Annotated in this window: 45 protein-coding genes (1 of these 45 running past the window's edge); 19 read left to right on the forward strand and 26 right to left on the reverse strand. The window is 69.5% G+C overall.

Going from position 1 to position 57,671, the window contains the following annotated elements; translation table 11 throughout:
- The 3 genes from ACE3N6_RS06065 to ACE3N6_RS06075 form a co-directional block, all read left to right on the forward strand.
- Positions 1–4,757: SdrD B-like domain-containing protein (locus tag ACE3N6_RS06065; protein WP_374244294.1), on the forward strand; the 4,757-nt coding region annotated here is incomplete at its 5' end.
- Positions 4,758–4,846: 89 nt separating this feature from the next.
- A complete protein-coding gene (locus ACE3N6_RS06070; RefSeq protein WP_374244295.1) occupies positions 4,847–5,506 on the forward strand; it encodes a PEP-CTERM sorting domain-containing protein in 660 nt (219 codons plus the stop codon).
- Positions 5,507–5,800: 294 nt separating this feature from the next.
- Entirely contained in the window at positions 5,801–7,483 is a 1,683-nt protein-coding gene (locus ACE3N6_RS06075) for a tetratricopeptide repeat protein (protein WP_374244296.1), read from the forward strand.
- A 10-nt stretch (positions 7,484–7,493) separates the two neighbouring features.
- On the opposite strand, the gene ACE3N6_RS06080 is transcribed toward ACE3N6_RS06075, so the two are convergent.
- The 4 genes from ACE3N6_RS06080 to tkt form a co-directional block, all read right to left on the reverse strand.
- Entirely contained in the window at positions 7,494–8,660 is a 1,167-nt protein-coding gene (locus ACE3N6_RS06080) for a diguanylate cyclase domain-containing protein (protein ID WP_374244297.1), read from the reverse strand.
- Positions 8,661–8,821: 161 nt separating this feature from the next.
- Positions 8,822–10,006: a phosphoglycerate kinase gene (locus ACE3N6_RS06085; RefSeq protein WP_374244298.1), complete on the reverse strand. Its 1,185-nt coding sequence runs from the start codon at positions 10,004–10,006 to the stop codon at positions 8,822–8,824.
- A gap of 66 nt (positions 10,007–10,072) precedes the next feature.
- Positions 10,073–11,101, reverse strand: coding sequence for a type I glyceraldehyde-3-phosphate dehydrogenase (gene gap / locus ACE3N6_RS06090; protein ID WP_153159985.1), 1,029 nt, complete (start codon positions 11,099–11,101; stop codon positions 10,073–10,075).
- A gap of 91 nt (positions 11,102–11,192) precedes the next feature.
- Complete coding sequence (gene tkt / locus ACE3N6_RS06095) at positions 11,193–13,223, reverse strand: transketolase (RefSeq protein ID WP_374244299.1); 2,031 nt, start codon at positions 13,221–13,223, stop codon at positions 11,193–11,195.
- Between the two features lie 174 nt (positions 13,224–13,397).
- On the opposite strand from tkt, the gene ACE3N6_RS06100 reads away from it, so the two are divergent.
- Positions 13,398–14,783 (forward strand): hypothetical protein, encoded by a 1,386-nt coding sequence (locus ACE3N6_RS06100; protein ID WP_374244300.1) that lies wholly within the window; start codon positions 13,398–13,400, stop codon positions 14,781–14,783.
- A gap of 3 nt (positions 14,784–14,786) precedes the next feature.
- Complete coding sequence (locus ACE3N6_RS06105) at positions 14,787–16,541, forward strand: MORN repeat-containing protein (RefSeq protein ID WP_374244301.1); 1,755 nt, start codon at positions 14,787–14,789, stop codon at positions 16,539–16,541.
- Between the two features lie 61 nt (positions 16,542–16,602).
- Here the strand turns inward: ACE3N6_RS06105 and ACE3N6_RS06110 are convergent, their stop codons facing one another.
- The 3 genes from ACE3N6_RS06110 to ACE3N6_RS06120 all read right to left on the reverse strand — a co-directional run bounded on the left by ACE3N6_RS06110 (position 16,603) and on the right by ACE3N6_RS06120 (position 18,970).
- Complete coding sequence (locus ACE3N6_RS06110; RefSeq protein WP_374244302.1) at positions 16,603–17,478, reverse strand: phosphoribulokinase; 876 nt, start codon at positions 17,476–17,478, stop codon at positions 16,603–16,605.
- A gap of 128 nt (positions 17,479–17,606) precedes the next feature.
- Positions 17,607–18,416 (reverse strand): inositol monophosphatase, encoded by an 810-nt coding sequence (locus tag ACE3N6_RS06115; protein ID WP_374244303.1) that lies wholly within the window; start codon positions 18,414–18,416, stop codon positions 17,607–17,609.
- On the reverse strand, positions 18,410–18,970 hold the full coding sequence (locus tag ACE3N6_RS06120) for a thioredoxin family protein (protein WP_374244304.1): 561 nt from the start codon (positions 18,968–18,970) through the stop codon (positions 18,410–18,412). The genes ACE3N6_RS06115 and ACE3N6_RS06120 overlap by 7 nt, the downstream gene beginning before the upstream one ends.
- Positions 18,971–19,018: 48 nt before the next feature.
- Here ACE3N6_RS06120 and ACE3N6_RS06125 point away from each other — a divergent pair, with 48 nt between their 5' ends.
- The 5 genes from ACE3N6_RS06125 to ACE3N6_RS06145 all read left to right on the forward strand — a co-directional run bounded on the left by ACE3N6_RS06125 (position 19,019) and on the right by ACE3N6_RS06145 (position 24,693).
- Positions 19,019–19,759 carry a 16S rRNA (uracil(1498)-N(3))-methyltransferase gene (locus ACE3N6_RS06125; protein ID WP_374244341.1) on the forward strand — a complete coding sequence of 247 codons (741 nt, stop codon included), beginning with the start codon at positions 19,019–19,021 and terminating at the stop codon, positions 19,757–19,759.
- The gene (gene pap, locus ACE3N6_RS06130) at positions 19,752–21,239 is read left to right on the forward strand and encodes a polyphosphate:AMP phosphotransferase (RefSeq protein WP_374244305.1); all 1,488 of its coding nucleotides are present in this window, start codon (positions 19,752–19,754) and stop codon (positions 21,237–21,239) included. The genes ACE3N6_RS06125 and pap overlap by 8 nt, the downstream gene beginning before the upstream one ends.
- Before the next feature lie 49 nt (positions 21,240–21,288).
- Complete coding sequence (gene argA / locus ACE3N6_RS06135) at positions 21,289–22,641, forward strand: amino-acid N-acetyltransferase (RefSeq protein ID WP_374244306.1); 1,353 nt, start codon at positions 21,289–21,291, stop codon at positions 22,639–22,641.
- A 25-nt stretch (positions 22,642–22,666) separates the two neighbouring features.
- Positions 22,667–24,313 (forward strand): diguanylate cyclase domain-containing protein, encoded by a 1,647-nt coding sequence (locus ACE3N6_RS06140; protein WP_374244307.1) that lies wholly within the window; start codon positions 22,667–22,669, stop codon positions 24,311–24,313.
- 107 nt (positions 24,314–24,420) lie between these two features.
- Positions 24,421–24,693, forward strand: coding sequence for an oxidative damage protection protein (locus ACE3N6_RS06145; RefSeq protein ID WP_374244308.1), 273 nt, complete (start codon positions 24,421–24,423; stop codon positions 24,691–24,693).
- Positions 24,694–24,756: 63 nt separating this feature from the next.
- Here ACE3N6_RS06145 and ACE3N6_RS06150 read toward each other — a convergent pair whose 3' ends face one another.
- From ACE3N6_RS06150 to ACE3N6_RS06235, 18 genes are all read right to left on the reverse strand, one after another.
- Positions 24,757–25,059, reverse strand: coding sequence for an EscU/YscU/HrcU family type III secretion system export apparatus switch protein (locus ACE3N6_RS06150; RefSeq protein ID WP_374244309.1), 303 nt, complete (start codon positions 25,057–25,059; stop codon positions 24,757–24,759).
- The gene (locus tag ACE3N6_RS06155; protein ID WP_374244310.1) at positions 25,056–26,129 is read right to left on the reverse strand and encodes a flagellar hook-length control protein FliK; all 1,074 of its coding nucleotides are present in this window, start codon (positions 26,127–26,129) and stop codon (positions 25,056–25,058) included. Before ACE3N6_RS06155 ends, ACE3N6_RS06150 begins: the two co-directional genes overlap by 4 nt.
- A 31-nt stretch (positions 26,130–26,160) precedes the next feature.
- Positions 26,161–26,505, reverse strand: a complete 345-nt coding sequence (locus tag ACE3N6_RS06160) for a flagellar protein FliT (RefSeq protein WP_374244311.1) — start codon at positions 26,503–26,505, stop codon at positions 26,161–26,163.
- An 18-nt stretch (positions 26,506–26,523) separates the two neighbouring features.
- Positions 26,524–26,937, reverse strand: a complete 414-nt coding sequence (gene fliS, locus ACE3N6_RS06165) for a flagellar export chaperone FliS (RefSeq protein WP_374244312.1) — start codon at positions 26,935–26,937, stop codon at positions 26,524–26,526.
- A 21-nt stretch (positions 26,938–26,958) separates the two neighbouring features.
- A complete protein-coding gene (fliD, locus tag ACE3N6_RS06170) occupies positions 26,959–28,353 on the reverse strand; it encodes a flagellar filament capping protein FliD (protein WP_374244313.1) in 1,395 nt (464 codons plus the stop codon).
- A 202-nt stretch (positions 28,354–28,555) separates the two neighbouring features.
- Positions 28,556–28,939 carry a flagellar protein FlaG gene (locus tag ACE3N6_RS06175; RefSeq protein WP_374244314.1) on the reverse strand — a complete coding sequence of 128 codons (384 nt, stop codon included), beginning with the start codon at positions 28,937–28,939 and terminating at the stop codon, positions 28,556–28,558.
- Between the two features lie 76 nt (positions 28,940–29,015).
- Positions 29,016–29,840 carry a flagellin gene (locus ACE3N6_RS06180; RefSeq protein WP_374244315.1) on the reverse strand — a complete coding sequence of 275 codons (825 nt, stop codon included), beginning with the start codon at positions 29,838–29,840 and terminating at the stop codon, positions 29,016–29,018.
- 288 nt (positions 29,841–30,128) lie between these two features.
- Positions 30,129–33,752: a glycosyltransferase gene (locus tag ACE3N6_RS06185; protein WP_374244316.1), complete on the reverse strand. Its 3,624-nt coding sequence runs from the start codon at positions 33,750–33,752 to the stop codon at positions 30,129–30,131.
- A gap of 16 nt (positions 33,753–33,768) precedes the next feature.
- Positions 33,769–34,827, reverse strand: a complete 1,059-nt coding sequence (locus ACE3N6_RS06190; RefSeq protein WP_374244317.1) for an NAD-dependent epimerase/dehydratase family protein — start codon at positions 34,825–34,827, stop codon at positions 33,769–33,771.
- 19 nt (positions 34,828–34,846) lie between these two features.
- Positions 34,847–35,938: an N-acetylneuraminate synthase family protein gene (locus ACE3N6_RS06195; RefSeq protein ID WP_374244318.1), complete on the reverse strand. Its 1,092-nt coding sequence runs from the start codon at positions 35,936–35,938 to the stop codon at positions 34,847–34,849.
- An 11-nt stretch (positions 35,939–35,949) separates the two neighbouring features.
- Positions 35,950–37,050: an FkbM family methyltransferase gene (locus ACE3N6_RS06200; RefSeq protein WP_374244319.1), complete on the reverse strand. Its 1,101-nt coding sequence runs from the start codon at positions 37,048–37,050 to the stop codon at positions 35,950–35,952.
- Positions 37,047–38,846, reverse strand: a complete 1,800-nt coding sequence (locus tag ACE3N6_RS06205) for a thiamine pyrophosphate-binding protein (RefSeq protein WP_374244320.1) — start codon at positions 38,844–38,846, stop codon at positions 37,047–37,049. The genes ACE3N6_RS06200 and ACE3N6_RS06205 overlap by 4 nt, the downstream gene beginning before the upstream one ends.
- Positions 38,843–40,048, reverse strand: a complete 1,206-nt coding sequence (locus tag ACE3N6_RS06210) for a class I SAM-dependent methyltransferase (RefSeq protein ID WP_374244321.1) — start codon at positions 40,046–40,048, stop codon at positions 38,843–38,845. Before ACE3N6_RS06210 ends, ACE3N6_RS06205 begins: the two co-directional genes overlap by 4 nt.
- A gap of 10 nt (positions 40,049–40,058) precedes the next feature.
- The gene (rfbH, locus tag ACE3N6_RS06215) at positions 40,059–41,435 is read right to left on the reverse strand and encodes a lipopolysaccharide biosynthesis protein RfbH (protein ID WP_374244322.1); all 1,377 of its coding nucleotides are present in this window, start codon (positions 41,433–41,435) and stop codon (positions 40,059–40,061) included.
- Complete coding sequence (gene rfbG, locus ACE3N6_RS06220; protein ID WP_374244323.1) at positions 41,432–42,499, reverse strand: CDP-glucose 4,6-dehydratase; 1,068 nt, start codon at positions 42,497–42,499, stop codon at positions 41,432–41,434. Before rfbG ends, rfbH begins: the two co-directional genes overlap by 4 nt.
- Complete coding sequence (rfbF, locus tag ACE3N6_RS06225) at positions 42,484–43,260, reverse strand: glucose-1-phosphate cytidylyltransferase (protein WP_374244324.1); 777 nt, start codon at positions 43,258–43,260, stop codon at positions 42,484–42,486. The genes rfbG and rfbF overlap by 16 nt, the downstream gene beginning before the upstream one ends.
- Positions 43,261–43,359: 99 nt before the next feature.
- Positions 43,360–43,953: a hypothetical protein gene (locus ACE3N6_RS06230; protein ID WP_374244325.1), complete on the reverse strand. Its 594-nt coding sequence runs from the start codon at positions 43,951–43,953 to the stop codon at positions 43,360–43,362.
- 99 nt (positions 43,954–44,052) lie between these two features.
- Positions 44,053–44,709: an HAD family hydrolase gene (locus ACE3N6_RS06235; protein WP_374244326.1), complete on the reverse strand. Its 657-nt coding sequence runs from the start codon at positions 44,707–44,709 to the stop codon at positions 44,053–44,055.
- An 81-nt stretch (positions 44,710–44,790) separates the two neighbouring features.
- On the opposite strand from ACE3N6_RS06235, the gene tcdA reads away from it, so the two are divergent.
- Positions 44,791–45,591, forward strand: a complete 801-nt coding sequence (gene tcdA / locus ACE3N6_RS06240; RefSeq protein ID WP_374244327.1) for a tRNA cyclic N6-threonylcarbamoyladenosine(37) synthase TcdA — start codon at positions 44,791–44,793, stop codon at positions 45,589–45,591.
- On the opposite strand, the gene ACE3N6_RS06245 is transcribed toward tcdA, so the two are convergent.
- The gene (locus tag ACE3N6_RS06245; RefSeq protein ID WP_374244328.1) at positions 45,566–46,426 is read right to left on the reverse strand and encodes a peptidoglycan DD-metalloendopeptidase family protein; all 861 of its coding nucleotides are present in this window, start codon (positions 46,424–46,426) and stop codon (positions 45,566–45,568) included. The two genes, tcdA and ACE3N6_RS06245, sit on opposite strands and share 26 nt — an antisense overlap.
- A gap of 185 nt (positions 46,427–46,611) precedes the next feature.
- On the opposite strand from ACE3N6_RS06245, the gene ACE3N6_RS06250 reads away from it, so the two are divergent.
- The 8 genes from ACE3N6_RS06250 to ACE3N6_RS06285 all read left to right on the forward strand — a co-directional run.
- A complete protein-coding gene (locus ACE3N6_RS06250; protein ID WP_374244329.1) occupies positions 46,612–46,998 on the forward strand; it encodes a sirohydrochlorin chelatase in 387 nt (128 codons plus the stop codon).
- Positions 46,999–47,021: 23 nt separating this feature from the next.
- On the forward strand, positions 47,022–47,864 hold the full coding sequence (locus ACE3N6_RS06255; protein ID WP_374244330.1) for an ATP-binding protein: 843 nt from the start codon (positions 47,022–47,024) through the stop codon (positions 47,862–47,864).
- A gap of 116 nt (positions 47,865–47,980) precedes the next feature.
- Positions 47,981–48,997, forward strand: a complete 1,017-nt coding sequence (locus ACE3N6_RS06260) for an efflux RND transporter periplasmic adaptor subunit (protein WP_374244331.1) — start codon at positions 47,981–47,983, stop codon at positions 48,995–48,997.
- 3 nt (positions 48,998–49,000) lie between these two features.
- On the forward strand, positions 49,001–52,300 hold the full coding sequence (locus ACE3N6_RS06265) for an efflux RND transporter permease subunit (protein ID WP_374244332.1): 3,300 nt from the start codon (positions 49,001–49,003) through the stop codon (positions 52,298–52,300).
- The gene (locus ACE3N6_RS06270; RefSeq protein WP_374244333.1) at positions 52,297–52,521 is read left to right on the forward strand and encodes a DUF2892 domain-containing protein; all 225 of its coding nucleotides are present in this window, start codon (positions 52,297–52,299) and stop codon (positions 52,519–52,521) included. Before ACE3N6_RS06265 ends, ACE3N6_RS06270 begins: the two co-directional genes overlap by 4 nt.
- 159 nt (positions 52,522–52,680) lie before the next feature.
- A complete protein-coding gene (locus tag ACE3N6_RS06275; RefSeq protein ID WP_374244334.1) occupies positions 52,681–55,992 on the forward strand; it encodes a PAS domain S-box protein in 3,312 nt (1,103 codons plus the stop codon).
- 5 nt (positions 55,993–55,997) lie between these two features.
- Entirely contained in the window at positions 55,998–56,909 is a 912-nt protein-coding gene (locus ACE3N6_RS06280) for a response regulator (protein ID WP_374244335.1), read from the forward strand.
- A gap of 94 nt (positions 56,910–57,003) precedes the next feature.
- Positions 57,004–57,671: the beginning of a SpoIIE family protein phosphatase gene (locus ACE3N6_RS06285; protein WP_374244336.1), read on the forward strand. It continues 871 nt past the right edge of the window; only the first 668 of its 1,539 coding nucleotides appear in the window; the start codon lies at positions 57,004–57,006; the stop codon falls past the right edge of the window.

Raw genomic sequence — 57,671 nt, forward strand, 5'->3', positions numbered from 1 at the left:
TCAAGCCGGGCACCTACTCGGTCCAGTTCGACAAGGCCACCCTGCCGGCCGGCTACGCCTTCACCGCGAAGGACGCCGCCGCCGGCACCGACCTGACCGACAGCGACGCCGACACCGCCACCGGCAAAACCGTCCAGACCGTCCTCGACTCCGGCGAATCCGACCGCAGCTGGGACGCCGGCATCGTTGCCAGCGCGGGCAGCATCAGCGGTACGGTGCGTGAGGATCTGGACAACAACAACACGGGCGATGCCCCCATCGCCGGTGTGACCGTTGCCCTGGTGAACCCGACTACCGGCGCGATCATTGCCACCACCACCACCGACGCGAACGGCAACTACACGTTCAACAACGTGCCGGCCGGTTCGTACAACGTGGTCGAGACCAACAAGGCCGGCTACATCGACGTCTCCGACAAGGATGGCGGCAACCCGAACAGCATCGCCGTGACGCTGAACCCGGGTCAGTCCAGCACCGGCAACGACTTCGTCGATGAGCGTACCGCGGCCATCGGTGATCGCGTGTGGCTCGACACCAACGCCAACGGCGTGCAGGACGCGGGCGAAGCCGGTGTCTCCGGCGTGACCGTGAAGCTGCTCGACAGCACCGGCAACGTGGTCTCCACCACCACCACCGACGCTGCCGGCAACTACCTGTTCAGCAGCCTCGCCCCGGGCGACTACGCGATCCAGGTGACCGCGCCGGCCGGCTACGTGGTGAGCGGCAAGGATCAGGGCGGCAACGACGCCACCGACAGCGACATCGATCCGACCACCGGCAAGACCATCAACACCACCCTCAGCGCCGGCGAAACCGACCTGACCTGGGATGCGGGCATCTACAAGACCGCCTCGCTGGGTGACAAGGTGTGGCTCGACAGCAACAAGAACGGCGTGCAGGACGCGGGCGAAGCCGGTGTCTCGGGCGTCACCGTGAAGCTGCTCAACGCCGCCGGCAGCGTGGTGGCCACCGCCACCACCGACGCCAACGGCAACTACCTGTTCAGCAACCTGACCCCGGGCAGCTACGCCGTCCAGGTGGTTGCCCCGACCGGCTACACCTTCACCACGAAGGACGCCGCCGCGGCCACCGACCTGACCGACAGCGACGTGGATCAGACCACCGGCAAGACCATCGCCACCACCCTCGACTCCGGTGAGAACGACCTGAGCTGGGACGCTGGCCTGGTGGCGCCGACCGCCTCCTACGGCGACAAGGTGTGGCTGGACAAGAACGCCAACGGCGTGCAGGACGCCGGTGAAGCCGGCCTCTCCGGCGTGACCGTGAAGCTGCTCAACGGTGCCGGTTCCGTGGTGGCCACCACCACCACCGACGCCAACGGCAACTACCTCTTCACCAACCTGACCCCGGGCGACTACTCGGCCCAGGTGGTGGCGCCGACCGGCTACTTCATCAGCGCCAAGGACCAGGGCGGCAACGACGCCACCGACAGCGACTTCGATCCGACCACCGGCAAGACGGTCCTGACGACGCTCTCCGCCAACGAGAACGATCTGACGTGGGATGCGGGCCTGTACCAGAAGGCTTCCATCGGCGACAAGGTGTGGGCCGACTGCAACAACAACGGTCTGCAGGACGCGGGCGAAGCCGGCGTGCCGGGCATCACCGTCAAGCTGCTGGACGCCAGCGGCAATGTGGTTGCCACCACCCTGACCGACATCAACGGCAACTACCTGTTCAAGGATCTGATGCCGGGCACCTACTCCGTGCAGTTCGTGGCCCCCGCCGGCTACACCTTCACGACCAAGGACGTGGGCAGCAACGATGCGATCGACTCCGACGTCGGCGCTGGCACGGTGCTGGGCACCACCAACCTGATCGTCAACGGCAGCTTCGAGAACGGCACCACCGGCTGGTGCGGCTATGGTGACTACATCGAGATCAACACCGCGGGCTCCTACGGCGTCTCCGCCGTGACCGGCGCCATGGTGGCCGAACTGGATGCCAACTGCACCGGCACCGTCACCGGTTTCTACCAGGACATCGCCACCGTCGCCGGCCAGAGCTACCAGCTCTCCGTCGATGTGGCCCAGCGTGCCGGCTACGCCGCTGCCACCAACACCGTGGAAGTGTTCTGGGAAGGGGTGAAGATCGCCACCATCGATCCGACCTCGACCGCCCTCACCAAGTACACCTTCACCGTGACTGCGGCCGATGCCAGCAGCCGCCTGGAGTTCCGTGAGCAAGCGGGCGACGACGACAGCGTCGGCGGCATCATCGACAACGTCACCCTCTACACCATCGGCTCCGGCGGTCAGGTGGGCACCACCGTCCAGACCACCCTCGAATCCGGTGAGAACGACCTCACCTGGGACGCGGGCCTGACCGTCAAGCCGGTTACCGCCACCTTCTGCCTCAGCGGCAACTCTGCCACCGACGGCACCGACGGCAACATCCGCTGCTACACCGACAACGGTATCTCGGTGAATGCCAGCGCCTGGAGCCGCGACAAGAGCACCGGTGCCTGGGCCAAGGCCTGGCTCGGCGCCTACGGCGGCGGCCTGGGTGTGACCGACAGCAGCGAAGGGACGGGCGCGGACAGCTCCCACACCGTCGATAACGTCGGCGGTCGGGATAACTACGTGCTGTTCGAGTTCTCCCAGTCCGTGGTGGTCGACAAGGCCTACCTGGGCTACGTGGTCGGCGACAGCGACATGAAGGTGTGGATCGGCACGGTGGATGGCGCGTTCGACAGCCACATCGCCCTCACCGACACCGTGCTCAACAGCATGGGCTTCACCGAGATCAACCTGACCGATCTGACCAGCGCCCGCTGGGCCGATCTGAACGCAGGCGGTTTCGTGGGCAACGTGCTGGTCATCGCAGCCGACACCACCGACACCTCGCCGGAGGACTACTTCAAGATCGACCAGCTGGTCGTGACGACCGCCTCCGCCTTCTGCGCCACCGACGTCTCCATCGGCGACACGGTGTGGGAAGACACCAACAAGAACGGCGTGCAGGACGCGGGCGAAGCCGGTATCGCCGGTGTCACCGTCAAGCTGCTCAACGGTGCCGGTGCGGTGGTTGCCACCACCACCACCGACGCGAGCGGCAGCTACCTGTTCTCCAAGCTGGCGGCGGGCGACTACAAGATCCAGGTCGTCACCCCCAACGGCTACGCCATCACCGCCAAGGATGCCGGCGGCAACGATGCCACCGACAGCGACATCGACGCGACCGGCACCACCGGGCTCTACACCCTGACCCAGGGCAGCAACAACCTGACCGTCGATGCCGGCTTCTACAAGCCGAGCACCGCCACGGCCAGCATCGGCGACCGGGTGTGGGAGGACAAGAACTTCAACGGCATTCAGGATGCCGGCGAAGCGGGCCTCAAGGGCGTCACCGTCAAGCTGCTGAACACCGCCGGCACCGTGGTGGCCACCGCCACCACCGACGCGAACGGCAACTACCTGTTCAGCAACCTCGCCGCCGGTCAGTACAAGGTGCAGGTGGTGGCCCCGACCGGCTACTACGTCACCACGCAGGACGCGGCCGGCTGGAACGGCACCGACAGCGCCATCAACGGCAGCGGCTACACCGGCACCATCGACCTCGCGGCGGGCCAGTCCCTCCTCAAGGTGGATGCCGGCCTGTATCGCAAGGCCAGCGTTGGCGACAAGGTGTGGCTGGACAGCGACAGCGACGGCATCCAGGACAGCGGCGAATGCGGCGTGGCCAACGTCACGGTCAAGCTGCTGAACGCGGCCGGTGCGGTGGTTGCCACCACTTGCACGGACTCGGCGGGTAACTACAAGTTCACCAACCTGGATCCGGGCCAGTACAGCCTGCAGTTCGACAAGACCAACGCCTACTACTACACCGGCGGCTACACCTGGTGGGGTTCTGCGATCACCCAGAACGTCTCCTCCACCGGCTACCAGTGGACCACCAAGGACGTCGGCAGCAACGCCTACGACACCATGGACAGCGATGTCGCCCGCGTCTCCTCGACGTACTACAACCAGGGCAACACCGACAAGTTCACCCTGGTGTCCGGCCAGTACGACAGCAGCCGCGACGCCGGTGTGTGCCCGATCGTGATCGACCTGGACGGTGACGGCATCCGCACCGTGGCCCGTGAGAACGCCAACGGCACCTTCGACCTGATTGGCAACGGTTCGGCCATCCACTCCGGCTGGCTCTCCGCAGGCGACGCCTTCCTGGCGCTCGACAGCAACGGCAACGGCCAGATCGACAGCATCCACGAACTGTTCGGCGGCAACGGCGCCGGCCAGGGCTTCGCCAAGCTGGCGTCCTTCGACAGCAACGGCGACGGCGTGGTCGATGCCCACGACGCCCACTTCGCCGATCTGAAGGTCTGGCGCGACGCCAACGGCAACCAGCAGACCGACGCCGGCGAGCTGATGAGCCTGAGCGAAGCCGGTGTGGCCAGCCTCAAGGTGTCGTACTTCGCGCTGCCCGCGGTCGATGAGCAGGGCAACCTGCACCTCGAACGCAGCGCGGCAACCCTGGCCGACGGCAAGACGGTGGACATGACCGACGTGTACTTCAACGTCGATGCCGCCGAAGTGGCCCAGGCCGGCGGCACCCTGCCGTCCATGGCAGACCTCCTGAGCACCGACGTCAGCCTCGACAGCGTGCTGGGTGTCTCCGTGGCGGCGGTTGAAGCGGCAGCGGCCCCGGCGGCTGTCGGCGACAGCGCGGTGGCTGCCCTCAGCCAGCTCAGCCAGCTCTACCAGGAACAGCAGTTCGCCCTGGCCGCAGCCTAAAAACGCCTAACCCGGCCGGGTTCGCCCGGCCGGCCAGGCAACCCTTTCCGCATTACCCGAAATCACTTTTTTAACGTAGGAGCGAGTAAATGAAGCAACTCTCCATGATGAAGAAGGCCGCTCTGGCCTTCGCCGCCGCCGGCCTGATGGCCAGCGCCTCCGCCCACGCCGACTCCCTGCTGCTGGATCAGGACGTGAACACCCTGCTGGCCTTTACGGTGGACGTCTCCGGGCTCACCAAGAGCGTCGAAACCGGCGTCTTCAACGTCGCCAACCAGACCACCGGCGCCTCCTTCCTGGCCTTCTGCTCCGAGCTGCTGCAGGGCGTGGCCGTCGGCGCCGTGACCACCGGTCTCGAGTTCTCCCCGACCGGCGTCATCCCGGTGGCCGTGCAGACCCTCTACAACCAGAGCTACAGCCTGGTGAACCCGACCAGCGCCGTCGAAGTCGCCGGTTTCCAGATCGCCCTGTGGGAAGCCATGGACAACGGTGACCTGTACTCCGGCGCCGTCCAGAACTGGGCTGGCAAGACCGGCTCCGCCACCGAAACCGAAGCCCTCGACCAAGCCTGGATCTACCTGCAGGCCCTGGCCGATGGGGATCCTGCCACCGGCAGCTACCAGCTGACCAACTGGAGCAACGGCACCAGCCAGGACATCATCGAAGCCAAGATCCCCGAGCCCACCAGCCTCGCTCTGGGCGCCCTGGGTCTGGCCGGTCTGTCGGTCGTCCGTCGTCGCAAGTCCTGACCCCGTTCCGGGCGGTGCGGCGCTGCCGTGCCGCCCGGCGCAGGACAGGTCTGCAAGCGGTATCGCGAAAAGGGGGCTCGCCCCCTTTTCGTCATTTTCGGGCGCCGCTGGCGGTGCCACGGCAGCCGCCGATCCAGAAATAAATCGCGCTTGCCCCAAAACGGTGTGGATGGGCTGGGGTGGCCCGTGATATATGCATCTGTCCACACGGTGGGGCTCGGCTATCTTCAGTCAGCCGCCCCGCAACGGGCGGATGTCCGCCTGCGCGCCCAGTTATTCGTACCCGAGGTTTTCATGGCTCCAACCCGCTTTCTTCCCGCCGTCCTGCTTGGTGCCGGCTTGTCCGTGGCGTGTGCCGCGGCCCGTGCCGAGGTGATGATTACCGCCCCCCAGAACGGCCCCATCACGGCACCGCCGGCCCGGGCCGACATCGACGCCCTCAGCAAGGGGCAGCAGGCGCTGCGGATGCGCCAGTTCGATCAGGCGGAGCGGGCATTCGGCGAGGCCTACAAACTCAACCCCCGCTCCGTGGAGGCCATGCTTGGCCTGGCCGCAGCGGCCCAGGGCACCGGCAAGGCCAAGCTCGCCCGCGATTGGATGAGCAGCGCGGTGGCCATGGCGCCGGGGCAGGCCAACGTGCTGCAGGCCCAGGGCCGGCTGCTGGTGGAGTTGGGCCTGCTCGCCGAGGCCGAGGAGAGCTACCGCGCGGCCATCGCCGGCCAGCCCGCCAACGTGCAGCTCAAGCTCGATCTCGCCGCCCTCTACCTGGAAAAACTCAAGAAGCCGGCCCAGGCCGCCGCCGTCCTGCGCGACGTGCTCAAGCAGCAGCCCGAGCTGGCTGCCGCCCACCTTGGGCTGGGCCTCGCCCTGTCGGCCGACGGGAAGATCGAGGAAGCCTCGCGGGCCCTCGACGAAGCCGTCCGCCGCGACCCCAACAACCCGGCCGCGCTCCACGCCCAGGGGTTGGTGGCGCTGCGTCTCAATCAGGCCGACCGGGCGCTGGCTGCCTTCGACAAGGCCATCGCCCAGCGCAAGGATTTCGCCGGCGCCATGCTGGGCCGCGGCGACGCCCTGCTGGCCCTGGGCAAGGGCGAGCAGGCCATCGAGGCCTACACCCGCGCCGCGGCGCTGGCGCCCAAGAGCGCCTATCCCCACGCCCTGCGCGCCATCGCCTACGAAAAGATGAAGCGCCTGCCCGAGGCCGAGGCGGCCTACCGGGACGCGCTGCGGATCGAACCGGCCGACGTGCGCATCCAGAACAACCTCGCCTTCGTGCTGGCCACCCAGAAGGTGAAGCTCGACGAGGCCCTCAAGCTGGCCGAGCAGGCGGTGGCCAAGGAGCCCAACCGCGCCACCCTGCACGACACCCTGGGCATGGTCCACCTGGCCCGCAACGACATTCCGGCCGCGCGCCGGGCTTTCGAAAAAGGGCTGACCCTGGAGCCGGGCAACCTGGTGCTGCGGCAGCATCACGCCCTGCTTGGGGCGACGCAGCCAGTGGCGGCGAGCGCCGCGCCGGCCGCCACCGTCAAGCCCGCGCCGGCGCCTGCATCGGCCCCGGCTGTCGCCGCCCCGGCGCCGGTTGCCGCGCCGGTGGTGCCTGCCCCGGTCGCCGCCAAACCTGCAGCCGCCGAGGCCGACGCCACCAAGGCGGTCGCCGGCCGGCTGGAGGCCTGGCGCCAGGCCTGGGAGGCCAAGGACAGCAACCGCTATCTGGCGTTCTATGGGGCCGACTTCGTGCCCGCCGACAAACGCGCCCGCGGCGCCTGGGAGGCCGACCGCCGGACGAAGCTCGACAAGAAGGGCGAGATTCGGGTTCAGGTGGATGCCCCGAGCTTCAAGCTCGACGGCAACACGGTGGTGGTCACCTTCGACCAGCGCTATCAGTCCGGCAACTACAGCGACGCCGGCCGCAAGCGCATGGAGTGGGTGAAGGACGGCGGCGACTGGAAGATCCGCCGGGAAGCCCAGCAGTAAGCCGGCCCGCTCAGGCCGCCTTCCAGCGGCTGCCGCCGGCCTGCTTGGCGGCGTACATCGCCCGGTCGGCCTGCCCGAGCAGGCGATGGAGGTCGTAGCCGTCCTCGGGATAGGTGGCGATGCCGATGCTCACCCCCAGCGGGGTGCCCGGGCAGATGTGCTCCGGAATGTCGGTGATTGCCGCCACCAGCCGGTTGCAGAAGGGCCCGAGGTGATCCGGCTGATGCAGGTTGGGGCACAGGATCACGAACTCGTCGCCCCCCAGCCGGGCCACCAGATCGGTGGCGCGGGCGGTGGATTCCAGGCGCGCCGCCAGCTGCACCAGGATCTGGTCGCCGGTGGCGTGCCCGAAACGGTCGTTGATCGGCTTGAACCCGTCCAGATCGAGCACCAGCACGGCGCCCGGCGACCCGTCGATGCGGGCGCGGGCGAGCACGCCCAGGGCGGCTTCGGTAAAGGCCTTGCGGTTGGCGAGGCCGGTGAGCGGGTCGTGGCGGGCCAGCTCGCGCCAGCGCTCGCTCTCCTGCTCCACGCGGCGATACTGCCGCAGCATCCCCAGCACGATCACCAGAAAGTTGCCTAGCGCCAGCACGAAGGCGCCGGTCTGGATCGCCCGCAGATTGCGCGAGCGTCGCACCGAGTCGTGCTCCAGCGCGGTGGTGAGCCGGTTCATCAGTGCCAGCACCTGCCGGTTATGGCCCACCATGTAGTCGGCTGCGGCGGCGTAGGCGCGCCCCTCCAGGGCCAGCTGGCCGGCCGGGGGGAGCAGGCCGCGCAAGGGGGTGACGATCTGCCGGGCCGCGGCCACGACCGCGGCCGCCTCGCCCTCGACGGGCTGGAGGACGACCGGCGCGCTGTCTCCGCCCGCGGTGGGGCCACCTTCGGCGAAGGCCGACAGGGTGCGCTCGAACAGCCCGAAGGCCAGCTCCACCTCTTCGCCCGCCCGCGCCGCTTCGGCCGGGGTAGCGGCCCGGGTGGCCAGCAGCAGCGCCTTGGTGGTCTGCTGGGAGAGCATGCGCTGGCGCCCGGCGAGGTTGATGGCCACCGCATCCTGGGCGATCTGCTCGGCGAGCCACAGGTTGATGACCAGCACGGTCAGGTCGAGCGCGACGAACATCACGATGGCGGTGATGAGCCGGCGGGGGGAACCTATCAGGGCGCTGACCGGGATTGGCATGAAAGCGGGAATGCGCCGGCGGACGCGACCGGACGGCGGCAGGGCAGGCAGATGCGATGAGTCGCTTATCGGCACCAACGCGCCGCTGGCGTAGGGTGGTACCGACAAAATGACAGGCGGCCCGAAGGCCGCCTGGGGAGCGCGAACCGGCGGGCGCCGGATCAGCCGTTGAAGCGCGCCTCGAGGGCGGCGATGGCGGGAAGGGTCTTGCCTTCGAGGAACTCGAGGAAGGCGCCGCCGCCGGTGGAGATGTAGCCCACGTCATCGGCGATGTGGAACTTGGCGATGGCCGCCAGGGTGTCGCCGCCGCCGGCGATGGAGAAGGCTTCGGAGTGGGCGATGGCGGAGGCCATCATCTTGGTGCCGCCGGCGAACTGGGGCAGCTCGAACACGCCGACCGGGCCGTTCCAGACGATGGTGCCGGCGTTGGCGATGATCTGCGACAGCTGGGCCGCGGCCTTCGGGCCGACGTCGAGGATGCGGTCGTGGGGGCCGACTTCATCGACGGAGACCTTGTTGGCGCGGGCCATGGCGGAGACTTCGTCGGCCACCACCACGTCTTCGGGCAGCGGCACGGCGGCGCCACGGGCCTTCATCATGTCCATGATGGCCTGGGCTTCCTTGACCAGCTCGGGCTCGGCCAGGGATTCGCCGATGCGCTTGCCGGAGGCCAGCAGGAAGGTGTTGGCGATGCCGCCGCCGACGATCAGCTGGTCCACCTTGTCGGCCAGCGACTTGAGGATGGTGAGCTTGGACGACACCTTGGAGCCGCCGACGATGGCCACCAGCGGGCGGGCCGGGGCGTGCAGGGCCTTGCCCAACGCGTCGATCTCGGCGCCCATCAGGATGCCGGCGCAAGCCACCGGGGCGAAGCGGGCGATGCCGTGGGTGGTGGCTTCGGCGCGGTGGGCGGTGCCGAACGCGTCGTTCACGTAGACGTCGCACAGGGCGGCCATCTTGCGGGCCAGCTCTTCGTTGTCCTTCTTCTCGCCCTTGTTGCAGCGGCAGTTCTCCAGCAGCACGACTTCGCCCGGGGCGACTTCAAAGCCGCCGTCGACCCAGTTCTGGATCAGGCGCACCGGCTTGCCCAGCAGCTGGCCCAGGCGCACGGCCACGGGGGCCAGGGTGTCGTCGGCCTTCAGCTCGCCTTCGGTCGGGCGGCCCAGGTGGGAGGTGACCATCACCGCGGCGCCGCCTTCGAGGGCGTAGCGGATGGACGGGATGGAGGCGCGGATGCGGGTGTCTTCGGTGATGTTGCCGGCGTCGTCCTGGGGCACGTTCAGGTCGGCACGGATGAAGACGCGCTTGCCCTTGACGTCGAGATCGGTGAGTTTCTTGACTTGCATGGTGATGTTCTTCGAGGCTTCGGAATGAAAAACGCCCCGCGCAGGCGGGGCGTCGAAACAACAGGCTTACTTGGCGTTGACGTAGGCGCGGGCCGCGTCGAGCATGCGGCAGGAGTAGCCCCACTCGTTGTCGTACCAGGCCAGCACCTTGACCAGCACGGAGCCGTCTTCACCCTTGATGACGCGGGTCTGGGTGGCGTCGAAGGTGGAGGAGACGGTGGTGTGGTTGAAGTCGGAGGAGACCAGCGGCTCGTTGTTGACGGCCAGGATGCCCTTCAGCGGGCCGTTGGCCGCGGCGGTCATCAGTGCGTTGATCTCTTCCTTGGTGGTGGCGCGCTCGGCGGTGAAGGTGAGGTCAACCAGCGAGACGTTGATGGTCGGCACGCGCAGGGCGAAGCCATCCACCTTGCCAACCAGCTGCGGCAGCACCAGGCCGACGGCCTTGGCGGCGCCGGTCTTGGTCGGGATGATGTTGGCGGCGGCGGCGCGGGCGCGGCGCAGATCCTTGTGACGGACGTCCACGGTCACCTGGTCGTTGGTGTAGGCGTGGATGGTGGTCATCAGGCCCTGCTTGATGCCGACGCTGTCGGCCAGGATCTTGGCGACCGGGGCCAGGCAGTTGGTGGTGCAGGAGGCGTTGGAGACGACGGTCATGTCGGCACGCAGCGCTTCTTCGTTGACGCCCATCACGATGGTGGTGTCCACGTCGTCACCGCCCGGGGCGGAGATCAGCACGCGCTTGGCGCCCTGGTCGAGCAGCGCCTGGGCCTTAGCCTTGGTGGTGTAGGCGCCGGTGCACTCGAGCAGCACGTCCACGCCGTGGGAGCCCCAATTGACGCCCTTCGGATCCTTGGTGGAGTAGAACGGGATCTTCTTGCCGTCGATGATGATGACGTTGTCGCCTTCGGTTTCGACGGAGGTCGCAAAGCGGCCGTGGGTGGTGTCGTACTTGAGCAGGTGGGCATTGGTGGCCAGATCGCCGGAGGCGTTGATGGCGACCACTTCGAATTCGTTCTGCAGACCTTGCTCGTAAATGGCGCGCAGCGTGCAGCGACCGATACGACCGAAACCATTGATGGCAACTTTGATGCTCATCGAGCCTTCTCCCTAGTTAATTACACAAAACCGAAATCATGTTGCTTGCGGTGCCCGGGGGGCGCCGCGCTTGTACTGTGGCGCGCCTGGATCAGGCGAGCACCTTCTTGACCGCCGCGACGACGGCCTCGGCGGTGATGCCGAAATACTTGAACAACTCGCCGGCCGGGGCCGATTCGCCGAAGCGGTCGAGGCCGATGACCTCGCCGTCGAGGCCCACGTACTTGCGCCAGCCGTCGGTGACGCCGGCTTCCACGGCCACGCGGGGCAGGCCCTTGGGCAGCACGGCGGCGCGGTAGGCGGCATCCTGGCGGTCGAAGACGTTGGTGCTGGGCATCGACACCACGCGCACGGCCACGCCATCAATGGCAAGCTGCTTCTGGGCGGCCAGCGCGAGGGCCACTTCTGAGCCGGTCGCTATGATAACGGCTTGAGCTGCGGCCGGCTGTGACGCATTGCCCGCTTCGGACAACACGTAACCGCCACGGCGGATGTCGGCAAGCTGCTGGGCGCTGCGCGGCTGGAAGGGCAGGTTCTGGCGCGAGAAGGCCAGCGCGCTGGGGCCGCTGGCGCGTTCGATGGCGCAGGCCCAGGCAACTGCCGATTCGGCAGTGTCGCAGGGGCGCCAGACGTCCATGTTGGGGATCAGGCGCAGGGTGGCGGTCTGCTCGACCGGCTGGTGGGTCGGGCCGTCTTCGCCAAGGCCGATGGAGTCGTGGGTGAACACGAAGATCTGGCGCACCTTCATCAGCGCCGCCATGCGCAGGGCGTTGCGGGCGTACTCGCTGAACATCAGGAAGGTGGCGGTGTAGGGCACCAGGCCGCCGTGCAGCGCGATGCCGTTGGCGATGGCCGCCATGCCGAACTCGCGCACGCCGTAGTAGACGTAGTTGCCGCCGGTGCTGCGGGAGACGCCCTTGGCGCCGGACCACAGGGTGAGGTTGGAGCCGGCCAGGTCGGCCGAGCCGCCGAGGAGTTCGGGCAGCTTGGGCGCGAAGGCTTCGATGCTGTTCTGGCTGGCCTTGCGGGTGGCGATGGTCTCGCCCTTTTCGGTGACCTTGGCGAGCACGGCATCGACGTGGGCAGCCCAGTCGGCGGGCAGTTCGCCGGCCATGCGGCGGGTGAATTCGGCGGCGAGTTCGGGGAACTCGGCGGCGTAGGCGGCGAAGCGGGTGTTCCAGTCGGCCTCGAAAGCGGCGCCCTTGGCCTTGGCGTCCCAGGCTTCGTACACGTCGGCCGGGATTTCGAAGGGTGGGTGGTTCCAGCCGATGTAGGCGCGGGCGGCTTCGATTTCGGCGGCACCCAGCGGGGCGCCGTGGACGTCGTGGCTGTCCTGCTTGTTGGGGCTGCCGGCGCCGATGATGGTCTTGCAGCAGATCAGCGAGGGCTTGCCGGTTTCAAGCTGGGCGGCCTTCAGGGCGGCCTCGATCTCGACCGGGTCGTGGCCCTGGACGTCGCGCACCACATGCCAGCCGTAGGCCTCGAAGCGCTTCGGGGTGTCGTCGGTGAACCAGCCCTCGACGTGGCCGTCGATGGAGATGTTGTTGTCGTCGTAGAAGGCGATCAGCTTGCCCAGGCCCCAGGTGCCGGCCAGCGAACAGGCTTCGTGGGAGATGCCTTCCATCAGGCAGCCGTCGCCCAGGAAGACGTAGGTGTGGTGATCGACGACGGTGTGGCCGGGGCGGTTGAAGTCGGCGGCGAGGATCTTCTCGGCCAGCGCCATGCCCACCGCGTTGGTGATGCCCTGGCCGAGCGGGCCGGTGGTGGTCTCGACGCCGGGGGTGTAGCCGACTTCCGGGTGGCCCGGGGTCTTGCTGTGGAGCTGGCGGAATGCCTTCAGGTCGTCGATGGACAGATCGTAGCCGGTGAGGTGGAGCAGGGCGTAGATCAGCATCGAGCCGTGGCCGTTGGACTGGACGAAGCGGTCGCGGTCGGCCCACTTGGGATTGGCCGGGTTGTGGCGCAGATGGCGGCGCCACAGGACTTCGGCAATTTCGGCCATGCCCATCGGGGCACCGGGGTGGCCGGAGTTGGCTTTCTGGACGGCGTCCATGGCCAGCGCGCGAATCGCGCCGGTCAGGGGGTTGAAGACGGGCGGCTTGACATTACGCGAAGAAGACATCGGGGAACCTTCGGCCGGGGAGAGCGGCGCGCAAAGACTGCGATTATCTTTGATTTCCGGGGACTTGGGTAGCCTTGGTGGCGTGAATCGCCCCTGTCGGCGCCGTCACGGCCGGCGTCGGGAAAGTCCGGCATAATCCCGAGTTGCTCACATTTTCTTACAGCTGCCCCGCCGATGCGCCTGCTCTCCCGGACGACCGCGCTGGTCCTTGTTCTGGCCGCCCTGCTGCTGGGCGGCTGTGGCGGCATGAAGTACACCGTCGACGATGGCCGCAAGGTCAATGAGACCTTGCTGGGCAACCTGCGCGCCCTGGGGCACGGCGAGCGCGCGCTGCGGCCGGCCATCGTGCGCTCGGCGGCGCTGAAGGACCCGGATTGCAGCCATCAGTGGGAGCTGCCCTTCAGCGTGGCGACGAGCTACGAGTGGGACGAGGACGACCGGGTGGCGTGGGTGCGCGCGCTGCAGGTGGATGAGCGCCTTACCGTGGTGGCCGCCGCGCCGGACATCGGCCTCGCGCCCGGCGACAAGCTCGTCGAACTCAAGGGCTACAAGAAGAACGACGCCAACAAGATGCTGGCCGAACTCGCCGAACTGCGCGACGACGGTGAGCCTTTTCCGGTCAAGACGGCCGCCGGCAAGACGGTGACGATCAAGCCTCTGCAGGTGTGCCGCGGCTACACCCGTCTGGCGCCGCCGGTCACGCCCGGCTACCAGGATTTCCACTGGCTGATGAGCATTCATCCGCTGGAGATCTTCGGCCCCCAGATCACGCCGGACGAGGCGCTGTGGATGGTGCTGTGGACCCAGGGCCTCTCCGAAGAGGGCGGGGCGCGGATGAAGACCTACCACTACAGCAAGGAGATCGTGTCGACCCTGTTCGAGATCGCCTCGCTGGCGACCGGCCTCAACGCCGCGGCCCAGGCGGCCAAGGTGGCGGCCAACCAGGCGGCCCAGGCGGCCGCGGCAGCGGCGGCCAAATCGGCGTCCGAGGCGGCGGCCAAGCAGGCCCTGCAGGAGGCCGCCAGGAAGATCGCCGAACAGGCCGCCCAGGATTACGTGCAGAAGGTGGGCGAGGAGGTGGTCAAGTCGGTGGGGCGACAGGCCGGCAACGTGCTGCGGGACACCTTCATGGCGCGGATGGGGATGGCGGTGTCGAGCCTGTCGTGGGTGGCGACCACCGCCTTCGACGACGCCGACCGCTGGGCCTACGACCGCATCGGCAGGCTGGGCGGCGACCCGCTGGCGGGGGCCAGCCTGCACCAGAAGCTCCTCGACCGGAACCGCATCAGCAACGTCTTCGTGCTGGACGAGGAGCGGCTGGCCAAGCTGATCGAGCTGGCCCGTCAGACCCAGCGCGAAGAAATGCTGGCTGCCATCCTCAAGGGGGCGTCGCTGGAGGCGTTTACCCTCAAGCTCTCCGACCTGCCCAGCGCCTCCGACGACACCGGCGGCATGGCGCTCCACTCGGATGGCGAGGAGATCAAGCCGCCGTCCGGCGTCGGCCAGACCGGCCTGATCGATGCAATGCTGAGGATGCCCCTTGAGTCGGGCGACGATTGAGCGATGAAGAAGATCCGAATCCTTGAGGTGACGGCCGCGCTGGCCTTCTCGACGCTGGGCGCTGCGTTGGCCCAGACTCCGCCGCCGGCCTCGATGCCCGACGACTCGGGCAGTCAGCCGGATTGCCCGGCGGCCATGCAGCAGGCCGAGCTGGCCTTCGAGCGGGGCCAGCAGGTGGCCGCCGCCAAGCGCTGGAAGGACGCCCAGCCCCTGCTGGCCGAGGCCGGCAGCGCCTTCCTGAACATCGCCACCCACTGCCCGGCGCTGGCGGCCCAGGCCAACCGGCAGGGCGACCGGGCCACCGCGCTGCTCAAGCAGGCCGAGGCGGCGTCGAGTCACCAGAGCGAATGCCTGCCGCGCCTCGACAAGGCCCTCGACCTGGAGGTGAAGGTGGCGGCGGCGCGGGGTGACAAGGGCGATCCGGCCCAGCTCGAACGCCTGCTCGCCGACGCTGAAAATGTGTGGCGGGAGGCGGCCGACCTGTGCCAGTCGCCCCACAAGGAGAAAGCCGAGAAGAGCCTCGCCGCCACGGTGCGCGCCCGTGCGGCCAACGCCGAGCTGCTCAGCGCCGGCCCCGCCTGCGACGCCGCCTGGAAGAGCGCCACCTCGCTGGGCGATTACGCCCGCGCGGCCTGGAAGGAGAAGCGCTGGGACGACGCCGCGTCGCTCTACAGCAAGGCCGTGCTGGCCTGGGAGGGCGCCGCCGACAAGTGCGCCGGCAGCCGCCAGACCCAGGCCCTGCGCAAGGTCGAGCAGACCCAGATCGACGCCCACAACGCCGAACACTGCGGCCCGCTGTGGGATGCCGCCACCGACCAGAGCCAGCAACTGCGCACCGCCGGCCCGGCGGTGTCGGCCACCGAGAAGGACGTGCTGTCGGTGCGGTCCGAGGTGGCCTGGCGCGACGCGGTGATCCAGTGCCGCGGCAACCCCCAGAGCCTCGCCCGCACCAACGCCGACGCCATCGCCCGGGAGCGCGGCACGCCGCTGCCCCAGAACGCCATGGCCCTCTACGGCAGCCGCAAGGCGCCGCCGCCGGCCATCGTCACCAACCAGCCGGTGGTGACGCCGGTGGTCGCCGCGCCGGCCCAGGCCCTTGCCGCTGCCGCGCCTGGGGTGAAGCCGCCTGTCGCCACGCCTGCCCCGGCGACGGCCCCGGCCGCCACCGCAGCGCCCGCACCTGCGGCCACCCCCGCCCCGGCGGCCGCCGCAGCGCCAGCCGCGCCCCCCGGCGAGGTGGTGCTGGTGGCCGGCGACACCACCTACCGCGGCGCCTTCGCGCTGGATCGCCAGAGCGGCGCGGTGAGCGGCACCGGCACCGTCGAATGGACCAACGGCGAACGCTACGTGGGCACCCTGGTGAATGGTCGCAAGCACGGCAAGGGGCGCTTCGAATGGGTGGGCGGCCAGTGGTACGAAGGCGACTGGGTGGAGGATCAGGCGGTCGGCTACGGGGTGATCCGCTTTGCCGGCGGCAACCGCTACGAAGGGGCGGTGAAGGACGGCGAGCCCAGCGGCCGCGGCTCCCAGGTGTTCCCCAGCGGCGACCGCTACACCGGCGACTTCCAGCGCGGGGTCTTCCATGGCCAGGGCAGTTATGTCTGGAAGAACGGCAACCGCTACGAGGGGGCCTGGAACATGGGCCGCAAGCACGGCCAGGGCCGTCTCACGTGGTCGAGCGGCGACGGCTGGGAGGGGGAGTTCCAGAACGATCAGCAGACCGACAAGGGCAAGAACCTCACCGCCTCGGCCAAGTAAGGCGGGGCGTGGAAATGAAACGGGGCAGCCGCGGCTGCCCCGTCGTCGTTTTAGGCGGGCGTCACACCCACTGGCGACGGCGCTCCATCAGCTTCCAGATCAGCGGGGTGAGGATCAGCTGCATCGCCAGATCGAGCTTGCCGCCGGGCACCACGATGGTGTTGGCGCGGGACATGAAGCTGCCGTCGATCATCCGCAGCAGGTAGGGGAAATCCACCCCCCGCGGGTCGCGGAAACGGATGATGACCATCGACTCGTCGGCGGTGGGGATGTCGCGGGCGATGAAGGGGTTCGACGTGTCCACCATCGGCACCCGCTGGAAGTTGATGTGGGTGTGGGAGAACTGCGGCACGATGTAATGCACGTAGTCGTGCATCCGGCGCAGGATGGTTTCCTGCACCGCCTCGAGGGAGTAGCCGCGGGTCTTGGTGTCCCGGTGGATCTTTTGTATCCACTCCAGGTTGGTGATTGGAACGACGCCGATCAGCAGGTCGGCGTGGCGGCAGATGTTCACCTTGTCGGTGATGACCGCGCCGTGCAGGCCTTCGTAGAACAGGCAGTCGGTGTCGGGGGGGATGTCTTCCCAGGGGGTGAAGCTGCCCACTTTGAGCCCGCGGCGGGCGGCCTCCTCGGGGTGGTGGAGGTAGTGGCGGCGCCGGCCGCCGCCCGATTCGCCGTAGGTGCGGAAGAGCTGTTCGAGTTCTTCGAGCAGGTTGGCCTCCGGCCCGAAGTGGCTGATCCCGCGCAGGCCCTTGCTCTCGGCGTCGATGATGAGTTCGCGGATCTCGTCGCGGGTGTAGCGGTGGAAGCTGTCGCCTTCGATGATGGCGGCGTTCACCTTCTCGCGCCAGAAGATGCCTTCGAAGGTGTGCTTCACGGTCGTGGTGCCCGAGCCGGACGAGCCGGTCACGACGACGATGGGGTGCTTCATGGACATGGATTGCTCCAGAAAATGAGTGTTTTTGGAGCAGGCCACGGGGGCATGAGCTGTTCCAAAAGCACTCCAGCTACGTTCTGGAGCGGCGATGCCGATTCAGCAAAATTCGTGCCGCGTCTCCCGGCGGGTCATGCGTGGCTGTGCAGCCACATGCGCCACTGCTCGAACAGGGCCGGGCTGGCGGCGGCGATCACCGAGCGCTTGATGGCCGGCCCGGCGGTGAGCGGCGTGCCGCCCAGGGTGCTGTAGGCGCCACCGGCTTCGTCGAGGATCAGGCGGCCGGCAGCGTAATCCCAGAGCATCTGCCCGCCGTGGATGTAGACGTCGAGCCGGCCGGCGGCCACGTAGCACCATTCGAGGGCGCTGGAGCCGAAGTTGCGCTGGGAGTAGTAAGGCGGGCGCACCGCCAGCTCGTCGCCCAGGTGGTGGCTGATGCGCTTGAAATCCACGCCCGCGACGGCCTCCTTGAGGTGCGCGGCGGGGCTGCGCAGGGGCAGCGCCACGTCGTTGAGCCAGGCGCCGGCCCCGCGGGCGGCGTAGAAGGCTTCGTCGGTGATGGGGTTGTAGACCACCCCGAGCTGGGTCTTGTGGTCGATGAGGTAGGCCACCGCCACGCCGAAGAAGGGAATCCCGTTGGCGAAGTTGGTGGTGCCGTCGATCGGGTCGATCACCCACAGGCCGCCCTTGCCCTGGTGCCACACCCGGCCTTGTTCTTCGGCGCTCATCTCCTCGCCGAGCACGGCGCCGGGGATGAGCCTGGGCAGGCGTTCGACCAGGGCCGCCTGGGAGGCCAGGTCGGCCTCGGTGAGCACGCTGCCGTCGGCCTTGTGCTCGCGCACGGCGCTGAGGTAGCGGGGCAGGATGGTTTCCTTGGCCATCTCGCGGACGAGATCGGCCAGGGCGCGGGCCTGGTCGAGGCGTTGGGCGGCGTTCAGCATGGGGACCGCCACTTGATGGAGCAGCCGATGCTGGGGGTCTGTTCGGCCGGGCCGCGGCCGGTTTCGGCCACCTGACGCATCGCCTCGAACAGCTCGCGGCGGGCGTCTGCGGGGGCCGGCTGCTTGCCGGAGGCGTCGAGGCGGCCGCGGTACTGCAGGCCCAGGGCGGCGTCGAAGCCGAAGAAATCCGGCGTGCACACCGCGCCGTAGGCCTGGGCGACGGCCTGGCTCTCGTCGAGCAGGTAGGGGAAGGGGAAGGCCATGTCGGCGGCGATGCGCTGCATGTTGTCCCAGGAGTCTTCGGGGTAGTCGGCCGGGTCGTTGGCCATGATGGCCACGCAGCCGATGCCCAGGCTGACCAGCTCGCGGCAGTCGCGCAGGAGGCGCGGCAGCACGGCCTTCACATAGGGGCAGTGGTTGCAGATGAACATCACCAGCAGGCCCCGGGGGCCGCGGCAGCTGGAGAGGCTGTGGGGTTTGCCGTCGACGCCGGGCAGGACGAAGTCCGGGGCGGACCAGCCGAAATCGCACAGTGGCGTGGAAAGACTGACCATGATCTTCGTTGAGTTTCAATCCCGTGGAGGCACGCGGATAATAGCATGATGAACCCGCGCTTCTTTTGCCCCGACGGCCTTGTGCCCGATTCCGACATGCCGCTGCCGCCGGCCGTGGCCCACCATGCCGAGCGCGTCCTGCGCCTGGCGGTGGGCGATGCGGTGACCCTCTTCGACGGCCGCGGCGGCGAGTGCGCGGCCACCCTCGTCGCCCTGGGCAGGCAGCCCGTCGCCCGGCTGGGGCCGCGCTTCGACACCGAGCGGGAATCCCCGCTGGCGATCACCCTGGTGCAGGCGCTGGCGAGCGCCGACAAGATGGACTGGGTGGTGCAGAAGGCGGTGGAGCTGGGCGTTGCGGCGATCCAGCCGGTGGCGGCCGAGCGTTCGGTGCTCAAGCTGTCGGGCGACCGGGCCGACAAGCGCCTCGCCCACTGGCGGCAGATCGCCGTGTCGGCCTGCGAGCAATCCGGCCGCAACCGGGTGCCCGAGGTGGGCGAGATACTGCCGCTGGGCAGGTATCTGGCCCAGGATTTTGCCGGCACGCGGATGATCCTCGCGCCCGGCGCGGAGGGGGCGCTGGCGCGCAAGCCGCGCCCGACCGGGCCGGTGGCGATTCTGATCGGGCCGGAGGGCGGCTGGTCGCCGGCCGAGCTGGCGCTGGCCGATCGCGCTGGCTGCGCGCCGCTGGCCCTGGGGCCGCGGGTGCTGCGCACCGAAACCGCGGGCCTCGCGGCCATCGCGGCCATGCAAACCCTGTGGGGCGATTTCCCGGGAGATGCCGATGTTTGAATCCGCCGAGCTGGGCCACACCCTGTCGAAAGAGGAGTACGCGGCCATCGAGCCGCAGCTGCGCACCGATCTGCTGGGCGCCCAGCTCGATCTGCTCGAGCACAAGGATTTCGCCACCGTGATCCTCATCAACGGGATCGACGGCGCCGGGCGGGGCGAGACGGTGAACCTGCTCAACGAGTGGATGGACCCGCGCCACATCGAGGTGCACGCCTTCGATCAGCCTACCGACGAGGAACGCCAGCGGCCCTTCCTGTGGCGCTTCTGGCGGGCGCTGCCGGCCAAGGGCAAGATCGGCATCCTGTTCGGCAACTGGTATTCCGAGCCCATCGCCGAGCGCAGCTTCGGGCGCATCAAGAAGGCGCGCCTCGATCAGCGCTTGTCGGAGTTCAACCGTTTCGAGGCGATGCTGGCCGCCGAGGGCGTGCTGCTCGTCAAGTTCTGGTTCCACCTGTCCCGTGCCGGCCAGAAGAAGCGCCTCAAGGCGCTGGAGGCCAACCCGGATACCCGCTGGCGGGTGCGCGAGGCGGACTGGGAGATCTACGAGCACTACGACCGCTATCGCGAGGTGGCCGAACATGTGCTGCGCCGCACCAGCACCGGCATCGCGCCGTGGGTGATCGTCGACGGCAGCGACCCCCAGTACCGGGCGGTGCATGTGGGGCGCACGCTGCTCGATGGGCTGCAGCGGCGCATCGCCCATGTGCGCAAGGGCTTCCGCCAGCGCCAGACGGCCGCCCCGCTGGTGGCCGCGCCGGACGCGCGCAACCTGCTCAACGCGCTGGTGCTCGACCAGCCGATGGACAAGAAGGACTACGAGCGCCAGCTCGAGAAGCTCCAGGGCCGGCTGGCGCTGGCGGTGCGCAGCGAGGCCTTCGCCAGGCGCAGCCTGGTGCTGGTGTTCGAGGGCATGGACGCCGCCGGCAAGGGCGGGGCGATCCGACGCGTCACCGCCGCGCTCGACACCCGCCAGTATCATGTGGTTCCGATTGCCGCGCCGTCGGACGAGGAGCGCGCCCAGCCCTACCTGTGGCGCTTCTGGCGGCGTCTGCCGCGCCAGGGCAAGGCGGCGATCTTCGACCGCTCCTGGTACGGCCGGGTGCTGGTGGAGCGGGTGGAGGGCTTCTGCTCCGAGGCCGACTGGATGCGCGCCTACGCCGAGATCAACGATTTCGAGGATCAGCTGGTGTCGGCCGGGGCCATCGTGGTCAAGTTCTGGCTGTCGGTGAGCGACGCGGAGCAGCTGCGCCGCTTCAAGGCCCGCGAGGAGGAGGCCTTCAAGCGCTACAAGATCACCCCGGACGACTGGCGCAACCGCGAGAAGTGGCCCCAGTATGCGCCCGCGGTGTGCGACATGATCGACCGCACCAGCACCGAAAATGCCGCCTGGACCCTCGTCGAGGCCGATAACAAATATTATGCGCGGGTAAAGATTCTGCGCGTCCTGGTCGATAAGCTCGAATCGGCCCTGAAGTGCTGACCCGGACAGACCGGTTGCCCGATCACTTTCCATGGCTGTGGAACATTCCGTGAATTCACCCGACAACTCGCCGGCGCTCGTGCCGAACAACGATCTCTCCCAGCGCTTCGTGGCCTGGGTGCGGGCGGCTGCGCCCTTCATCCACGCCTTCCGCGGCAAGACCTTCGTGCTGGGCTTCGGCGGTGAGGTGGCCGCCGGCCAGCTCGCCGAGAAGCTGGCCTACGACTGCAACCTGCTGGCCGCGCTGGGCGTGCGTCTGGTGCTGGTGCACGGGGCGCGTCCGCAGATCGAGGCAGAGCTGGCCCGCCGCGGGCTGACTCCGCGCTACCACCGCGGCCTGCGGGTGACCGACGCCGCGGCCCTCGAGTGCGTGAAGGCGGCGGTGGCGGTGACCCGCATCGAGGTGGAGGCGCTGCTCTCCCAGGGCCTGCCCAACACGCCGATGGCCGGCAGCTACATGCGCGTGACCGGCGGCAACTTCGTCACCGCCAAGCCGGTGGGGGTGGTGGATGGGGTCGATTACGGCTTCACCGGCACGGTGCGCAAGGTGATCGCCGAGGAGATCGCCGCCGACCTGGATCAGCAGAACGTGGTGCTGATGTCGTCGCTGGGGGTGTCGCCGGCGGGCGAACTCTTCAACATGAGCATGGAGGCGGTGGCCGAGGCGGTCGCCATCGCCCTGAAGGCCGAGAAGCTGATCTACCTGTGCGACGCGCCGGGGCTGCTCGACAAGAACGGCAGCCTGATCGAGGCCATCACCGCCGACGACGCCGAGGCCATGCTGAAGGCCGGCGAGGGGATGACCGAGGATCTCGACCTGTACCTGCCCTGCGCGATCCGCGCGGTGCGCAGCGGCGTGGGCCGCGCCCACCTGATCGACCGGGACAAGGACGGCGGCCTGCTGCTGGAGTTCTTCACCCCGCTGGGGGTGGGCACGGTGCTCACCCGCGACCCCCTGTTCCGTCTGCGCGAGGCGACCATCGAGGACGTGGGCGCGCTGGGTGCGGTGATCGCGCCGATGGAGGCCGACGGCACCCTGGTGCGGCGCAGCCGCGAGCGCCTGGAGGCCGAGATCGAACGCTTCACCGTCGTCGAGTACGACGGCGTGCTGGTGGGCTGCGCCGCGCTGTACCCCTTCATCGACGAGCGTGCCGCCGAGATGGCCTGCGTGGCCGTGGTGCCGGAGCACCGCCGGGCCGGGCTGGGCGAGATGCTGCTCAAGCGCATCGAATCGCGGGCGCGGGCGATTGGCGTCGAGCGGCTGTTCGTGCTCACCACCCGTACCTCCGACTGGTTCCGGGAGCGGGGTTTCCGGCAGGCGCCGCCCGAGGAGCTGCCGCGCCAGAAGCGCGAAATGTACGACGTGAGCCGTCGTTCCAAGGTTTTCATGAAAACGCTGTGAGCGGCGCTGCCGCGAAAGTGACTGTGTGAGCCTCCAACGCCTTTGCCCGATCGTTCCGTTCCGTCTCCTCCGGCTGGCCGGCATCGGGGCGGGTGGCCTGCTGCCGGCGTCGTCTGCCTGGGCCGCGCTGCCCGAGGCGTTCGCCTCGCCGGTGGCGACGGCGTCCGCCGGCCTGGCCACCCTGCTCGCGGTGGGTGGCGGCATCCACCTGATGCGCCTGCGGCGGCGGCTGGCCCGCTGCGAGGCGGAGCTGGCCGGACGGCTGCCCGCGATGCCGCCGGCCGTGCCCGACAATCGGCCGGCACCGCCCGCCGAGGAGGTTGGCCGGCACTTCCAGCGGGCGGTGGCGGATGGCCTGAACCTCGAAGGCTGGGTGGATCGGGACGGCCGCTTCTTCTGGGTGAGCCAGATCATCGAGCGGCACACCGGGCGTAGCGTGGCCGAGGTGCTGGCCGGCGATTTCGTCGATCTGGTGGTGTACGAGCGCGACCGGGCTTATTGCCGGGATCAGATCCGGCGCGCGCTGTCCGACGAGCGGATCGGCGAGTCCGAGCTGCGGCTGGTCGGCGGCAGCCGGGGCGTGCAGTGGATGAGCTGCCACTGGCAGCCGATCCGCGACGACGAGGGCCGCCTGCTGGGGTTGCGGGTGACGATGAGCGACATCCAGGCGCGCAAGGAGGCGGAGTACAAGCTCCTCGAAACCGTCGCCGCCCTGCGCCGCGCCCAGGCGCTGTCCGAGCACTACCTGCGGCGCAGCAACGAGGAGCGCTCGCGCCTGTCGGCGCTGCTCGACGTGGTGCGGATGGGCATCCTGTTCATGGACACCGACCGGCGGGTGGTCTACTGCAACCGCGCCCTTCACGACATCTGGGGCATGTGCGACGGGGACAGCTTCGTCGGCGTGCGCGACGTGGTGCTCCAGCAGCACGTGCTGCAGTTCGTGGCCGATCCGGTGGCCTACATGGCCCACGTGAGCGAGGTGCTGCAGCACCGGGCACCCAGCGAGCCCTACGAGATCGTCTTCCGCGACGGGCGGGTTGTCACCGATTTCTCGCGGGTGGTGCCGGGGCCCGACGGCGGGCGCTCCCTTGGCCGGATCTGGGTGTTCGAGGACGTGACCGAGCAGCGGCGGGTGGCCGGCCAGCTGCTGCACATGGCCGAGCGCGACCCCCTCACCAACCTCTACAACCGCCGGCGCTTCCACGAGGAGCTGGAGCGGATGCTCGCCGACGGGCGCCGTCACCGGGAGTGCGTCGGCCTGCTCGCCATCGATCTGGACGGCTTCAAGCCGGTGAACGACCGCTTCGGTCATCAGGCGGGGGATCAGGTGCTGGTGGATCTGGCCACCGAACTGAGCGCCGTGGTGCGGCGCAACGAGATGTTCTTCCGGCTGGGGGGCGACGAGTTCGCCATTCTGGTGCCGTCGGCCTCGGCCGGCGAGGTCTCCGAGCTGGCCCGGCGCCTGTGCGCCTGCATCGCCGGGCTATGCTTCAGTTTCGACGGCAAGTCGGCCGGTGTCACCGCCAGCATCGGGATCGCCCTGTCCACCTTCAACGGGGACGACCCGGGGAGCCTGATCGGTGCCGCCGACCGGGCGATGTACCTGGCCAAATCCCTGGGGGGCGACTGCTGGGAGTTCGCCCGGGAGGCGGTGGGCGAGCCGGTGGCGTGAGCGGTGCCGCTTGCCGGATCGCCCAAAGCCGGCGCTCACCCTATAATCACGGCACCTGCCGGCGGCGCGTTTCCTTCGCCGGCATCCCCAAACTGACGAGGTGAAACATGGCACGGATGGTCAATTGTGTGAAGCTCGGCCGTGAGGCCGAAGGTCTGGATGTTCCGCCGCTCCCCGGCGATCTGGGCAAGCGCGTCTTCGAGAACGTCTCCAAGGAAGGCTGGCAGCAGTGGGTGCGGCATCAGACGATGCTCATCAACGAGAACCGGCTCAACCTGATGGATGCCCGCGCCCGCAAGTACCTGGCCGAGCAGATGGAGCGTTACTTCTTCGCCGGCGACGCCGACCAGATCAGCGGTTACGTGCCGCCCAAGGCGTAAGCCCGCAGACCGGCCCGGCGTTGCTGCCGGCAGCTGGCGCGACGGCCCCTTCGGGGGCCGTTTTCATTTTGGGGGCGGGACGGTGCCGTTCTGGCCGCTCTCGATGGCGTACAGCCAGGCCAGCAACTCGGCGACCGCCACGTAAAGCTCGGGCGGGATGCGGGCGTCCAGATCCACCTGCATGAGCAGCGCGACCAGCTCGGGGGATTCGTGGACGTACACGCCGGCCTCCTTGGCCCGGCTGACGATCTCGGCGGCGATCAGGCCGCGGCCCTTGGCCACCACGGTGGGCGCCGCCTGGCCGGCGGTGTAGGCCAGGGCGACCGCTTCGGCGCGCTGCTCGCCCGGGTGCTCGGGGCGGTTCATGGGGGGCTCCGGCGTTCGGCGACGAGGCCGGTGAGGGGCACGTTGGCGGCAGCGAGGGCGTCGGCCAGCCGGGTCTGGCCGGCATCGAGAGCGTCGCGGGTGGTGTCGCTGTCGGCGATCAGGCGCACCGCCACGCCGGCGGGGGTGAGGTGGAGCCTGGCCTCCACGCCGCCCAGGCTGGGCAGGCTGAGGCGCAGGGTGGTGTTCCAGTAGGGTTCGGCCGCGTCGTCGGCGCCGGCGCGATCCTGCTCCGGGTCTTCGATCTCCCATTCCATCATCTGGCCGGGCCACACTTGACCCTGCCACACCATGTGCTGGGTGGCGATGGCGTCGAGTTGCTGGTGGACCAGCGGCACGAGGCGTTCGGGGATGGGGGAGGGGGTGTCGGCCGCAGTGGGGCGGGCGGCGGGTGCGCTGGCGGCGGGTTCGGCCGTCTCGGGCGGCGGGGCGGTCGCGGGGGCGTCGGCCGGCCCGGCGGGCTTGAGGCGCCCCTGGGGTTCCTGCCGCAGGCTGGCGGTGTCGAGCTGCCCGGCGATCCAGCGCGCCTGGTGGGATTCGTAGAACAGGCCGCTCTGGCCGACCGCGCTGCCGAGCCGGGCGGCGAGCTGGGCGGCGCCGGCGCCGGACGCGGGGGGCGCGGGGAGCAGCGGCTCGCCGCCGGCCAGGCTGGCGGTGGCGGCGGCAGGCTGGCCGGTGAGCAGAAAGCTGATGAGCTTGCCGGCCTGGCTGAGGGCCGGGCGGGCGTCGGGGGCGGTGCCCGCGGTGGGCTGGGCGAGGGTGGCGAAGACCGCCCGGGGGGTGACGTGGCTGACGACCAGTTCGAGGGTGTCGCCGGCCTTGACGGACTGGGGCAGCGCCAGGGTGACCTCGCGGCCATCGACGCGGGCGAGGTAGGTGTTGTCGGCCGCGGTGGCGTGGAGGCTGGCGACGATGCGCTGGCCGGGGGTGAAGTCGGGGAAGCGGTCGGAGATGCCCTTGACGCGGGCGAGCGGGGCGACGCTGGGCTCGCCCTGGAAGAAGCTGGCCTCGGTGAGCATCCGGAGGCGGGCTGCGAGATCGCTGGGGATCATGACGTGGCCCCGTCAGCCCGCCCTGGCCGGATCAGTTGTCGGTGTCGGTGCCGTAGGCGTCGCGCACCTGACGTTCCCGGGTGCCGCCGGAGAGCAGCTGGCGGACGCTGTCCATCCAGGGTTCGGTATGGACGCGGACTTCCTTGTCGTCGTCGAGGATGCGCCGGATCAGGGCGATCTTGCGGGCGCGCTCGTCTTCGGACATGCGGCGGGGGCGGCTGGGAAAGGCCAGGGCTTCCTCCACCCCGATGCGGTCGCGCAGGGAGGCGACCTGCTTTTCGAGGCGGGTGAGGCGGTCCCAGTCGTTGGCGCGGGCGGCATCCACCATCTCGGTGGAGTAGTTGCTCATCTGTTCCAGAAGGGCGAGGGAACTCATGAAGTTTTCTCCGGCAATCTAGCGGTCTGCCTGGTCGGCACTGCCGATGGCGGCCCAGGCTTCTTTCAGTTCGGTGAGCAGCTGGATCACCTCGTCCATCGCGGGCCGGCTGTTGTGCAGGTTAGCGTAGAGGAGGCGCTGTGTCATGTAGTCGTAGAGCGCGCCCAGGCGCTGGGCAAGCTCGCCGCCGGCTTCGTAGTCGAGGCTGACCTTGAGGCCGTTCAGGATGATCTCGATGGCCTTCGAGATGGCGGTCCCCTTGGCGGGCACATCCTTGTTCTCCAGGGCGATGGCGGCCGTCCCGACCTGCAGGATGGCGCCGTCGAACAGCATGAGGATCAACTTGTGGGGGTCGGCGGTGGAAACGCCGGTTTCGACGCCGACTGCACTGTAGGCAGCGGCGCCGCGACGGGCCGCGAGTCCAAAGGACATGTAGGTCTTCTCCGGTCGGGGTTAGTTGCTGGCCATGTTGCTGAGGATGCTCAACTGTTGCGACAGGTAGCTGCTGGTGGTGGTCATGCTGGTCATGGCGGTGTCGAGGGCCGTGAACTTGGCGCGATACGTCTTTTCGATGGCGGTCAGGCGCGTCTCGTAGGCGTCGATCTGGTTGCCGATGGATTTGATGCTGCTGTTCAGGCCGTCGGTGCGGCTGGCGATCACGCCGTTGCTGGCCAGCAGGTTGGTGGTGGCGGTCTTCAGGGTGCTGCCGAAGGCGCCGATCACCGCGGCGGTGGCCGAGAAGTTGGCGGTGGCCGCCTTGTCGAACTTGGCGCTGTCGAGCTTCAGGCTGCCGTCGCTCTGGAAGGCGATGCCGATGTCGCTGAGGGTTTTGTAGGCGGCGTCGTTGAGGGACGACGGCACGTTGCCCAAGGCGTTGCGGATCTGGGACTGGACGCTGCGCAGGGTCGAGTCGCCGTTGAGCACGGCGGCCGTCTTGGTGCTGGCGTTGTAGGCGCCCAGGCTCTTGATCGAGGTGTTGAGGCTGTTGTACGCGGTGACGAAGGTGTCGAGCTTGCTCTTCAGATCGGTGTTGTCGCGGGCCACCGTCAGGGTGGTCGAGCCGGTCTTGGTGAGGGTGAGGTTGATGCCGTCCACCGCGTTGGCGATGGTGTTGCCGCTGGTGGCAATCGAGACGCCCTGGATCTTGACCGCGGCGTCGCTGGCGGCCTGGGTCTGGGAGAAGGCGCTGGCGGCGGCGATGGGGCTGCCGGGGGCGGCCGGATCGACGAAGGTGGCGGTGCCGCCGATGGTCACCGCGTTGGCGGTGCCGCCGTTGGTGGCGGTGAGGAGCAGGTTCTGCTTGCCGCCGGTGTCGGTGACGATGGAGGCGCTGACGCCGGCTTCGGCCTTGTTGATGGCGTCGCGCACGCCGGCCAGGGAGTTCTGGCCGCTTTCGAGGGTGACGGTGGTGGTCGTGCCGCCCTTGGTGAAGGTGAGCGTGCGGCTGCTGTCGGCGCCGAAGTCGAGCACGGCATCGCCGGCGGCGTAGGTCTTGCCCAGCGCGTGCCGCTGGTTGGTGGCAAGGGCGGTGACGTCGAGGGTGTAGGTGCCGGCAACGGCGGCGCTGGTGGTGCTTGCCGTTGCGATGGTGGAATCGGCAAGCGTTGCCTTGTAGGCGGATAAAGATGCCGCTGCCGTGCTGCCGGTTGCCGGTGTGAGGGCCTTGGCGGCGGTCTGCAGGGTGGCCAGGGCGCTCTTGAGGTTGCCCAGGGCGGAGATCTTGGATTCGTAGCTGGTCTGGCGGCTCTGGAGCTTGGTAAGGGGCTGTTTTTCAACGGACATCAGCGAACTGACGAGGGATTCGACGTTGATTCCCGAGCCGACGCCTGCTGATGAGATTGTGGCCATGATGGACCCCTTGTGGTGCGGTGAAGCGATTGGCGGAAATTACGACCGCCCCGGGAAAAACTTGAGTGCGGCCGTCGGTTGTTACCTTTTAAGCACTAAACGTGCCATGGCGTTCGCGCGGGGCGCGCCAAAAAAATCCCACCGCGAGGGTGGGATCAAATGTGCGCCAGGGGAGGGTCTGGCGGCTTGGGGTATTCCGGGCTCAGGCCTGCTGTTTGACGAGCAGCCCCTGCAGTTTGTCGAGCGCCTTGGCGATGGCCAGGACTTCCTCCGACGGGATCTGGCGGATGAGTTTCTTCGACTCGGTATCCACCACCTTGACGATGGAGACGCCGAGGTCTTCGTCGATGGAGAACTGCAGGCTGTTGGCGGTCTGCTTGATGACGTCCTGGATCTGCTTGACCGCCTGGTTGAGTTGTTCGTTGCTCGGGGGCGCGACCTTGCCGGTCTGGGCGGTGCTCTGCGGCGCCTGGACCGCGCCGGCGCTTGCGGCGTTGTCGGTAGCACGGGAGGCGCCGGCGCCCGTCGAGGACTGGACGGGTGGCACATATTGCGCGCTGCTTGTGCCGACTGGCTGAATGCTCATGCTCATCTCCCCCTTGTGCTGGCGGCGCCACCGCCCCTTGGGCGGCGGCGCTCGTCAGGGTTGCGTCTGAATCGTGTTACTGGAGCAGGGACAGCACGTTGTTGGGCATGCTGTTGGCCTGCGAGACCATCGCGGTGCCAGCCTGCTGGAGGATCTGGGCGCGGGTCATGTTGGCGGTTTCCTTCGCGAAGTCGGCGTCCATGATCCGGCCGCGGGACGCCTGGGCGTTTTCCGAGGCGACCGACAGGGTCTGCACGACGGAGCTGAAGCGGTTCTGAACGGCACCCCAGGTGGCGCGGGCGGTGTTCAGGTTGTTGATCTGGGTGTCGATGTTGGCGATCGCGGCGGTGGCGGCGCCCACGCTCGAGACGCTGCCGGACACGGCGGCGGATACGCCCGACAGGGTGACGGCGCTGCCCTGGACGGTGATGGTGTCGGTGGCGGCGGTGCCGGCGCCAACCTGGAAGCTCACGGCCGAGGTGAGGTTGAGCACGTTCTGGCCGTTGAAGGTGGTGCCGCCGACGACGCGCTGGATTTCAGACTGCAGTTGCTGGAATTCGGTGTCGAGGTTGGCCTGGTCGCCGGAGGTGTAGGTGCCGTTGGCGGCCTGGACGGCCAGTTCGCGCATCCGCTGGAGGTTGTCGGTGACGGCCTGCATCGCGGATTCGGCGGTCTGCGCCATCGAGATGCCGTCGTTGGCGTTGCGGATCGCGACGTCGAAGCCCTTGGCCTGGGAGTTCATGCGGTCGGCAATCGCCAGACCGGCGGCGTCGTCCTTCGCGCTATTGACGCGGAGGCCGGACGACAGGCGCTGAACCGAGGTCGCCAGGCTGGCCTGGGACGTGGAAAGGTTGCGTTGCGCGTTGAGCGACATCGCATTGGTGTTGATCGTGGCAGCCATTTTGGTTCTCCTTAATTCCGTTCAAGATAAGCGACTAGGCTTAACTTTGGTTCGCCTTGCCCGGTGTGTGTAAGGCAACCGCCGTTGTTTTCATTAACGGAGCAGGCTGGCGCTACTTTAGAAAAAAGCTTGACATTTTAAGTTTTTCGTGCTTTTTGTTTTTTCCGCGGATTACCGCTTGGCTTTTGATAGCGGCGCGAAAAATCAAAGCTTTAGCGCCAGAGGTCACGAACCGGCGCGGTTTTTCGGCCGGTCGTCGTTATGCTTTCAGGGTGGTGGCGACGCCCTTCAGGGGCCGTAGGCCGAGAACCAGCTGGTGGCGTGGTTCTCGAGGATGAAGCCGTCGCGCACCCAGGCCTGCAGCGTGCGCCCGGCCTGCTGCAGTGCGGCAGGGTCGGCGAGCTGTTCGCGGATCGTGCCGATCCACTTTTCGGGGTCGTTGGGCAGGCGGGTGACCGGGGCGTTCTGGTAAGGGTAGATGTCGGTGCAGATCACCGGCCAGCCCATCGCGCCGTATTCGAGCAGGCGCAGGTTGCTCTTGCATTCGTTGAAGGGGTGGATCTCGAGCGGGGCGATGGCCAGGTCCAGGTCGAGCCGGGCGAGGGCGGCCGGGTAGGCGCGGAAATCCTGCACGAAGCCGTGGGACTCGTGCACGAAGGGCTTGAGGGGTTCGGGGCACATGCCCATGAAGATCCAGTCCACCTCGTCGGCCAGGGCTTCGACCACCGGGTAGATGAGTTCGAGGTCGCCCAGGTGTTGCTGGGCGCCGGCCCAGCCCACCCGCGGCCGGCTGCGCGGCAGGCGCGGGGGGGCGATGTCGTTCCAGAGGGCGCCTTCGAGGCAGTTGGGCATGATCCGCACTTCGTCGATCATGTCGGCGCAGAGGTCGGCGAGCGGCCGGGTGCTGACCACCAGCCGGTCGGCGAGGCCGAGGGTGCGGCGCAGGCGTGGGCGGGCGTCCTTGAAGCCGGCCTTGTAGAAGGAGTTCTTCTTGGGCAGTGCGGTGATGAGGTCGTCGATGGTGATGATGCGCCGCACCTGGGGCAGGAAGCGCTTGTAGGCTTCGAGGGCGTCGGTCTGGGGGTCGTCGAGGGGCTGGTGGAGGATGATCGCGTCGGGGGCGGCGCGGGCCAGTTCGACGGGCGACAGGATGCGCACCGAGAAGGCTTTGGGCGGTTCGCAGATCATGGTCTGGGCGAGGCCGGCCTGGCCGATGGCGCGCAGCGGGGCGCGCAGGCGGTATTCGCCGGCGCCGCCGGTGAGGGGCACGCCGAGGATGCGCGGGCGGTCGTGGAAGTGGATGTCCCAGTCGATGGGGGCGACGTGCTCGGGCTTGAAGGGGTCGGCGAGGCTCAGGTTGCGGTTGTAGGCCGGGTCGTGGGCGAGCCTGGGGAGCCAGCGTTCGAGCAGGCGGTCGTTGGCGGCCATGGCGCCGAGGAGGTCGGCGAGCATGCCGTCGGGCTTGCGCTGGCGGGCCTTGAGGGAGATGGCGTCGAAGTGGACCAGCATGGAGTAGGGGGTCCACACGATCCTGGCGCCGGCCTCGCGGGCGCGCAGGCACAGGTCGAGGGTGCCGTGGGAGAGCGGGAAGCCGTCGGCGTCGATGCCGCCGAGCCGGTCGAACAGGCTGCGCCGCACGAGCAGGGCCGAGCCGCACACGGCGCCGACGTTCTGGTCGCACAGGGCGCGGGCCATGTAGCCGGGGTCGGTGATCTCGAGGTCGTTGTTCCAGGGGCTGCCGGCGCTGCCGCGCAGGCCGAGCACCCAGCCGGTGTGCTGGACCTTGGCGGTCTCGGGGTAGGTGAGGCGGGGGCCGACGATGCCCACGTCCGGCCGCATGGCGATGTCCATCAGGCGGTCGAGCCATTCGTCCTGCACGACGTGGGTGTCGTTGTCGAGGAACAGCAGGTAGTCGCCCTGGGCGGCGGCGGCGCCGGTGTTGGCGCCGCGGGCGTGGCTGAACTCGCCGGGGCAGGCCACGACGCGGCAGCGCCCGGCCCAGCGGGCTTCGGTTGCGAGGCTGTGGAGGTAGGCCAGGGCGTCGGGGTCGGTGCTGTCGTTGTCGACGACGACGATTTCGTAGTTCGGGTAGTCGGTGCGGGTGGCGATGCTGTCGATCAGCGGGCGCAGGTATTCCTCGCGGTCGCGGGTCTGGATGACGATGCTGACCAGGGGGGCGTCGGTCCAGCGGTATTGCACGCGGCGGGTGCCGAAGGAGGCGCCGTCGTGGATCGTCGCGTCGATGCCGTTGCGGGCGAAGTGGTCGGCGAGGGCGGCTTTCTCGGCGGCGGGGTTCATGGTGCGCCTGGAGGCCCGCGGGAGGTGGGCGAGCATCTGGTCGATGTGGCCGATGGCGGCTTCGCCGGCACGGTCGAGCACCCGCAGGGCGAGGTCGTAGTTTTCGGCGCCGGCGTGGCTGCCGTAGCGGCCGGCGGCGAGGAAGGCGTCCTTGGCGACGACCACGAAGCTGCCGAAGTAGGCCTGGGCGCGCAGCAGGTCGAGGTTGAAGTCGGGCTTGAAGCAGGGCTGGGTGTAGCTGCCGTCGGGCTCGCGGGTGTCCTCGTCGGTGTAGATGAGGCGCCAGTCGGGGCGGAGGTTGATGTAGTCGGCGACGACCTGCAGGGTGTGGGGTTCGAGGGTGAGGCCGGGGTCGATGCGGGCCAGCCAGGTGCCGGGCGAGGCGGCAGCCATCTCACCCAGCACGTAGTCGATGTGGGCGGCGTCGCGCAGGGCGAGCCACTGCAGGTTGGGGATGTCGGCGAGGCCCTCGGGCGTGGGCAGCACGGTGGCGACGGTGAGCAGCCACTCGGGGTAGAGCTGCGCGGCGAGGCTGTCGAGGGTGTCGGCGAGGAGGGCTTCCTCGCCCGGGTGGACGGCCATCAGCAGGTGGATGCCGGGGCGCTGCTTCCAGGTGAGCACCATGCGCTCGGCGAGCAGCTGGGCGTCGATCTCCTGCAGGCTCTGGCGCTTGCGCCATACCGCGTAGCGCTGGCGGGCCTCGACGGCGGCGGGGTCTTCGACGGGCCGGGCCGACACGTCGCAGACCGGCATGGCCTGGGTGGTGGCGACAAAGTGGTCGAGCTGGGTCCAGAAGCGTGCTTCGGCGGCCTGGTAGGCGTCCCACATCAAGCCCACCGTGCGCCGGGCAAAGGCGACTTCTTCCGGCGAGTCGTTCAGGGCGATGCCGTTGCGACCGATCTCGGCCTCGCTCAGGGCGACGCCGTTGAAGAAGGGCGACGGGAGGATCACGGCCGGGCAGCCGCACAGGGCCGCCTCGGCGGCGATGGCGGTGGATTCGAAGCAGTACACCACCTCGCTGCGGCGCAGCAGCGCGGCCAGGGCCTCGTGGCTCTCGGGCCAGCTGTAGGTGATGAGGGTGGCTTCGGCGGCCAGCCGGGGGTATTGGGAGAGGGCCGCCTGGTGCCGGCCGGGGTAGAGCAGGCTGCCGCTGCGCTGCGTGTCGTGCGGGTTGTTCAGGTTGTTGAAGAGGGCGGTGTCGATGGGCGGCAGGAACAGGATGTTCTGCGGGTCGGCGCCTTCCGGCAGCGCGTTGAGGCCGAAGCCGAAGATCAGCTCGGTGTCCGCATAGACGCTGTCGCCCCCCAGCAGCCCGGCCCGGTTGAGCACGTAGCGCACCACCGAGGCCGCGTTGCGCGGGTTGCCGGGGACGACTTCGGGATAGACGACGATGGGCTCGCGCCCGGCGGCCTTGTGGCGTTCGATGAGTTCGGGCGTGACCAGCGGGGTGTTGAGGAGCGGGTTGGTGTCGGTGGGGTAGAGGTAGGCCTCTTCGCCGATGCCGTTGAGGGCGTGGCACAGCAGGTGGAGGACCCGGATGCCCGCCGAGGTGCGCCGATAGGCCGGTGCCTCGATGTAGTAGGGGCGGCGGGGGGCAGAGAAGAGTTGGCGCATGGCGGCGATCGACGGCTCAGGGTTGCGATACAAAAAAGGCGCATTCCGCCGTCAGGCGTATCGCGTCCTCCAGGGGCGTCCAGGCGTCCAGCGCCAGCTCGTGGCGCGCCCGCTCGATGGACGGGATGTAGCGGTTGCGCGCGGCCTTGTCGTCATGGCCGTGGGCGATGTGGACGGCGGCTGCGGGGGCCAGGGTGTCGCGCACTCGGTGGGCCAGTTCGGCGATGGACAGGGCCCGGTCGGCGCCGACGTTGTAGGCCCGGCCGTGGGCGCCCTGCAGCAGGAGCGTCAGCAGCCAGATGGCCAGGTCGGCGCCGTAGAGGTAGCTGCGCAGCGGGCTGCCGTCGCCGCTGACCTGGATGTGCTGGCCGGCCAGGGCGTCGCGGATGAAGTTGCCGATGGCGAAGTGGCCGGCGAGGGGCAGGGTGGCGCCCACGAAGGCGAAGCAGCGGGCGACCGGGATGGCGATGCCGTGCCGCTGGCCGAACTGCAGGCTCCACTGCTCGGCGGCGCGCTTGGCCTCGCCGTAGGCGCTGCCCGGGTGCAGGGCGTCGCAGGCGAAGGGCGCGTCTTCGGGAATCTGCGCCACGTCGGCGGGCTGCCTGCCGTACACGGCGCCGGAGCTGACGTAGAGGGCGCGGCGCACGCCGGCTTCCCGGGCCCGTTCGAGGGTGTGGCGGGTGCCGAGCAGGATGTCGTCCATGATCGCCAGCGGGTGGCGATGGGCGTCGGCGTCGGTGTCGGTGGCGGCGTGGATGAGCAGGTCGGCAGCCGGGGGCGGGCCAAAATCCTTGATGTCTCCCGCCTGCCAGTTCAGCCACGGGGCGTCGGCGAAGAAAGGGGCGCGAGCCAGGAAGGCGGCGGGCGAGCGGGACAGCACGCAGACCTCCAGCGCCACCCCCTGGCGGTGCAGCAGGTCGAACAGGCTGAGCAACCAGTAGCCGAAGAAGCCCGTGCCGCCGGTGAGGAAGATCCGCTGCCGGTGGAGGCGGCGGGTGTCCAGGTGACCCAGCAGGGCCCCGAGCCGGCCGTGGACGGCCGGGCAGGCGGGGGACGGGAGCAGGCGGCACGACATGGCGTCAGGCTCGCGAAGGCTACAGCCCGCGGCTGTAGATGAGCTTGCGCAGGGATTCGTTCTGGGAGTAGGGGCTGTCCACGTCGTCGATCTCGAGGGGAGAATCCTTGGCGACGGGGCGGGTCAGCTTGAGGCCGTTCATGGTTTCGCGGCAGGACAGCTGGCCTTTCTGCAGGGGAATGGCCAGGTAGAAGTCGTCCTCGAGGTTCTGGTGGTGCAGCTCGTAGCCCGCCGGCAGGTCGCGCTTGGCGTAGACGCCGCGGACCAGCCCGTCCAGGTATTCGGTTTCCTTCTTCTTGGGCACGCGCTTGGCGGTGCCGGTGCCGCCGCACATCTCCACCGCCTTGTGGAAGGCCTTGAACCATTGGTCGATCTGGTGGGGCAGGGAGCAGTAGGGGGAGACGGGGATGCCGTCCTCCTCGATGTCGATGTGGCGCTCCCAGGTGCGGGCGCCCTTGGCGTAGGAGAGCAGCATCGACGAGGTCCAGTCGTGGTACTCGTGGGTGGACAGGCCGATGACGTTCTTGGGGTAGCGGTGGCGCAGGAAGTCGATCTGGTTCAGCTCCAGTTCGTCATCCTCGCTGGGGTAGATGGAGACGCAGTGGTTCACCGCCAGCGGGATGTTGCGGTTGGCGAAGAAGGTCACCATGTCGTCGATGTCCTTCTGGGTGGAGCCGCCGGTGGACACGATCACCGGCTTGCGGGTCTCGGCGATACGCTCGATCAGGAACCAGTCGTTGATGTCGGAGCTGGCGATCTTGATGATGGGCAGGTCGAGTTCGTCGCACAGGTCCACCGAGGCCTCGTCGAAGGCGGTGGCCATGGGGATGCAGTTGCGCTCCTTGATGGCCTTCACCAGGGCCCGGTATTCGGCCTTGCTGAGTCGGGTGGCCTCCGTCTTCTTGACGTAGCGGATGTCCTCGCGGCCCCGGAAATCCTTGTGGATGAAGTGGTCCACCTCGCGGAACTGCAGCTTGATGGCCGCGCGCACGTTGTTGAAGCGCACCACCTGGGCAAAGTCGTTGACGATGCGCAGCCCGCGCTCGAGGCGCCCCCAGTGGTTGTTGGCGAGTTCGAGGATGAACAGGTTTTCGAAGATGGCGTGGCTCATGATGTGGGACCTCAGTAAGCGTAAAAGACCGCGTCGAAGCTGTTGTGGGCGTGGATGCGGAAGCGCAGCCGGTAGTCGAGACCGAGGCTGCCGATCCAGGCGGGGATGCGCCACAGGTCGTCGCGGCGGTGATAGCCGGCGATGGCGAGGATGGGGCGGTTGCGGCGGATGAGGGCTTCGGCACCGGCCAGGGCCTCCAGCTCGTGCCCTTCCACGTCGAGCTTCAGGTAGCCCACCCGGGCGTTGGGCAGGCAGTCGTCAAGGCGCAGCACCTGGACGTGGCTGTTGCCTTCGCCGCCCAGGGTGCTGGCTTCGCCGTGTCCGCCGGAGAAGGCCAGGCTGGCATTCACCGAGGACACGCCGCAGGGCAGGCAGGTGACCGGCGCGTCCAGGCCCCGGGCCCGCTCGGCGAGGAGGGGGAAGTTGGCCGGGTCGGGCTCGAAGGCCCAGGCTTCGCGCAGGGGCAGGTGGCGCTGCGCGTCGGCCAGGGTGTCGCCGTCGTAGGCGCCGGCGTCCACGAAACCCAGCGGGGGGTGGGCGAGACCGGTGAGGAAGTCGGGGAAGTACTGGGGGCCGGCGACCGGCGCACCAGGGATGCCGCGGGTCTGCCCCAGCCGATAGCGCAGGATGCCGGCGAGGAGGGCGCGGCTGGGTTCGTCCTCCAGCAGGGTGAAGCTGTGGTGTAGTTCGGCCGCGTGGGCGGCGTACGCCTGCCGCTCGTCGAGCCAGTAACGCCAGCCCATGCCGCCGCCGAGGGCTTCGAAGTACTGCTGGGGCAGCAGGACGCGGGAGAAGCCCGCGGCTTCGCAGGCGGAGGCCAGGGCCGCGTGATCGGCGCCGGGTTCGCGATTGAAGACGCCGATCCACAGGGGCAGGGCGGTCCAGCCGCCGGGGAGGGCCGCGAGGGGGGCCACCGGGCAGCCGGCAAACCGGGATGCCTCGCCGCGGGACACGACGAAGCCGCGCACCGGGATGCCCAGGCCGACGAGGGCGGCGTGGAGATCCCGGCCGAAGCTGCCGCAGCCGAAGATCAGCACGCCCTCGCGGCGTGCGTCCGCCAGGGCGGCGCCGGCGTCCTCGAAGCGCAGGGACGGAAATCCGGTGGTGCTCACGCGCCGGCTCCACCCGTCCAGGCGCGGAGGCTGCGCGCCTCTGCACGCACCGCGGCCAGCTCGGCCGGGGGCAGGAAGGGGAACATGTCGTCCAGCTCGGGGGTGGCAAAGCCGCCTTCGGGCAGGGCGCGGGATTTGATCCGGGGCTCGAAGCCGGGGGCCGGGTCTACCCGCGCGGCAATCAGGCTTGGGCCGCGGCGGGCCAGGGCGGCGTCGAGGGCGGGCAGGTCGGCCGGCGTGGCGATGCTGACGGCCTCCAGCCCGTAGGCGGCGGCGACCCGGGCAAAGTCGGGAAACTCGACCCCCGAGGCGGGGGTGGCGCCGACGATGCGGCCGAAGAAGTTCTCGTGGGTCTGGCGGATGGACAGGTAGCCGCCGTTGTCGATCAGCACGATCAGCACGTCCAACCCGAGGGTCTTGAGGGTCTGCAGTTCCTGGATGTTCATCTGCAGGCTGCCGTCGCCGGCGAAGCACACCACCCGACGGCCACCGCCAGCCTGGGCGGCGCCGATGGCGGCGGGCAGGTCGTAGCCCATCGAGGCGGAGCCGGAGTTGCTGAACATGCGCTGGCCAGCCTTCAGGCGGCCCACCTGGAAGGGCAGGATGCAGGCCGAGGCGTTGCCGCAGACCACGATGTCGTCGTCGCGCAGCTGCTCGAAGATGCGCTCGACCATGGCGTAGGGGTGAAGCTGCGGGCTGGCGGCGGGGGCGCCGCCGACGGGGTAGCGGGCGCGGATGTCCCGGCACCAGGCCGACCAGGGGCGGACGTCCGGCAGGCCGTCGGCGCAGGCGGCGGCGAGGGCGGCGATGAACAGCCGGGCGTCGCAGGCCAGGCGCAGATGGGGCTGGACGAAGGGCTTGGCCAGCTCGGCCGGGTCCACGTCGATCTGGGCGATGAAGGCGTCTTTGGCAAAGCTGTCCCAGTTGTAGCTCACCTGGCGGATGTTGAGCCGGGAGCCGATGACGATGACGCAGTCGGCGTTCTGGGCGCAGAAGTTGCCTGCGCGGGTGCCGATGGTGCCCGGGCGGCCGGCGAACAGGGGGTGGTCGCTGGCGATGAGGTCGTGGGTCCAGGCCGTGGCCACCGGGATGCCGTGGGCTTCGGCGAAGGCCAGCAGGGCGCTGCCGGCGCCGGCCAGGCGCACGCCCGTGCCGGCGAGGATCAGCGGGCGGTGGGCCTGGCGCAGTTTTGCGGCGATCTGCCGGCAGGCGTCGTCCAGCCCGGCCGGGGCCTGGGGGGCGGGGGCGGTGAAGGCCGGCAGGGGCGGGCACTCGGCCGATTGAACGTCGAGGGGGATGTCGAGCCACACCGGGCCGGGGCGTCCGCCGATGGCGGTGGCCAGGGCGCGGGGGAGCAGTTCGGCCAGGGCTTCGGGGCTGCCCACGCTCTGGGCGAGCTTGGTGACCGGGCGGGCCATGGCGACCACCGGGCCTTCCTGGTCGCCAAGCTGGCGCAGGCCGGGTACGGGGGTGTATTCGAGACAGGTGGCGCGCTTGACCTGCCCGCCGATGACCAGCATGGGGATGGAGTCGGTGAAGGCGCCGAAGACCCCGTTGAGGGCGTTGATGCCGCCGGGGCCGGTGGTCACCATCACCACCGCGGGCTTGCCGGCGATCCGGGCGTAGCCTTCGGCGGCCATGGCGCAGGCCTGCTCGTGGTGCATGAAGGTGCACTTGAGGCGCGGGTGGCTGGCCAGGGCCTGGTTGAGGTACATGGCGCCGCCGCCGGTGACGGCGAACACCTGCTCGATGCCGTGATCGGCCAGCCAGTCGGCGATACGTTCGGAAACTTTCATGTTGGCTCGGTGATGAAGTGCAGGCTGCGGGTGTGGCCAGGTTCCAGACGGGTGATCTCGGCCCCGATCTGATGGGGGTTTACGGCGACGCAGACCAGAACTTGCGCGTCCGGGTGACGACTTAGTCCATCGGCAGGGGCAGCAATCGGCTTGCCGGCAAGAAGCTGCCCCTGTTTGTTGGGGGCGCTGTCGAGGAAGGCCTGCACCTGCGCAAGGGGAATGGTGCCCATTCCGAGCAGGCGCTGGGCCCAGGAGCCGGCGCCCCAGACCAGCACCGGCCCCGGGCCGATGGGTGGCTGGATGCTCAGGCGGGCCGCGCCCCGCTGGAGGCTGTCGGCCAGATAGCGGCGCAGGGCGTCCACGCAGGGGGTGTCGCCGTCGCCGCGCGCATCGATGCCCGTCCGGGCCTGGGTGGCAATGCCGGCGAAGGCCGGGTACGGGGTGCCGTCGGCGAGGATGAGCGGGGTGGCCGGAAAGGCGACCGGGTGCAGCCCCATCCGGGTGAACAGCCGGTGCAGGGCGCGGGGGCTGAAGTGGTTGATGTGCTCGCTGTCGAAGTAGTAGAGCGGCGGGCGGTGGGTGCAGTCGTAGCCGCGGGGGTCGGGCACCTCGACGTAGAGGGCGCCGGCGGGGGCGAGCAGCCGGGGCAACCCGTCGAGCCAGTCGAGATCGCGCAGGTGCTCCGCCACGTGGGACAGCACGATCAGGTCGAAATCGCGGCCTGCGTAAAGCCCGGGGGATTCGGTGGCGAGGCCCGCGTGCACCGGGAGACCCTGGGCGCGGGCCGCGGCCACGGCGGCCGGGTCGGGGTCCAGCCCCTCGGCCCGCGTGTATCCGCGGCGGTGAAGCGCCTGGAGCAGCCCGCCGGCGCCGCAGCCGATGTCCAGGATGGCGGCGTCCTTGCCCGGGAGCAGCGCTTCGAGGCGGTCGGCGAGCGCTTCCAGGCGACGCTGGTCCGCGGGGTTCTGGCCCGCGCCGGTGCCGGTGGGGCCGCCATATTTGGCGAGCTGCCGGTAGTAGCGATCGTAGTCGGCCTGGACGGCCGGGGTGTCGGCATAGACGAAGTCGCAGGCTGCGCAGGCCACCAGCCGGTAGCCGGATGGCAGCGGCGAGTGGCTGGGTTGGGGGAGCGATAGTTGCGCCAGCACGTCCGGTGCGGGGTTGCCGCAGAGGGGGCAGGGGCGATGGAGCGTGCCGGGCATGGCGGGCCGCCTAGAACCCGGCGCCGACGAACTGGCGGATCAGGGCGGCGCTGTAGTCGAGCTGGGCCGCGCTGAGCCCCGGCCACACGCCGATCCAGAAGGTGTCGCGCATGATGCGGTCGGCCACCGGCAGGGCGCCGACGACGCGGAAGTTGCGCCCGGCCATCGAGGGCTGGCGGACGAGGTTGCCGGCGAACAGCAAGCGGGTGCCGATCTTGTGCTGGTCGAGGTATTGGAGCATGTCCACGCGATTGACGCCGGCCTCGGGGCGCAGGGTGATGGGGTAGCCGAACCACGCCGGATCGCTGCCGGGGGTGGCTTCGGGCAGGATGAGGAAATCCTGTGCGTCGGCCAGCGCGGCGGTGAGGTGGGCGAAGTTGCGCTTGCGGGCGGCGATGAAGCCGTCGAGCCGATCCAGCTGGGCCAGCCCGCAGGCGGCCTGCATGTCGGTGATCTTGAGGTTGTAGCCGATGTGGCTGTAGGTGTACTTGTGGTCGTAGCCCGGCGGCAGGCTGCCCAGCTGCCAGCCGAAGCGCTTGCCGCAGGTGTTGTCGCAGCCGGGTTTGCACCAGCAGTCGCGGCCCCAGTCGCGGAAGGATTCGGCGATCTGGCGCAGTTGCGGGTCGCTGGTGAGCACCGCGCCGCCTTCGCCCATGGTGATGTGGTGGGCGGGGTAGAAGGACAGGGTGGCCAGGTGGCCGAAGGTGCCGACCTTGCGGCCCTGCCAGGTGGAGCCGAGGGCGTCGCAGCAGTCTTCCACCAGCCACAGGCCGTGGGCCTCGCAGAAGGCGCAGACGGCGGTGAGGTCGAAGGGGTTGCCCAGGGTGTGGGCGATCATCACCGCGCGGGTGCGGGGCGACAGGGCGGCTTCGAGCATGCCCACGTCGATGTTGTAGCCGGGCAGGGTGGCGTCGACGAACACCGGCACGGCGCCGTTCTGGATGATCGGGTTGACGGTGGTGGGAAAGCCGGCGGCGACGGTGATGACCTCGTCGCCCGGGCGGATGGCGCGCTCGCCCAGCTTGGGCGAGGTGAGGGTGGAGAAGGCCACCAGGTTGGCCGACGAGCCGGAGTTGACGGTGAGGGCGTAGGCGGTGCCGACGAACTCGGCCAGCCGCGCCTCGAAGGCGTCGTTGAAGCGGCCGGTGGTGAGCCAGGCGTCGAGGGCCGCGTCGATCATGGCGTCCTTCTCGGGGTCGCCGACCACCTTGCCGGAGGGGGGCACCGGGTCGATGCCGGGGCGCCAGTCGCGGGGCGTGGCGGCGGCGCGGGCGGGGCGGACGATGACTTCGAGCGCCTGCCCGGCGAGTTCGGGGTGGGCGGCGAGGTCGAGCCGAAGGCGGCCGTCGGCGTCGGGGGTGAGGGTCTGGCGGAGGAGGGGGCTCATCGGAGGGTCTCGAAGGCGGCGATTTCGTCGAGGGTGTAGCGGTGCATGTCGGCGCCGTTCTGCCAGGCCCGATGCCAGGCGAGGCTGCGGGCCACGGCTTCGTCGGCCCGCCAGCGGGGGCGCCAGCCCAGGCGGACGCGGGCCTTGCTGCAGTCGAGCTTGAGGGTGTGGGCCTCGTGCACCTGGGGGGTGGCGGCGACGGCCCAGTGGGCGGCGGGGCCCCAGCCTTCGGCGAGCTGCTGCACCACCCAGGCGACGCTGCGGGCGTCGGCCTCGTCGGGGCCGAAGTTCCAGCCGTCGGCGAAGGCGGGGCCGTCGTCCACCAGGCGCTCGGCCAGCTGGAGGTAGCCGGAGAGGGGTTCGAGCACGTGCTGCCAGGGGCGGATCGCGCCGGGGTTGCGCAGGGTGACGGGCTGGCCGGCGCCGAAGGCGGCGAGCACGTCGGGCACCAGCCGGCTGGGCGTCCAGTCGCCGCCGCCGATCACGTTGCCGGCGCGGGCGCTGGCCAGGGCGACGCCCGCCGCGGCGAGGAAGGCGCGCCGGTAGCTGGCGACGATCAGCTCGGTGCAGCCCTTGCTGGCGGAGTAGGGGTCGTGGCCGCCCATGGGGTCGGTCTCGCGGTAGCCCCAGATCTGCTCGCGGTTCTCGTAGCACTTGTCGCTGCTGACCACCACGATCGCCCGGATGCCGGCCACGTGGCGGCAGGCTTCGAGCAGGTGGACGGTGCCCATGGCGTTGGTGGCGAAGGTGTCCACCGGCGCCCGGTAGGACAGGGGCACCAGGGGCTGGGCGGCAAGGTGGAGGACGACCTCGGGTTGCGCCGCCTGCATCGCGGCGAGGAGCGCCGGGTAGTCGCGCACGTCGCCAAGGGTGGAGTGCATGCCGCGGTCGACGGCGGCTACGTCGAAGAGGGCCGGGTCGGTGGCGGGGGCGAGGGCGAAGCCGTGCACGTCGGCGCCCATCTCCTGCAGCCACAGGCTGAGCCAGCCGCCCTTGAAGCCGGTGTGGCCGGTGACGAAGACTCGCCGGCCGCGCCAGAAGGCGGGGGTCACCAGGTTTTCCATGGGGCCTCGCCGCGTTGCCAGAGTTCTTCGAGCAGGGTCTTGTCGCGCAGGGTGTCCATCGGGCGCCAGAAGCCGGTGTGCTGGAAGGCGGCGAGCTGCTTCCGGGCGATGAGCTGGGCGATCACCGGGCCTTCGAAGATGGTCCGGTCGCCTTCGTCGATGTAGTCGAGCACCTTGGGCGAGAGCACGAAGAAGCCGCCGTTGATGAAGCCGCCGTCGCCCAGGGGCTTCTCGACGAAGGCGCTGACGCAGCCGCCGCTCTTGATCTTGAGGGCGCCGAAGCGGCCCGGCGGCTGCACCGCGGCCACCGTGGCGAGCTTGCCGTGGGCCTTGTGGAAGGCGATCTCGGCGCCGATGTCGATGTCGGCCACGCCGTCGCCGTAGGTGAAGCAGAAGGCGTCTTCGTCCTGCACGTACTGGCGTACCCGGGCGAGGCGGCCGCCGGTCTGGGTGGTGTCGCCGGTGTCCACCAGGGTGACGCGCCAGGGTTCGGCGTGGCGCTCGTGGATCTCCATGCGGTTGTGGGTCATGTCGAAGGTGACGTCCGACATGTGCAGGAAGTAGTTGGCGAAGTACTCCTTGATGACGTAGCCCATGTAGCCGCAGCAGATCACGAAGTCGTGAATGCCGTGGGCGGAGTAGATCTTCATGATGTGCCAGAGAATGGGCCGACCGCCGATGCCGATCATCGGCTTCGGGCGGTTGACGGTCTCTTCGCTGATGCGGGTGCCGAGGCCACCCGCGAGAATCACGGCTTTCATCGTCGCTCCATGGGGGATGGGGACGATGTTATGCGTGGCGGGGGGCGGGCTTAGGGCGGAACAGGGGGGAAAAGAGGGGGCTATTCTGCCGGCGCGGGGTCAGCGCCGGTTGCCCATGGGGGATTCGGGCGGCGTGGCGCCGCAGGCGATGTAGTCGTCGTCGCGCATCACGGGTTTGATCTCGCAGGCGCTGGCCACCACGGGCAGGGCGGTGAAGCGGTTGAACTCGGGGTCGGCGTGGCGCACGGTGCGGACGGTCGGCAGGGCGGCGGCGGGCACCTGAAGGGCGGCGGGCGCTGTCGGGGTGGCCGCGGCGGCGGCTGCGGTGGCGGCTGCGGTGGCTTCCTCACTGCCGCGCAGCTTGGCGGCCATCATGCGCTGGTGACGGGCTTCGAGCTGGGATTCGAGCTGCACGCGGCGGAGCAGGAAGGCGCTCTCCCGGCCGATGTCGGCGACGGCGTGGCTGGGCGCTGCCGGCGCGACGTAGTTGTTGTTGCCGTGGATGGCGGTGCTGCGCACCGTGACCGGGCGAGAGGGGGTTTCGTCGAGGCTGATGGAGCGGGTCATGCCGCTGCTGCGCCCGCCCCCGACGCGGCGGGCGTCGGCGGGCTCGCTGACCAGCAGGCCGGTGAGCAGGGTGGCCAGCAGCACGGGGCCAAGGCTGCGGCGGACGGGGAGGTGGGCAACGCGCATGCGGATCATTCCTGGGGGCGGCGGGGGCCGGGATCGACGAGTGCAAAAATCTGTAAGCCCCGGAGTCTAGCGAAAGTTCGCCCGAAATGCCATGCGGATTCAGTCGGCGAGCAGCGCGGCCTGCATCGCCGCCGGGGTGGCGACGGCCCGCCAGTGAGCCGGCATTTCCGCCGGGGCGATGCTGCCGTAGCCCCAGGTGGCGGCGAGGAAGGGCAGCCGGTTGGCGTCGGCGGATTCGCCGTCCTCGCTGCGGTCGCCGATGTAGATCGAGGTGGCGGTGGGGATGGCGTGATCGGCGAGGAGCCGCTGGATCATCGCGGCCTTGTGGGGCAGGCGCGGGGAGAACAGGTCGAGGGCGTAGATGTGCTCGAAGTGGCCCAGCCAGCCCAGGTGCTCGAGGATCAGCCGGGTGGGGTGGATGCGCTTGTTGGTGGCGATGGCGAGGCGGAGCCCGGCGGCCTTGAGGCCGGCGAGCATCTCGCCGACGCCGGCGTAGGGCGCGGTGGCCTTGTAGCCTTCGGTGTCGTAGCTGGCCTTGAAGCCGTCGGCGAGGCGGTCGATGAGCGCGGCGTCGGTGGAGCCGGCGAGCAGCTGCAGGGTCTCGACGAGCGGCGGGCCGACGATGCTGTCGTCGATCGCGACGACGGGCGCGATGCCGGCCCGCGCGAAGGCGTCGCGGAAGCTGGCGAGGATGGCCGGGGCAGAGTCGATGAGGGTGCCGTCGAGGTCGAACAGGATGTGGCTGTAGCGGGGCATGGTGGGGGCCTGGGCGGATGGATGGCCGCGATTATCCCTCGCTCGGTTATATTTGCGCGCCTTCTCCGGAACCTTGCCGCCATGGATGACCGCGATCTCTCCGCCCCCGACGACTCCCGCCGCTTTGGCGGCCTGGCACGCCTCTATGGCGAGGCCGGACGCGCCCGGCTGGCGGCGGCGCAGGTGTGCGTGGTGGGGATCGGCGGGGTGGGCTCGTGGGCGGCGGAGGCGCTGGCCCGCAGCGGCGTGGGCCGGCTGACGCTGATCGACCTGGATCACGTGGCGGAGTCGAACATCAACCGCCAGATCCACGCCAGCGACGCGACCCTCGGTCAGGCCAAGGTGGAGGCGATGCGCGAGCGGATCGCCGGCTACAACCCGGCCTGCCGGGTGACGGTGGTGGACGACTTCGTGACGCCCGAGAACTGCGCCGGGCTGCTGGGCGCGGGTTTCGACTATGCGATCGACGCCATCGACGCGGTGCGGGTGAAGGTGGCGATGATCGCCTTCTGCCGCGGCGCGGGGGTGCCGGTGGTGACCTGCGGCGCGGCGGGCGGGCAGATCGATCCGACCCAGATCCGCGTCGATGACCTGTCGCGGACGATCCAGGACCCGCTGCTGGCCAAGGTGCGCGGCCAGCTGCGCAAGGCTCACGGGTTCAGCCGCGATCCGAAGAAGAAGTTCGGCGTGGAGGCGGTGTTCTCCACCGAGCCCTTGCGCTACCCGGCGCCGGACGCGGCCTGCGAGGCGTCGGCGGGGGGCGTCGTGGCGGGGCCGGCCGGCCTCAACTGCGCCGGCTTCGGCTCCATCGTCACGGTGACCGCCAGCGTGGGGCTGTTTGCCGCGGCGCGGGCGATCAACGCGCTGGCGGCGGGGCGATGAAGAGCGCCGGGTCCACCGCCGCGCCGTTGAGGTAGACGCTCCAGTGCAGGTGGGGGCCGGTGGCCCGCCCGCTGCTGCCCGACAAGCCCAGCATCTCGCCCCGGCGCACCGGCTGGCCGGCTTCGACGCTGGCCCGGTCCAGGTGGCAAACCATGCTGACGAAGCCCTGGCCGTGGTCCACGAACACGGTCTTTCCGTTGAAATAGAGGTCGTCCACCAGGGTGACGACGCCGTCGGCGGGCGCGCGGATGGGGGTGCCGGCGGGCACCGCCACATCCAGCCCGGTGTGGGGCGCGCGGGGCTCGCCGTTGAACACCCGACGCAGCCCGAAGCGGCTCGACAGGCGCCCCTCGGCGGGTAGGGCGAGGTCGGTCCGGGGCACCGGCACGTCGCGGAACTGGCTGCGGATCTCCAGCTGACGTTTGCGTTCGGCGTCGATGCGGGCCACGTCGGTGGGGTCGGGGGTGACCATTTTGGGGTTCTTGATGGTCAGCTTCTGGACCGGGTAGTCCTTGGGCGTCACGTCGAAGCGCAGCGGGCGCGACTGCCCTTCCGGGCCGATGTCGAGGGTCCGCTCGCCGACCGGGGTGTCGAGCGAGAGGCCGACCAGGGCGCGCCAGCCGTCCCGCTGCGGAACCAACAGCACCGGGCGACCCTCGTAGCGGACTTCGGGCCGCGGGGCGCCAGCCGGAGCAACGATGATCCCGGCCACGCCGCCGGGCACGGCTTCGGGCCGGAACCCTGCGTGGACACTGGCCGAGAGCAGCATCGCGGCGGTGCCGGTGACTATAACTTTAGTAATGACTTGGGTGACGGGCGGGACTATTTCACACATGGCTGCAGGAAGTTGGGTGGGAACGCGGAATTGAGGATGGACGAGGCTTTTCACGGTTTAACATCCTGTAACGACCAGGCGATGACCCACGAGGGCGCCGTCGCCCTCCGGTGCGGGCGCTTGGCGGATCGGCCGGGTTGATCGATAGTGTGGGCCGGCAATCCGGCCGGACACAGGAGCAATGGATGTCGCAGGAAGCAATCGTACTGTTTGCCCACGGGGCGCGCGACCCGAACTGGGCGCTGCCCGCTCAGCGGGTGGCGGAGGAAACCCGCCGGCTGCGCCCGGACGCGCTGGTGAGCGTGGCCTTTCTCGAGCTGATGACGCCGACGCTGGTCGAGGCGGTCGAGGCCGCGGCGGCCTCCGGCGCCCGGCAGGTGCGCGTGGTGCCGCTGTTCCTGGCCCAGGGCGGGCACCTCAAGCGCGATGTGCCGGCGCTGATGGAGACGGTGCAGGCGAGGCATCCGGAGTGCCGGATAACGCTGGTCACCGCGGTCGGCGAGGACGCCGGGGTGGTGCAGGCGATGGCAGTGCATGCAGCGGGGGCTGGCGTTTCGTCGCCGGCCGTCTGAAAACAGGGGAGGTCTCGGGTTCGATGGCTAGTCGCATCTGGCTGGTGGGGGGCGACCCCCGGTTGGCAGGACAGATCGAGGCTTGGCTGACGCCGGCCGGGTATGAGTGCATCCAGCTTGCCTGCGCGCAGGCGCACCTGCGCTTTCCCGACGAGCTGGCGCTCACCGACCGGGTGATCGTCGATGCGTCGCCGGACGATTGCTCGCTCGAGCTGCTGGCGGTGCTCAAGCACGCCGGCGTGCAGGTCACCCTGCTGGTGGAGGCCGAGGACCTGCTGTCGGTCGAGAGCGGGCTCTACGCCACGGTGTCGGGCTTCCTCGTCAAGCCCTTCGAGCGCCAGGCCCTCACCGCGGCGCTGGCCCTGCCCTGGGGCGGGGTGAGCGCCCCGGCGGGCGGTTACTTCCCGTTCCGCACTTTGGAGGATGTCACCGGGCTGTCGCAGCTGGTGGCGGGCCTGTGCCCCGAGGCCGAGATGGTGCAGATCGCCCTGTCCGAGCTGATGCTCAACGCGGTCGAGCACGGCAACCTGGGCCTGGGCTTCGTGCGCAAGGGCGAGCTGATGAGCTGCGGCGCCTGGCGCAACGAGGTCGAGCGCCTGCTCGACGCGCCGGCCTACCTGGAGCGCTTTGCCTACCTGCGGGTGGAGTTGCGGCCGCGGGAGGTGCGTTTCCTGATCCGCGATCAGGGCAACGGCTTCGATCCCACGCCCTTCCTCAACCTCAACCCGGCCCGCTCGGTGGAGCCCCACGGCCGTGGCATCGCCATCGCCCGGATGCTGGCCTTCCCCGATCTGGTGTTCCTGGAGGGTGGTCGCTGCGTGGAGGGCGTGGTGCGCCGGCTGGCCGCGCTCGATCTGGCCGCCTGAGCCCAGGCCGCCCCCGGCGGGCCGCGCCGCCCGCTTGACGGAACATAATATAAGTGTATTCTTATATTATGTTCCGATACCGTTCATCCTGCCCCCTTTTCGCTTCCGGCCTGCTCGTGGCCGGGTTGGCGCTTTCTCCTCTTCCTGCGCTGGCCGATGCGGCGGCGGGCGATGTGCCCACCCTGCGCGTCGGGATGCAGGCGCGTGCCCAGACCTACGCCAGCGAGGCGACGATCGAGGCTGTCCGTCAGGCCACCGTGGCCGCCCAGGTGCAGGGGCGGGTGCTGGAGGCGCGGGTGGATGCCGGCGCCCGGGTGCGCCGCGGCGACGTGCTGATGCGCATCGACACCCGCGAGGCCGATCAGGCCGTGGCGGCGGCGGCGGCCAACGTGGCGGCGGCCCAGGCCCGGGTGGTCGAGGCCCGAGCCAGCCTTGAGCGCACCCGCAGCCTGAAGGCGCGCAACTTCATCAGCGCCGCGGCGGTGGATCAGGCCCAGGCGGCTTTCGATTCGGCCACGGCCCAGCACAAGGCGGCCGAAGCGGCCCGGGCCCAGGTGGATGCCTCCCGCGGGTTCGCGACGGTCGTCTCGCCCATCGACGGCGTCGTCGCCCAGCGCCTCACCGAAGCCGGCGAGATGGCGCAGCCGGGCCGGCCGCTGGTGTCGGTCTACGAGCCGGGCGGCCTGCGGGCGGTGGTCGATGTGCCCCAGTCGCGGCTGGCCGAGCTGGGCAAGGCCGGCCTGAAGGCGAAGGTCGAGTTCCCCGAGAGCGGCCGCTGGCTGGACGCGGCGGCCATCGCCGTGCTGCCGTCGGCCGATCCGCGCACCCACACTGCGCGGGTGCGGGTGAGCCTGCCGGCCGATGCCTCCGGCGTGGTGCCGGGCATGGCGGCACGGGTGCATTTTGCGGTGGGCGAGGCGCCGCGGCTGGCGGTGCCGGCGGGGGCGATCCTGCGCCGGGGCGAGATCACCGGCGTTTATGTGGCCGACGACAAGGGCGGGTTCCGCCTGCGCCAGGTGCGGGTGGGCAGCCCCCTCGCGGATGGCAGCGTCGAGGTGCTGGCCGGGCTCTCCGGCGGTGAGGCGGTGGCTCTCGATCCGATACGCGCCGGCCTTCTTCGGGCGGCGCGCTGAATCATGACGACCTCCGGACCGATGGGCATCGCCGGCCGCACGGCGGCGCTGTTCCAGCGCAACGCGCTCACCCCGCTCCTCGCCCTGGTGCTGATGCTGCTGGGTGTCTTTGCCACCCTCGTCACCCCCAAGGAAGAAGAGCCGCAGATCGATGTGACCATGGCCGACGTGATGGTGGCCTTCCCCGGCGCCTCCGCCAAGGACGTGGAGGCGCTGGTGGCGCGGCCGGCCGAGCAGGTGCTGTCGCGCATCGCCGGCATGGATCACGTGTACTCGGTGTCGCGCCCGGGCATGGCGATCGTCACCGTGCAGTTCAAGGTGGGGGTGAAGAACCAGGACGCCATCGTGCGCCTGTACGACACCATCCACAGCCACCGGGACTGGATCTCGCCCGAGCTGGGGGTGGCGGAGCCGGTCATCAAGCCCAAGGGCATCGACGACGTGCCCATCGTGGCACTCACCCTGTGGACGCGCGACCCGGCCCGGTCGGCCTTCGACCTGCAGCAGGTGGGGCGTGCCGCCGAGGTGGAACTCAAGCGCGTCAAGGGCACGCGGGACGTGAGCACCGTCGGCGGCCCCGGCCATGTGCTGCGGGTGCTGATGGACGCCGGCCGGATGAACGCCTACGGCCTGACGCCCCAGGATCTGAAAGGCGCGCTGCTGCTGGCCAACGCCTCCCAGCCCAGCGGGGCGCTGGTGGACCGCAACCAGGAGGTGCTGGTGCAGACCGGCACCTACATCGAGAGCGCCGACGACGTGCGTCGGCTGGTGGTGGGCGTCTCCGGCGGCCGGCCGGTGACGATGGCCGACGTGGCCACCGTGGTGGACGGCCCCGATCAGCCCTCGCGTTACGTGTGGAACAGCCTGGGCAAGGGCTGGAGCGGGCGCTCCGACAGCGGCGACCCGGCCAGCTACGAGGCCGAAGGGCGTTTCCCGGCGGTCACCCTGTCGATCTCCAAGAAACCCGGCGAGAACGCCGCCGACGTGGCCGACGGCCTGATCCGCCGGATCGAGCAGCTCAAGGGCAGCATCGTGCCCGACGGGGTCGAGGTGACGGTGACCCGCAACTACGGCCAGACGGCCACCGAGAAGGCGGACAAGCTGATCGGCAAGCTGGTGTTCGCCACCGCGGCGGTGGTGCTGCTGGTGTTCTTCGCGCTGGGCCGGCGCGAGGCGGCGATCGTCGGCGTGGCGGTCACCCTCACCCTGGCGGCCACGTTGTTTGCCTCGTGGGCGTGGGGTTTCACCCTCAACCGGGTATCGCTGTTCGCGCTGATCTTCTCCATCGGCATCCTGGTGGACGACGCCATCGTGGTGGTGGAGAACATCCACCGCTGGCACACCCTGGAGCCGGCCACGCCCCTGTGGCAGCTCATCCCCCGGGCCGTGGACGAGGTGGGCGGGCCAACCATCCTGGCCACCTTCACGGTGATCGCGGCGCTGCTGCCGATGGCCTTCGTCTCCGGGCTGATGGGGCCGTACATGAGCCCCATCCCGATCAACTCGTCGATGGGCATGTTCATCTCGCTGGCGGTGGCCTTCGTCGTCACGCCGTGGCTGGCGGGCAAGCTGATGGCCGGCGGCGGGCACGGAGAGGCAACCGCCGGGCACGGGCCGGACAAGCTCACCCGGCGCCTCGAAGCGCTGTTCCGCCGCATCATGACGCCGCTGCTCGACCCCCGCACCGGCGGCCGGGCGCGGATGAAGCTGTGGTTCGGCGTGGTGCTGGCGATTGCCCTGTCGGTGTCGCTGGCGGCGGTGCAGTTGGTGGTGCTCAAGATGCTGCCCTTCGACAACAAGAGCGAGTTCCAGGTGGTGCTCGACATGCCGGTGGGTACGCCGGTGGAGACCACCGCCGAGGTGCTGCGCGAGATCGGCGACGAGCTGGCCAAGGTGCCGGAGGTGACCGACTTCCAGAGCTACGCCGGCACCGCCGCGCCGATCAACTTCAACGGGCTGGTGCGCCAGTACTACCTGCGCGCCCTGCCCGAAATGGGCGACATCCAGGTCAATCTGGCGGACAAGCACCAGCGCAGCCGCAAGAGCCACGAGATCGCGGTGTCGGTGCGCGACGCGGTGGCCGCCATCGCCCGCAAGCACGGCGGCAACGCCAAGGTCGTCGAGGTGCCGCCCGGCCCGCCGGTGCTGTCGCCCATCGTGGCCGAGGTGTATGGCCCGGATTACGGCGGCCAGGTGGCCGTGGCGGGCACCCTGCGCAAGGTCTTTGAGGCGACGCCGGACATCGTGGGCGTGGACGACACCGTGGACGAGGCTGCGCCCAAGCTGGTGCTGCGGGTCAACCAGGCCAAGGCGGCGCGTCTCGGGGTGGCCCAGGCCGACATCGTCGAGGTGGTGCGCCTGGGCCTGGGCGGCGAGAACGTCACGCCCGTGCACGGCGGCGACAACAAGTACGAGCTGCCGGTGCGCCTCACCCTGCCGCCGGAGCGCCTGTCCACGGTGGATCAGATCCTCCAGATGAAGGTGCGGGCGCGCCTGCCCGAGGCCGGCGGCGCGCTGGTGCCGGTGTCCGAGCTGGTGCAGGTGCAGCCCACCCGCCGCGAGCAGGTGATCTACCACAAGGATCTGCTGCCGGTGGTCTATGTCACCGGCGACATGGGCGGCAAGCTGGATTCGCCGCTTTACGGCATGTTCGACATCCGCAGCCAGGTGAAGAACCTGCCGCTGGTGGGCGCGGGGCTGGCCGGGGTGCTGGACGAGTGGTTCATCCACCAGCCCGACGACCCCTACGCCGCCTACGCCATCAAGTGGGACGGCGAATGGCAGATCACCTACGAGACCTTCCGCGACATGGGCGCCGCCTACGCGGTGGGGCTGGTGCTGATTTACGTGCTGGTGGTAGCGCAATTCCGCAGCTACCTGGTGCCGCTCATCATCATGGCGCCGATCCCGCTCACCATCATTGGCGTGATGCCCGGCCACGCGCTGCTGGGCAGCCAGTTCACCGCCACCAGCATGATCGGGATGATCGCGCTGGCGGGGATCATCGTGCGCAACTCGATCCTGCTGGTGGATTTCATCGACCAGCAGGTGGCGGCCGGCACCAGCCTTGCCGAAGCCACCATCCACGCCGCCGCGGTGCGCGCCAAGCCCATCGGGCTCACGGGCCTCGCGGCGATGATCGGCGCGCTGTTCATCCTCGACGACCCGATCTTCAACGGGCTGGCCATCAGCCTGGTGTTTGGCGTGCTGGTGTCCACCCTGCTGACGCTGGTCGTCATTCCTGTCCTGTATTACGCGGCCACCCACAAGCGGCGCGCCGCAACCGAAGGAGAAGCCTCATGAACCTCACCGTCAACCAGTTCGTCCGCATCTTCGCCGGCGCCTTCGTGCTGATCTCCCTGGCCCTCGGCGTCGAAGGCAGCCCCCTGTTCGTGAGCAGCAAGTTCCTGTGGTTCACCGCCTTCGTGGGGGTCAATCTGTTCCAGAGCGGCTTCACCCGTTTCTGCCCGCTCGAGAACATCCTGCGCAAATTCGGGGTGAAGGACAGCATCGGCTGCGCCTGATCCCGACAGCCCTGCAAAGCTTGGGGCGAGTCCTCAAGCTTTGTGGCGTGGGGCCGTTCACTTCGGGTAATGAGCCCGAGACACGTCCCTTCATCCAGCTTTGAGCGGGCCCTCCGATCAAGCGGCGTTTCGCCTTTTGTGGAGGGCCGCTGGTTTCTCGTGACCTTCGCCCTCGGGCTGATCGTCACCGCGCTGGTGTGGGCGCATCTGCGCGATCACGAGCGGGATCTCGAGAAAGTCCGCCACGCCGCGGCGGCCGACCGGCTGCTGCACCAGCTCAACGAGCGCCTCGGCAAGGTGGATTTCATCCTGCGCGGGGTGGCCGGCTTGTTCTCGGCCCAGAATCTGGTCGAGAAGCGCGAGTTCGAAACTTACGTGGCCGGCATCAAGCCCACCGACGCGCTGCCCGAAGTGGTGGCGATCAGCCTGGTGAGGCGGGTCGACGCCGCCCGGGTGTCGGCAATCGAGGCCTTGCTCAGCGCTGCCTACGAGCGGGAGGTGCGGGTGCTGCCGCCCGCCGACGGGGGGCCGTCCACGGTGGCCTACCCGGTGGTCTACCTGTGGCCCCTCGACGCCCAGACTGGCCAGGCCATCGGCTACAACGGCTACGCAGACCCGGTCCGCCGCCTCGCCATCGACGAGGCCCTGCGGCATGGGGGCATGGCGATGAGCGCGCGGGTGGCGATGCGCGCCCTGGGCGAGGCCCAGAAGGGCGCGGCGGTGCTGGTCTATCGGGTGGCCCGCGCCGCGGACGACATCAGCCCCACCGACAGCCAGGACGGCCTGATCGCGATGGGCATCGACGTGCGCCGGATGTTCTCCGGGCTCGCCGAGGCGGCCATCGATGGCTACGGCCTGCGCGTCGAGGATGTGGCCGGTAGCGAAGCCCAACTCCTTTTCAGCAATCTCGCCGACGAGTCGGCGCCGCTCTCGGAAGTCCGCACCGCCGGCTTCGGCGGGCGCAGCTGGCGGCTGTCCCTGGCGCCTCCGCCGCCGGCCGGCGTGGTGGCAGCCTCGACCCTGGTGGCGATCGGGGGCGCGGTGGGCAGCAGCCTGCTGGCCTTCCTGCTGGCCAGCCTGTCGGGGCAGCAGCAGCGGGCGAGGGATCTGGCCGACCTGATGACTGCCGAGTACCGGGCGAGCGAGAAGCGCTTCGAACTGGCGGTGTCGGCCACCGAGGAAGGGATCTGGGAGTGGGAGGCCGGACAGCCCCGGCTGTTCCTCTCGCCCCGCTGCGACACGCTGCTGGGCTACCCGAAAGGCGGCCTGCCGCGCGGCGCCCGCCAGCTGCTGCGGCATCTGGCGCGGCCCGCCCGGAACGAGTTCCTGGCGGCCCTGCGTGCCCACCTGCGGGGCCGCGGCCCCCTCGACTGCGTGCTGCCGGTGGTGCGCATCGACGGCAGCGTGGGGTGGTTCCACGTGGCCGGCAAGACCGAGTTCCGGGTGGGCGGCAAGCCGGAGCGCACCGCAGGCGCGATGGCCGACGTGACCGGGCTGCGCCGGGCCCAGCAGGAGGTCATCGATTCTCACGCCCGCCTCGATGCGCTCTACCGCCACGCGTCCCTCGGGATGGCGATGGTGGACGGCAAGGGGCGGTATCTGCAGGCCAACTCTGAATTCTGCCGGATCGTCGGCTACAGTGAGGATGAGCTGTGCCGTGCGTCGCCGCCGGTGCTCACGCCCCCCGAGTACGCGGCGCGGGATGCGCGGGCGGTGGTCGAGGCCTGCCTGGGCGCCCGGGCCGAGGCCTACGAGAAGGAGCTTCTCCACCGTAGCGGCGCGCGGGTGCCGGTGATGGTGATGACTTCGGTCGTGGGTGGCAGCGAGGGCGGCCTGCGCTGGGTGGTCGTCGAGGACGTGACCGAGCGCAAGCAGGAGCAGCGGGCCGTGCAGGAGGCTAACGCCACCAACGAATCCCTGATCGCCGCGATGCCCGACATGCTTTTCCAGCTCGACGGCAACCTGCGCATCGTGCGCTACCACGGCGACAACCCCGAGCTGGCGATGCTGCCGGAGGATTTCCTGGGCAAGCGGCTCGACGAGGTGATGTCGTCCGGCACGGCGCGCGCTTTCTGCGCGGCGGCCAAGGCGGCGGCCTGCAGCGGGCAGGTTCAGCGGCTGGAGTATTCCTCGCGGCGGGGCGCCGACCGGTTGCGCCACTTCGAGGCTCGGCTTCGGTCGGTGCGTACCGGGGGCACCCTGCTGGTGATCCGCGACATGACCGACCTGAAGGAAACCGAACTGGCCCTGCGGGAGAGCGAGGCGCGCTGGCAGTTCGCCCTCGACGGCGCCGGCGACGGGGTGTGGGACTGGAACATCGCCGAGGGGCGGGTGTTCCGCTCCGATCGCTGCAAGACCATGCTTGGCTACGCCGTCGACGAGATGCCGGACGATCACGCCAGCTGGGCGGCGCTGGTCCACCCGGAGGATCTGCCGGGCCTGCTGGAGGCGCGGCGTGCCCACCTGCGCGGCGAGACGCCGATGCTGACCCGCGAGGTGCGGGTGCGGGCACAGTCGGGGCGCTACATGTGGGTGCGGGTGCGCGGGCTGGTGGTGGAGCGGGGCGCCGACGGACGCGCGCTGCGGATGATCGGCACCCACTCGGACATCGACGACGCCAAGGCCTGGGAGGCCCAGATCCTCGACCACAACCTCAACCTGGCCACCCTGGTGGATGAGCGCACCAAGGATCTGCAGGCCGCCAAGGACGCCGCCGAGGCGGCCAACGAGGCCAAGTCGGTCTTCCTCGCCAACATGTCCCACGAGCTGCGCACCCCGATGCACGGCATCCTGGGCTACGCCAAGCTGGGCGAGACACGGATCGCCAGCGCCGGCCACGAGAAGCTACGCGGCTACTTCAACCGCATCCGGGTGAGCGGCGAGCGGATGCTGCTGCTGGTGAACGATCTGCTCGACCTCTCCAAGCTGGAGGCCGGGCAGATGGTCCTCAATCTGGAGCCGGTGAGCCTGCCCGCGGTGGTGACGGAGGTGGTGGCCGAGTTCGAGCTGCAGGTCCAGGCCCGGCGCCAGCACATCGAGCTGACGGTGGACGACGGGCTGCCCCTGTGCCGCGCCGATCGGGCGCGGATCGGCCAGGTGGCCCGTAACCTGCTTTCCAACGCGGTCAAGTTCACCCCCGAGGGGCGGACGATCCGCGTGTCCGTCCGGGCGGGCGCCTTGCCCGACGGGCGCGAGGCGGTCGTCGTCCGGGTGTCCGACGAAGGCATCGGGATCCCGGCCGGCGAACTGGAGGCTGTCTTCGACAAGTTCGTGCAAAGCTCGCGCACCCGCACCGGGGCGGGCGGAACGGGTCTGGGGCTGGCGATCTGCCGCGAGATCGTCGAGGCGCACCGGGGGCGGATCTCCGCCCGGAACAATCCCGCTTGCGGCGCGGAGTTCATCGTCGAATTGCCGGCCTTCGTTCGGGCCGAAGAGATGCCGCCCGCACTGGCGGCGCAGGGAGAAGTCTGATGAGCATGGCAAAGATACTGGTCGTGGATGACGAGCCGTTCAACCTCGACATCGTGGCCGAATACCTGGATGAGATGGATTTCGAGCTGGTGATGGTGGAATCCGGCGAGGCCGCCTGGGCCGAGCTGGAGCGGCCCGACTCCAGCTTCGACCTGGTGCTGCTGGACCGGATGATGCCGGGCATGGACGGCATCCAGGTGCTCACCCGCATGAAGGCCGACCCGCGCCTGCAGTCGATCCCGGTCATCATGCAGACGGCGGCGACCTCGCCCGAGCAGATCCGCGAGGGGCTGGCCGCCGGGGCGTTCTACTACCTCACCAAGCCCTTCGAGGGCGAGGCCCTGCAGACCATCATCCGCTCGGCCCTCGACGACATGCGGACGCGCCGGGAACTCAGCGCCAACCTGGCCGATCACGCGCTGGCGCTGGGTTTTCTGGGCGAAGGCGAGTTCGTCATCCGCACGCTGCAGGAGGCCCACAAGCTGGCGTCCTTCGTGGCGCTCCTGGGGCCCCAGCCGGAGACGCTGGCGATGGGGCTGTCGGAGCTGCTGGTCAATGGGGTCGAGCACGGCAACCTGGGCATCGACTTCGCCGAGAAGAGCCGCCTGCGCGAGGCGGATCGCTGGGAGAGCGAGGTCGAGCGCCGGCTGGCGCTGCCCGAGAACGTGTGCAAGGCGGTCCGCCTGCGCGTGCTGCGGGACGAGGAGCGCTGGGTGTTCGAGATCGCCGACGACGGGCCGGGCTTCGACTGGCGACGCTTCCTCGACTTCGACCCCGAGCGCGCCTTCGCGCCCAACGGCCGGGGCATCGCCCTGTCGCGCCAGCTCTCGTTCTCGAGCCTGACCTACATCCCCCCCGGCAACGTGGTCATCGTGACCGTGCCGCGGGTGCGCGCCGGCGGGGGCGCCGCGCGATGACCTGCCCGCTCATCCGGCGTGCCGCTTGCGGTCGCCCACCGATTCCCCCGGCGCCGGCCCCGCGCCGCCGCCTGCCAATGGTAGAGAGCTTCTGATGGCTGAGAATCCGCTTCGGGTGCTGGTCGCCGACGACATTGCATCCAACCGAACCATCGTGGGGGCCTTTCTTTCCCACCTGAACTGCACGCCGATCTACGCCACCGACGGCGTGGAGGCGGTGGAGCTGTTCCGCATGGAATCCCCCGATGTGGTGCTGATGGACCTGATGATGCCGCGCATGGACGGCTTCGAGGCCATCAAGCAGATCCGCGCGATGGCGGACGACCACTGGGTGCCCATCGTCATCCTGTCGGCGCTGTCGGGCGAGGGCGACATCGTCCACGGCCTCGAGGTGGGCGCCGACGACTACCTCGCCAAACCCCTGTCCTTCCCGGTGTTTGCCGCGCGCTTCAAGGCCCTGCGCCGCCTGCTCGACATGCAGCGGCGTCTGGCGGGCTCGCTCGAGCAGGTGCGGGCGGTGGCCAACGGGGTCATCGACGGCATCATTTCGGCCGACGAGAAGGGCACCATCCTGTCGGTCAACCGGTCGGCCACCCACATCTTCGGCTACACCGCCAACGAGATGGTCGGCCAGAACCTGCGGATGCTGATGCCCCAGCCCCACCGGGACCGCCACGACGACTACCTCGCCCGCTACCTGAGCACCGGCGAGAAGCATGTGATCGGGCAGATCCGCGAACTCTCCGGCGTGCGCAAGGACGG

It is taken from the genome of Zoogloea sp. (assembly GCF_041904905.1).
Lineage (GTDB): Bacteria > Pseudomonadota > Gammaproteobacteria > Burkholderiales > Rhodocyclaceae > Zoogloea.

Bases quoted from the DNA above. Each gene is read 5' to 3' on its own strand.
- ACE3N6_RS06100 (WP_374244300.1), top strand. From the start codon at position 13,398: ATGCGCCTGCTCTCCCGGACGACCGCGCTGGTCCTTGTTCTGGCCGCC.
- ACE3N6_RS06105 (WP_374244301.1), top strand. From the start codon at position 14,787: ATGAAGAAGATCCGAATCCTTGAGGTGACGGCCGCGCTGGCCTTCTCG.
- tcdA (WP_374244327.1), top strand. From the start codon at position 44,791: ATGGATGACCGCGATCTCTCCGCCCCCGACGACTCCCGCCGCTTTGGC.
- ACE3N6_RS06280 (WP_374244335.1), top strand. From the start codon at position 55,998: ATGGCAAAGATACTGGTCGTGGATGACGAGCCGTTCAACCTCGACATC.
- ACE3N6_RS06075 (WP_374244296.1), top strand. From the start codon at position 5,801: ATGGCTCCAACCCGCTTTCTTCCCGCCGTCCTGCTTGGTGCCGGCTTG.
- pap (WP_374244305.1), top strand. From the start codon at position 19,752: ATGTTTGAATCCGCCGAGCTGGGCCACACCCTGTCGAAAGAGGAGTAC.
- fliS (WP_374244312.1), bottom strand. From the start codon at position 26,937: ATGTCCTTTGGACTCGCGGCCCGTCGCGGCGCCGCTGCCTACAGTGCA.
- ACE3N6_RS06265 (WP_374244332.1), top strand. From the start codon at position 49,001: ATGACGACCTCCGGACCGATGGGCATCGCCGGCCGCACGGCGGCGCTG.
- ACE3N6_RS06210 (WP_374244321.1), bottom strand. From the start codon at position 40,048: ATGCCCGGCACGCTCCATCGCCCCTGCCCCCTCTGCGGCAACCCCGCA.
- ACE3N6_RS06085 (WP_374244298.1), bottom strand. From the start codon at position 10,006: ATGCAAGTCAAGAAACTCACCGATCTCGACGTCAAGGGCAAGCGCGTC.
- ACE3N6_RS06230 (WP_374244325.1), bottom strand. From the start codon at position 43,953: ATGCGCGTTGCCCACCTCCCCGTCCGCCGCAGCCTTGGCCCCGTGCTG.
- ACE3N6_RS06245 (WP_374244328.1), bottom strand. From the start codon at position 46,426: ATGTGTGAAATAGTCCCGCCCGTCACCCAAGTCATTACTAAAGTTATA.
- ACE3N6_RS06110 (WP_374244302.1), bottom strand. From the start codon at position 17,478: ATGTCCATGAAGCACCCCATCGTCGTCGTGACCGGCTCGTCCGGCTCG.
- ACE3N6_RS06150 (WP_374244309.1), bottom strand. From the start codon at position 25,059: ATGAACCGCCCCGAGCACCCGGGCGAGCAGCGCGCCGAAGCGGTCGCC.
- tkt (WP_374244299.1), bottom strand. From the start codon at position 13,223: ATGTCTTCTTCGCGTAATGTCAAGCCGCCCGTCTTCAACCCCCTGACC.
- ACE3N6_RS06190 (WP_374244317.1), bottom strand. From the start codon at position 34,827: ATGTCGTGCCGCCTGCTCCCGTCCCCCGCCTGCCCGGCCGTCCACGGC.
- rfbG (WP_374244323.1), bottom strand. From the start codon at position 42,499: ATGGAAAACCTGGTGACCCCCGCCTTCTGGCGCGGCCGGCGAGTCTTC.
- ACE3N6_RS06255 (WP_374244330.1), top strand. From the start codon at position 47,022: ATGGCTAGTCGCATCTGGCTGGTGGGGGGCGACCCCCGGTTGGCAGGA.
- ACE3N6_RS06175 (WP_374244314.1), bottom strand. From the start codon at position 28,939: ATGAGCATTCAGCCAGTCGGCACAAGCAGCGCGCAATATGTGCCACCC.
- ACE3N6_RS06235 (WP_374244326.1), bottom strand. From the start codon at position 44,709: ATGCCCCGCTACAGCCACATCCTGTTCGACCTCGACGGCACCCTCATC.
- ACE3N6_RS06070 (WP_374244295.1), top strand. From the start codon at position 4,847: ATGAAGCAACTCTCCATGATGAAGAAGGCCGCTCTGGCCTTCGCCGCC.
- ACE3N6_RS06250 (WP_374244329.1), top strand. From the start codon at position 46,612: ATGTCGCAGGAAGCAATCGTACTGTTTGCCCACGGGGCGCGCGACCCG.
- ACE3N6_RS06180 (WP_374244315.1), bottom strand. From the start codon at position 29,840: ATGGCTGCCACGATCAACACCAATGCGATGTCGCTCAACGCGCAACGC.
- ACE3N6_RS06270 (WP_374244333.1), top strand. From the start codon at position 52,297: ATGAACCTCACCGTCAACCAGTTCGTCCGCATCTTCGCCGGCGCCTTC.
- ACE3N6_RS06205 (WP_374244320.1), bottom strand. From the start codon at position 38,846: ATGAAAGTTTCCGAACGTATCGCCGACTGGCTGGCCGATCACGGCATC.
- ACE3N6_RS06195 (WP_374244318.1), bottom strand. From the start codon at position 35,938: ATGAGCCACGCCATCTTCGAAAACCTGTTCATCCTCGAACTCGCCAAC.
- ACE3N6_RS06145 (WP_374244308.1), top strand. From the start codon at position 24,421: ATGGCACGGATGGTCAATTGTGTGAAGCTCGGCCGTGAGGCCGAAGGT.
- ACE3N6_RS06125 (WP_374244341.1), top strand. From the start codon at position 19,019: ATGAACCCGCGCTTCTTTTGCCCCGACGGCCTTGTGCCCGATTCCGAC.
- ACE3N6_RS06115 (WP_374244303.1), bottom strand. From the start codon at position 18,416: ATGCTGAACGCCGCCCAACGCCTCGACCAGGCCCGCGCCCTGGCCGAT.
- rfbH (WP_374244322.1), bottom strand. From the start codon at position 41,435: ATGAGCCCCCTCCTCCGCCAGACCCTCACCCCCGACGCCGACGGCCGC.
- rfbF (WP_374244324.1), bottom strand. From the start codon at position 43,260: ATGAAAGCCGTGATTCTCGCGGGTGGCCTCGGCACCCGCATCAGCGAA.
- ACE3N6_RS06185 (WP_374244316.1), bottom strand. From the start codon at position 33,752: ATGCGCCAACTCTTCTCTGCCCCCCGCCGCCCCTACTACATCGAGGCA.
- fliD (WP_374244313.1), bottom strand. From the start codon at position 28,353: ATGGCCACAATCTCATCAGCAGGCGTCGGCTCGGGAATCAACGTCGAA.
- ACE3N6_RS06160 (WP_374244311.1), bottom strand. From the start codon at position 26,505: ATGAGTTCCCTCGCCCTTCTGGAACAGATGAGCAACTACTCCACCGAG.
- gap (WP_153159985.1), bottom strand. From the start codon at position 11,101: ATGAGCATCAAAGTTGCCATCAATGGTTTCGGTCGTATCGGTCGCTGC.
- ACE3N6_RS06120 (WP_374244304.1), bottom strand. From the start codon at position 18,970: ATGGTCAGTCTTTCCACGCCACTGTGCGATTTCGGCTGGTCCGCCCCG.
- ACE3N6_RS06155 (WP_374244310.1), bottom strand. From the start codon at position 26,129: ATGATCCCCAGCGATCTCGCAGCCCGCCTCCGGATGCTCACCGAGGCC.
- ACE3N6_RS06080 (WP_374244297.1), bottom strand. From the start codon at position 8,660: ATGCCAATCCCGGTCAGCGCCCTGATAGGTTCCCCCCGCCGGCTCATC.